59 protein-coding genes, 1 riboswitch and 2 other annotated features (2 of these 62 only partly in view) are annotated in these 57,671 nt (G+C 37.7%); of the genes, 50 read left to right on the top strand and 9 right to left on the bottom strand.

The genetic code is table 11. The features are described from left to right. Window positions 1-1,124, bottom strand: the 5' portion of a protein-coding gene (locus MHH95_RS04145; protein ID WP_340726529.1) for a M2 family metallopeptidase. The gene continues 469 nt to the left of window position 1, outside the view; only the first 1,124 of its 1,593 coding nucleotides appear in the window; its start codon is at window positions 1,122-1,124; its stop codon lies off the left edge, out of view. A 205-nt stretch (window positions 1,125-1,329) separates the two neighbouring features. Further along, window positions 1,330-1,376: riboswitch (PreQ1 riboswitch) on the top strand. 125 nt (window positions 1,377-1,501) lie between these two features. On the opposite strand from MHH95_RS04145, the gene queD reads away from it, so the two are divergent. Continuing rightward, complete coding sequence (gene queD, locus MHH95_RS04140; protein ID WP_340726528.1) at window positions 1,502-1,975, top strand: 6-carboxytetrahydropterin synthase QueD; 474 nt, start codon at window positions 1,502-1,504, stop codon at window positions 1,973-1,975. Next, the gene (gene queE / locus MHH95_RS04135; RefSeq protein WP_340727303.1) at window positions 1,968-2,696 is read left to right on the top strand and encodes a 7-carboxy-7-deazaguanine synthase QueE; all 729 of its coding nucleotides are present in this window, start codon (window positions 1,968-1,970) and stop codon (window positions 2,694-2,696) included. Before queD ends, queE begins: the two co-directional genes overlap by 8 nt. A 36-nt stretch (window positions 2,697-2,732) precedes the next feature. Here queE and MHH95_RS04130 read toward each other — a convergent pair whose 3' ends face one another. Continuing rightward, on the bottom strand, window positions 2,733-3,305 hold the full coding sequence (locus tag MHH95_RS04130; RefSeq protein WP_340726527.1) for a hypothetical protein: 573 nt from the start codon (window positions 3,303-3,305) through the stop codon (window positions 2,733-2,735). 190 nt (window positions 3,306-3,495) lie between these two features. On the opposite strand from MHH95_RS04130, the gene MHH95_RS04125 reads away from it, so the two are divergent. The 8 genes from MHH95_RS04125 to MHH95_RS04090 all read left to right on the top strand — a co-directional run bounded on the left by MHH95_RS04125 (window position 3,496) and on the right by MHH95_RS04090 (window position 10,660). Next, a complete protein-coding gene (locus MHH95_RS04125) occupies window positions 3,496-3,918 on the top strand; it encodes an organic hydroperoxide resistance protein (RefSeq protein ID WP_340726526.1) in 423 nt (140 codons plus the stop codon). Window positions 3,919-4,406: 488 nt separating this feature from the next. Further along, complete coding sequence (locus MHH95_RS04120) at window positions 4,407-5,618, top strand: glycosyltransferase (RefSeq protein ID WP_340726525.1); 1,212 nt, start codon at window positions 4,407-4,409, stop codon at window positions 5,616-5,618. Further along, window positions 5,584-6,321 carry an HAD-IIB family hydrolase gene (locus tag MHH95_RS04115; protein WP_340726524.1) on the top strand — a complete coding sequence of 246 codons (738 nt, stop codon included), beginning with the start codon at window positions 5,584-5,586 and terminating at the stop codon, window positions 6,319-6,321. The genes MHH95_RS04120 and MHH95_RS04115 overlap by 35 nt, the downstream gene beginning before the upstream one ends. Window positions 6,322-6,452: 131 nt before the next feature. Continuing rightward, window positions 6,453-6,788, top strand: a complete 336-nt coding sequence (locus tag MHH95_RS04110; protein ID WP_340726523.1) for a CotD family spore coat protein — start codon at window positions 6,453-6,455, stop codon at window positions 6,786-6,788. Between the two features lie 182 nt (window positions 6,789-6,970). Continuing rightward, on the top strand, window positions 6,971-8,053 hold the full coding sequence (locus MHH95_RS04105) for a type III polyketide synthase (RefSeq protein ID WP_340727302.1): 1,083 nt from the start codon (window positions 6,971-6,973) through the stop codon (window positions 8,051-8,053). A gap of 1 nt (window position 8,054) precedes the next feature. After that, window positions 8,055-8,594 carry an isoprenylcysteine carboxyl methyltransferase family protein gene (locus tag MHH95_RS04100; RefSeq protein WP_445682999.1) on the top strand — a complete coding sequence of 180 codons (540 nt, stop codon included), beginning with the start codon at window positions 8,055-8,057 and terminating at the stop codon, window positions 8,592-8,594. Between the two features lie 136 nt (window positions 8,595-8,730). Continuing rightward, a complete protein-coding gene (locus MHH95_RS04095) occupies window positions 8,731-9,870 on the top strand; it encodes a zinc-dependent alcohol dehydrogenase (protein WP_340726521.1) in 1,140 nt (379 codons plus the stop codon). 148 nt (window positions 9,871-10,018) lie between these two features. Further along, on the top strand, window positions 10,019-10,660 hold the full coding sequence (locus MHH95_RS04090) for a peptidylprolyl isomerase (protein WP_340726520.1): 642 nt from the start codon (window positions 10,019-10,021) through the stop codon (window positions 10,658-10,660). Between the two features lie 29 nt (window positions 10,661-10,689). Here the strand turns inward: MHH95_RS04090 and MHH95_RS04085 are convergent, their stop codons facing one another. Next, window positions 10,690-11,433 (bottom strand): DUF2268 domain-containing protein, encoded by a 744-nt coding sequence (locus tag MHH95_RS04085; protein ID WP_340726519.1) that lies wholly within the window; start codon window positions 11,431-11,433, stop codon window positions 10,690-10,692. Window positions 11,434-11,535: 102 nt separating this feature from the next. Here MHH95_RS04085 and MHH95_RS04080 point away from each other — a divergent pair, with 102 nt between their 5' ends. Next, window positions 11,536-11,784, top strand: coding sequence for a hypothetical protein (locus MHH95_RS04080; protein ID WP_191701101.1), 249 nt, complete (start codon window positions 11,536-11,538; stop codon window positions 11,782-11,784). 52 nt (window positions 11,785-11,836) lie between these two features. Here the strand turns inward: MHH95_RS04080 and MHH95_RS04075 are convergent, their stop codons facing one another. Next, a complete protein-coding gene (locus MHH95_RS04075; RefSeq protein WP_339214559.1) occupies window positions 11,837-12,685 on the bottom strand; it encodes a DegV family protein in 849 nt (282 codons plus the stop codon). Between the two features lie 486 nt (window positions 12,686-13,171). Between MHH95_RS04075 and MHH95_RS04070 the strand changes: the two genes are divergently transcribed. The 8 genes from MHH95_RS04070 to MHH95_RS04035 all read left to right on the top strand — a co-directional run bounded on the left by MHH95_RS04070 (window position 13,172) and on the right by MHH95_RS04035 (window position 20,717). After that, entirely contained in the window at window positions 13,172-14,677 is a 1,506-nt protein-coding gene (locus MHH95_RS04070; RefSeq protein WP_340727301.1) for a malate:quinone oxidoreductase, read from the top strand. A 98-nt stretch (window positions 14,678-14,775) separates the two neighbouring features. After that, on the top strand, window positions 14,776-15,252 hold the full coding sequence (locus MHH95_RS04065) for a methylated-DNA--[protein]-cysteine S-methyltransferase (protein ID WP_340726518.1): 477 nt from the start codon (window positions 14,776-14,778) through the stop codon (window positions 15,250-15,252). Window positions 15,253-15,296: 44 nt separating this feature from the next. Then, window positions 15,297-15,902, top strand: a complete 606-nt coding sequence (locus MHH95_RS04060) for a class I SAM-dependent methyltransferase (RefSeq protein ID WP_340726517.1) — start codon at window positions 15,297-15,299, stop codon at window positions 15,900-15,902. Window positions 15,903-16,122: 220 nt separating this feature from the next. Beyond that, window positions 16,123-17,334 carry an ABC transporter substrate-binding protein gene (locus tag MHH95_RS04055; RefSeq protein ID WP_340726516.1) on the top strand — a complete coding sequence of 404 codons (1,212 nt, stop codon included), beginning with the start codon at window positions 16,123-16,125 and terminating at the stop codon, window positions 17,332-17,334. An 80-nt stretch (window positions 17,335-17,414) separates the two neighbouring features. Then, window positions 17,415-18,290, top strand: a complete 876-nt coding sequence (locus MHH95_RS04050; RefSeq protein WP_339214551.1) for a branched-chain amino acid ABC transporter permease — start codon at window positions 17,415-17,417, stop codon at window positions 18,288-18,290. Window positions 18,291-18,299: 9 nt separating this feature from the next. Further along, the gene (locus MHH95_RS04045) at window positions 18,300-19,238 is read left to right on the top strand and encodes a branched-chain amino acid ABC transporter permease (protein WP_191701108.1); all 939 of its coding nucleotides are present in this window, start codon (window positions 18,300-18,302) and stop codon (window positions 19,236-19,238) included. Continuing rightward, on the top strand, window positions 19,235-20,008 hold the full coding sequence (locus tag MHH95_RS04040) for an ABC transporter ATP-binding protein (protein ID WP_191701109.1): 774 nt from the start codon (window positions 19,235-19,237) through the stop codon (window positions 20,006-20,008). Before MHH95_RS04045 ends, MHH95_RS04040 begins: the two co-directional genes overlap by 4 nt. Before the next feature lies 1 nt (window position 20,009). Further along, window positions 20,010-20,717: an ABC transporter ATP-binding protein gene (locus tag MHH95_RS04035; protein ID WP_340726515.1), complete on the top strand. Its 708-nt coding sequence runs from the start codon at window positions 20,010-20,012 to the stop codon at window positions 20,715-20,717. A 58-nt stretch (window positions 20,718-20,775) separates the two neighbouring features. On the opposite strand, the gene MHH95_RS04030 is transcribed toward MHH95_RS04035, so the two are convergent. The 3 genes from MHH95_RS04030 to MHH95_RS04020 form a co-directional block, all read right to left on the bottom strand. After that, the gene (locus MHH95_RS04030) at window positions 20,776-21,501 is read right to left on the bottom strand and encodes a DUF6904 family protein (RefSeq protein WP_340726514.1); all 726 of its coding nucleotides are present in this window, start codon (window positions 21,499-21,501) and stop codon (window positions 20,776-20,778) included. A 54-nt stretch (window positions 21,502-21,555) separates the two neighbouring features. Next, the gene (gene rluF, locus MHH95_RS04025) at window positions 21,556-22,260 is read right to left on the bottom strand and encodes a 23S rRNA pseudouridine(2604) synthase RluF (protein ID WP_340727300.1); all 705 of its coding nucleotides are present in this window, start codon (window positions 22,258-22,260) and stop codon (window positions 21,556-21,558) included. Window positions 22,261-22,344: 84 nt separating this feature from the next. Continuing rightward, on the bottom strand, window positions 22,345-23,550 hold the full coding sequence (locus MHH95_RS04020; RefSeq protein WP_340726513.1) for a polysaccharide deacetylase family protein: 1,206 nt from the start codon (window positions 23,548-23,550) through the stop codon (window positions 22,345-22,347). Between the two features lie 215 nt (window positions 23,551-23,765). On the opposite strand from MHH95_RS04020, the gene adh reads away from it, so the two are divergent. The 5 genes from adh (at window position 23,766) to MHH95_RS03995 (ending at window position 28,773) form a co-directional block, all read left to right on the top strand. Next, window positions 23,766-25,292, top strand: coding sequence for an aldehyde dehydrogenase (gene adh, locus MHH95_RS04015; protein ID WP_340726512.1), 1,527 nt, complete (start codon window positions 23,766-23,768; stop codon window positions 25,290-25,292). A gap of 16 nt (window positions 25,293-25,308) precedes the next feature. Continuing rightward, the gene (locus MHH95_RS04010) at window positions 25,309-25,659 is read left to right on the top strand and encodes a DUF779 domain-containing protein (RefSeq protein ID WP_340726511.1); all 351 of its coding nucleotides are present in this window, start codon (window positions 25,309-25,311) and stop codon (window positions 25,657-25,659) included. Window positions 25,660-25,780: 121 nt separating this feature from the next. Continuing rightward, a complete protein-coding gene (locus MHH95_RS04005; protein ID WP_340726510.1) occupies window positions 25,781-26,755 on the top strand; it encodes a DUF4003 family protein in 975 nt (324 codons plus the stop codon). A gap of 32 nt (window positions 26,756-26,787) precedes the next feature. Further along, window positions 26,788-28,215: an aldehyde dehydrogenase family protein gene (locus tag MHH95_RS04000; RefSeq protein ID WP_340726509.1), complete on the top strand. Its 1,428-nt coding sequence runs from the start codon at window positions 26,788-26,790 to the stop codon at window positions 28,213-28,215. Between the two features lie 66 nt (window positions 28,216-28,281). Beyond that, window positions 28,282-28,773 carry an acyl-CoA thioesterase gene (locus MHH95_RS03995; RefSeq protein ID WP_191701118.1) on the top strand — a complete coding sequence of 164 codons (492 nt, stop codon included), beginning with the start codon at window positions 28,282-28,284 and terminating at the stop codon, window positions 28,771-28,773. A gap of 100 nt (window positions 28,774-28,873) precedes the next feature. Here the strand turns inward: MHH95_RS03995 and MHH95_RS03990 are convergent, their stop codons facing one another. Continuing rightward, window positions 28,874-30,187: a globin-coupled sensor protein gene (locus MHH95_RS03990; protein ID WP_340726508.1), complete on the bottom strand. Its 1,314-nt coding sequence runs from the start codon at window positions 30,185-30,187 to the stop codon at window positions 28,874-28,876. Window positions 30,188-30,354: 167 nt separating this feature from the next. Between MHH95_RS03990 and MHH95_RS03985 the strand changes: the two genes are divergently transcribed. The 7 genes from MHH95_RS03985 (at window position 30,355) to radA (ending at window position 37,247) form a co-directional block, all read left to right on the top strand. Further along, complete coding sequence (locus MHH95_RS03985) at window positions 30,355-30,567, top strand: acyltransferase (protein ID WP_191701120.1); 213 nt, start codon at window positions 30,355-30,357, stop codon at window positions 30,565-30,567. Window positions 30,568-30,688: 121 nt separating this feature from the next. Beyond that, a complete protein-coding gene (locus MHH95_RS03980) occupies window positions 30,689-30,994 on the top strand; it encodes a DUF4870 domain-containing protein (protein WP_191701121.1) in 306 nt (101 codons plus the stop codon). Window positions 30,995-31,170: 176 nt separating this feature from the next. Further along, complete coding sequence (locus MHH95_RS03975) at window positions 31,171-31,635, top strand: CtsR family transcriptional regulator (protein ID WP_191704114.1); 465 nt, start codon at window positions 31,171-31,173, stop codon at window positions 31,633-31,635. 12 nt (window positions 31,636-31,647) lie between these two features. Beyond that, window positions 31,648-32,190, top strand: coding sequence for a UvrB/UvrC motif-containing protein (locus MHH95_RS03970; protein WP_340726507.1), 543 nt, complete (start codon window positions 31,648-31,650; stop codon window positions 32,188-32,190). Then, window positions 32,187-33,284 carry a protein arginine kinase gene (locus MHH95_RS03965; protein ID WP_191701124.1) on the top strand — a complete coding sequence of 366 codons (1,098 nt, stop codon included), beginning with the start codon at window positions 32,187-32,189 and terminating at the stop codon, window positions 33,282-33,284. Before MHH95_RS03970 ends, MHH95_RS03965 begins: the two co-directional genes overlap by 4 nt. Further along, the gene (locus MHH95_RS03960) at window positions 33,281-35,725 is read left to right on the top strand and encodes an ATP-dependent Clp protease ATP-binding subunit (RefSeq protein ID WP_340726506.1); all 2,445 of its coding nucleotides are present in this window, start codon (window positions 33,281-33,283) and stop codon (window positions 35,723-35,725) included. Before MHH95_RS03965 ends, MHH95_RS03960 begins: the two co-directional genes overlap by 4 nt. A 148-nt stretch (window positions 35,726-35,873) precedes the next feature. Beyond that, on the top strand, window positions 35,874-37,247 hold the full coding sequence (radA, locus tag MHH95_RS03955; protein ID WP_191701126.1) for a DNA repair protein RadA: 1,374 nt from the start codon (window positions 35,874-35,876) through the stop codon (window positions 37,245-37,247). A 91-nt stretch (window positions 37,248-37,338) separates the two neighbouring features. Here radA and MHH95_RS03950 read toward each other — a convergent pair whose 3' ends face one another. Then, window positions 37,339-37,986, bottom strand: a complete 648-nt coding sequence (locus MHH95_RS03950) for an acetate uptake transporter (RefSeq protein ID WP_340726505.1) — start codon at window positions 37,984-37,986, stop codon at window positions 37,339-37,341. Window positions 37,987-38,285: 299 nt separating this feature from the next. On the opposite strand from MHH95_RS03950, the gene MHH95_RS03945 reads away from it, so the two are divergent. The 19 genes from MHH95_RS03945 to rpoC all read left to right on the top strand — a co-directional run. Beyond that, a complete protein-coding gene (locus MHH95_RS03945) occupies window positions 38,286-39,371 on the top strand; it encodes a PIN/TRAM domain-containing protein (RefSeq protein ID WP_340726504.1) in 1,086 nt (361 codons plus the stop codon). A 13-nt stretch (window positions 39,372-39,384) separates the two neighbouring features. Then, window positions 39,385-40,086: a 2-C-methyl-D-erythritol 4-phosphate cytidylyltransferase gene (gene ispD / locus MHH95_RS03940; RefSeq protein WP_340726503.1), complete on the top strand. Its 702-nt coding sequence runs from the start codon at window positions 39,385-39,387 to the stop codon at window positions 40,084-40,086. A 101-nt stretch (window positions 40,087-40,187) separates the two neighbouring features. Next, window positions 40,188-40,664 (top strand): 2-C-methyl-D-erythritol 2,4-cyclodiphosphate synthase, encoded by a 477-nt coding sequence (gene ispF, locus MHH95_RS03935; RefSeq protein ID WP_340726502.1) that lies wholly within the window; start codon window positions 40,188-40,190, stop codon window positions 40,662-40,664. A gap of 198 nt (window positions 40,665-40,862) precedes the next feature. Further along, window positions 40,863-42,323: a glutamate--tRNA ligase gene (gene gltX / locus MHH95_RS03930; RefSeq protein WP_340726501.1), complete on the top strand. Its 1,461-nt coding sequence runs from the start codon at window positions 40,863-40,865 to the stop codon at window positions 42,321-42,323. Between the two features lie 71 nt (window positions 42,324-42,394). Further along, window positions 42,395-42,617, top strand: a binding site (T-box leader). Between the two features lie 91 nt (window positions 42,618-42,708). Further along, complete coding sequence (gene cysS, locus MHH95_RS03925) at window positions 42,709-44,112, top strand: cysteine--tRNA ligase (RefSeq protein WP_340726500.1); 1,404 nt, start codon at window positions 42,709-42,711, stop codon at window positions 44,110-44,112. Then, window positions 44,113-44,526, top strand: coding sequence for a Mini-ribonuclease 3 (locus tag MHH95_RS03920; protein WP_340726499.1), 414 nt, complete (start codon window positions 44,113-44,115; stop codon window positions 44,524-44,526). A 2-nt stretch (window positions 44,527-44,528) separates the two neighbouring features. Next, window positions 44,529-45,395 carry a 23S rRNA (guanosine(2251)-2'-O)-methyltransferase RlmB gene (gene rlmB, locus MHH95_RS03915; protein ID WP_340726498.1) on the top strand — a complete coding sequence of 289 codons (867 nt, stop codon included), beginning with the start codon at window positions 44,529-44,531 and terminating at the stop codon, window positions 45,393-45,395. A gap of 4 nt (window positions 45,396-45,399) precedes the next feature. Continuing rightward, window positions 45,400-45,912: an NYN domain-containing protein gene (locus MHH95_RS03910; protein WP_340727299.1), complete on the top strand. Its 513-nt coding sequence runs from the start codon at window positions 45,400-45,402 to the stop codon at window positions 45,910-45,912. A gap of 94 nt (window positions 45,913-46,006) precedes the next feature. Continuing rightward, window positions 46,007-46,630: an RNA polymerase sporulation sigma factor SigH gene (sigH, locus tag MHH95_RS03905; RefSeq protein ID WP_191701190.1), complete on the top strand. Its 624-nt coding sequence runs from the start codon at window positions 46,007-46,009 to the stop codon at window positions 46,628-46,630. A 77-nt stretch (window positions 46,631-46,707) separates the two neighbouring features. Then, a complete protein-coding gene (rpmG, locus tag MHH95_RS03900) occupies window positions 46,708-46,854 on the top strand; it encodes a 50S ribosomal protein L33 (RefSeq protein WP_191701135.1) in 147 nt (48 codons plus the stop codon). A 40-nt stretch (window positions 46,855-46,894) separates the two neighbouring features. Then, the gene (secE, locus tag MHH95_RS03895; RefSeq protein WP_191701136.1) at window positions 46,895-47,080 is read left to right on the top strand and encodes a preprotein translocase subunit SecE; all 186 of its coding nucleotides are present in this window, start codon (window positions 46,895-46,897) and stop codon (window positions 47,078-47,080) included. 173 nt (window positions 47,081-47,253) lie between these two features. Then, window positions 47,254-47,793, top strand: coding sequence for a transcription termination/antitermination protein NusG (gene nusG / locus MHH95_RS03890; protein WP_191701137.1), 540 nt, complete (start codon window positions 47,254-47,256; stop codon window positions 47,791-47,793). A 175-nt stretch (window positions 47,794-47,968) separates the two neighbouring features. Next, window positions 47,969-48,394 (top strand): 50S ribosomal protein L11, encoded by a 426-nt coding sequence (gene rplK / locus MHH95_RS03885; RefSeq protein ID WP_008406998.1) that lies wholly within the window; start codon window positions 47,969-47,971, stop codon window positions 48,392-48,394. Window positions 48,395-48,528: 134 nt separating this feature from the next. Then, window positions 48,529-49,227, top strand: a complete 699-nt coding sequence (gene rplA, locus MHH95_RS03880) for a 50S ribosomal protein L1 (RefSeq protein WP_340726497.1) — start codon at window positions 48,529-48,531, stop codon at window positions 49,225-49,227. Window positions 49,228-49,304: 77 nt separating this feature from the next. Further along, window positions 49,305-49,452 (top strand) — a sequence feature (ribosomal protein L10 leader region). Window positions 49,453-49,484: 32 nt separating this feature from the next. Continuing rightward, a complete protein-coding gene (gene rplJ, locus MHH95_RS03875; RefSeq protein ID WP_191701139.1) occupies window positions 49,485-49,985 on the top strand; it encodes a 50S ribosomal protein L10 in 501 nt (166 codons plus the stop codon). Between the two features lie 72 nt (window positions 49,986-50,057). Continuing rightward, window positions 50,058-50,417, top strand: coding sequence for a 50S ribosomal protein L7/L12 (gene rplL / locus MHH95_RS03870; protein ID WP_340726496.1), 360 nt, complete (start codon window positions 50,058-50,060; stop codon window positions 50,415-50,417). A gap of 191 nt (window positions 50,418-50,608) precedes the next feature. Next, window positions 50,609-51,211: a class I SAM-dependent methyltransferase gene (locus MHH95_RS03865; RefSeq protein ID WP_340726495.1), complete on the top strand. Its 603-nt coding sequence runs from the start codon at window positions 50,609-50,611 to the stop codon at window positions 51,209-51,211. Window positions 51,212-51,464: 253 nt separating this feature from the next. Next, a complete protein-coding gene (gene rpoB / locus MHH95_RS03860) occupies window positions 51,465-55,022 on the top strand; it encodes a DNA-directed RNA polymerase subunit beta (protein WP_340726494.1) in 3,558 nt (1,185 codons plus the stop codon). A gap of 147 nt (window positions 55,023-55,169) precedes the next feature. Then, on the top strand, window positions 55,170-57,671 hold the 5' portion of the coding sequence (gene rpoC / locus MHH95_RS03855) for a DNA-directed RNA polymerase subunit beta' (RefSeq protein WP_191701143.1). Its footprint extends 1,179 nt past the window's final position; 2,502 of the gene's 3,681 nt are visible here — the first part of the coding sequence; its start codon is at window positions 55,170-55,172; its stop codon lies beyond the right edge, outside the window.

Here is a 57,671-nt window from a genome sequence, read left to right as displayed (position 1 = left end):
TCTTCATCTACTTGTAGGAATCGTTTTAACCAGCGGGGATCTTTTCCCATTTTCCCGAATAGCATCGCAATCGACTCTGTTGTTAAAATATGACTTTCAGAGCGTAATAGGAATGGGAGGTTAGAGTCTATATACTTATAATAAGCTGCATGGCCGAATTCATGAAGGTTTGTTTCCATCCAATACGTATCCGCCACTATGCTACAAAGGACACGAATGTCGCCTTCACGGTTCATATCTATACAAAAAGCAGTTGGATTTTTATTATCACCAGGGAATAAATCGCTTTTTGCATATAAGTCGTTAATTTCGATACCCATTGATTTGAACGTATCGGTAGTAAGTTCTAAAATATCTTTCCCATTATAGAAAGAGTCTGTGTTTGTTAACTCAGATGGAGGTGCTTCTTGGAAAAAGGGGTCAATATAATGCCATGGCCGTATATCCTCTGGCGTAATACCAAATTTAACTGACAATTGTTCATCAAGCTCTCTTTTCATCGAGCGGTAAGCTTCATCTGATTGAAGAATGAGGTCGTTAAAAATAGCAAATACCTCATCGCGGTCAAGTTCTTGAAGAGCAAAGCTCATGTGATGATGATTCTCATAACCGAGCATTTGCGCAGCTTCATTGCGTTTTTTTACGAGCTCAAGCAACCCTTTTTCCACAACTTTTCCAACTTCTTTACTAGCAAACCATACTTTTTTGCGTAATTCCTGGTCATCGCTATACATTAATATTTCCCGAATTTCGTTCGCAGAATACGTTTTCCCATCCACCTCAGGGGAGTAAGTGTTAAATAATAAATTTAATTCAGAACTTCTTTTTGATATATCAGCAATTACTTCTTCGGGAAGTTGGTTGGCTTCCATTCCATATAATAAAAGTTGAAGCTGACGTTTTTCAGTCTCCGTAATATTTTCCATTGCTAAAAATTGCTTTGTTTTCTCATAGGTATCTTTTGAAGAGAATAAAAGATTGTATTGTGTGTCAGCTTCACTCAATTTATCTGCCCACATAGGGTCTCCGGTTGTTTGAGCCATCCATGCTGCTTCAGTCGCAGCATTGTGCAATACTTGCATTTGATTATTGAAATCATTTAGAAAAGTTTGTAATGTCTCCATAAATCGCTACCTTCCTCAATAAAGTATCCTGCAATTTTTACAATATTAATAATTCGGTAAAGATATGCTAACACCTTTAAAAATTGAATAAATTATTGGAAAGTATTGTTTGAAAATACAATTTAATGTTTTTTATGGAATAATAAATTTGAAATTTCCTAATACTTTATATAGAATGTCCTTATAAAAGAATGCCCGGAATTGAACGGGAGAGGTTCATAGCTTATACCCTCTATAAAAAACTATGGAAACATGACAACTTGCCATGTCCATAAAGGACGTGGCTTTTTCTGTTTTTACATATGTTTTAATAGAATGAATCATAGTGCCTCTCTTGAAATGTGTCGGGAAGATTTTCAGGGAGGAGTTTTTAATACATGACTAATTTTAGAATTGTTGAAAAGCTACAAAAAATTGATGAAGATATCCAGAGTAATCAATTAAAATATCATTCAAAACGTGTTCTCATTAGCAAAGAATTTACGTTTGATGCAGCTCATCATTTACACAACTATGAGGGCAAATGTAAAAACTTACACGGTCATACGTATCGTGCAGTCTTAGGATTGAGTGGTTATACCGATGAACGAGGAATTGTAATTGATTTTGGTGACATCAAGGAGATTTGGAAACAAAAAATAGAGATTTATTTAGATCATCACTATTTAAATGAGACTTTGCCACCGATGAATACGACTGCAGAAAATATTGTCGTCTGGATTTTTGAAAAGTTGAATGAAGCCTTGCTTGATGAACATCGATTTCAAGGGGCACGAGTAGAATTTATTAAGCTATATGAAACTCCAACAAGCTATGCTGAAGCAAGAAGGGAGTGGATGGAAATTGAGTAAAGTCCCGGTTTTAGAGATTTTTGGTCCGACGATACAAGGAGAAGGAATGGTGGTTGGTCAGAAGACTATGTTTGTACGCACAGCTGGCTGTGATTATTCTTGTTCTTGGTGTGACTCATCTTTTACATGGGACGGCAGTGGCAAACACCTTATTGTTCAAATGACAGCAGAAGAGATTTGGTCAGAGTTAAAACACCTTGGGGGAAACGGCTTTTCATTTGTCACAATTTCAGGAGGAAATCCTGCACTTCTGCGTAATTTGGAATCGCTTGTTAAAGTTTTAAAAGAGAATAACATAAAGATTGGCGTTGAGACACAGGGAAGTAAGTGGCAAGATTGGTTGTATGAAGTAGATGAATTAACAATTTCACCTAAGCCCCCTAGTTCCAACATGGTGACCGACTTTTCTATGCTTTCTTATATTTTGGAAAAGCTTAGAGATAAAAACAGCAATCAGAGTATCTCTCTTAAAATTGTGGTCTTTAATGAAGAAGATTATGCCTATGCTAAACAAGTACACCTTCAATTTCCGAATACTCCTTTTTATCTTCAAGTTGGAAATGATGATATTACATCTAATAATACATCAGGATTGGTTGAGCATTTATTGGAAAAATACGAACAGTTAATCGATAAAGTAATGATGGATACAGAATTAAAAAATGTGAAGGTATTACCCCAGCTGCATACCCTTATCTGGGGAAATAAAAGAGGTGTTTAGCAAGAGAAGAGCTCGGTCATACCGGCTCTTCTTTTGCTATTTTTCTTGTTTTTTACTTTCCTCATATTTCTTCATATACTCTTGATATTCTTTCTCTACATCTGAAGTTGCTGGAAGAAAGGGTTCGTTACTCGAATCGATACGTTTCCCATACCTAATCATTTGATAAATAATCATACCGTTATTAGGCTTGCCGTTAAACGTAACCATTGGGACTATATCAAACAGTACATAATAAAAGGCATAAAAAACAAAACGATCCCAAAATGTTTTGTATTCTTCTGCCCAGCCATTGGCAATTAAAAAGTTGATTGTAAGACCTAAGAAGAGATTAATTAGAATAGGGCCTGAATAAATACAAATATAGGAAAACTTGCTTTCATATTTCAACTCATCATACGAAAACCAACTATAAATATGATAGTTTTTACGAATATCAAACATCCCAAGTTTCATAAATCTTGGTCCAGATCCGATTGTTAATCTTGGTTCTTTTACACCAAAAAGCCAACTTACAATTATATAGCCCATTTCCCGAAGAAATACAACAACAGGCAATATAATAAATGCAGAAATGATAAGTGAGATAAGGTCAGATATTCCGAACATAATATTCTATACCCTCCCCATAAATACTTATATGTTGTTACCCCTCACTAATTATCCAAAACATAAGCAAGCGCTCTCTTTCATCACTCCTGATTCAACAATCCATAAATAAAAGAAATAATAAATGCATAAAAAAAGAAAAAGAGGGTAGAGATACGTTGTAATCAAAATGGAGAGGTGTTGAAGTGTAATGACTGAAAAATTATTTACTTCTACTGCAACAGCATCTGGGGGTAGGGAAGGGAAAGTACAATCTGAAGATGGAGTAATCCATTTCGATACAGCAATGCCAGGTACGCCACGCGCAAAGAAGATTGAAAATGCAACAAATCCGGAACAATTATTTGCAGCTGGGTATGCCGCTTGTTTTGATAGTGCTCTCCAATCAACAGCAAGTAAAGCCCGTATCAAGTTTACCTCTGAAGTGACAGCTAATGTTAGTCTGTTAAAGGACGAACAGGATCAAGGTTTTAAACTTGGCGTTGTTTTACAAGTTAAAGGGACAGGTATTGAGCGTGAAAAATTAGAAGAGCTTGTGTATAAAGCACATGAAGTATGTCCTTATTCAAAAGCCACTAGAAAGAATATCGAGGTAACGCTGGAAGTTATTTAAATAGCTAGCTATTCTGTAGGTGCAATGCTCAGAATAGCTTTTTTTAATTCTAAAATTCTTTTACACTTCTTAAAAAATATTCTTTAAATAATTGTTCTTCTTAACCTATTACTTAAAAGGATTTTAAGATAATAAATACGCTTTTAGTACTTTTATGTGAATATTTAGTTTAATGATAAGTGATTTAGGGAATAGAATAAGCGACTCTAAATTTCTGACAAATGTTCCTAATAAATAGAGGGGCGCTTTTTTAGGTGTGGAAAAGTTGATTAAACATAAAACCATATTCTATTAGAGTACTTGCTAGATAGAGTTAGGATACTTTTGTACAAAAGTAGGAATCAAGCGAAGCTTAAAGAATTGAAAATCAGCCTAGCTAAAAACAGTATTCTTATGGAAGTAACCGTCATTTCATTGAATAACAGCAAGACGGCAGTAAAGTATTACAGCTCAGATTTGCTGCTTAAGAACGAAAGGATGCGATTCATTTGAAGCAAAAAATACTATTTATTTCTGATCATGGCGATCCTTTAATTCCGCTTGGAAGTAAACAGGCAGGCGGACAGAATAATTATGTGAAACATTTAGCATTGCAGCTTGATGAACTTGGGTACAGTGTAGATATTGTTACCCATTGGAGCAATGAACAAAAGCCGGCTGTTGAACAGCTGGGAGAGCGTAGTAAAGTCTACAGATTTGCTGGAGGTCAAAAAGGCTTTGTTGATAAGCAGCAGATGTTTGCTATTCTGCCTAGTATTTATGAAGAAATGAAAGAGACATTAGATCTAAGCAGCTATGACGTTGTTCATACTCATTACTGGTTATCCGGTGTACTCGCATATTATCTTCAAAAAGAATATTCTTTCTACTGGTGCCACACAAATCATTCACTTGCAATTGCAAAAGAGCAAGGTACAGGATTTATTGATCAAAAGCGCAAGCATTTTGAAAAGATAATTATGCAAAAAGCCGATGTTGTCCTCGCTACAACTCCAAACGAGAAAAAACAAATTGAAGTCTTCACAAAACATGTAAGCGAAGTATCTGTTGTGCCGGTGGGAGTATCACCGGTTTATTTAGCGGCATCAGAAGATACGAAACAATTTACATTTCCATATTATTTTTATGCGGGGCGACTTGAAACATCAAAAGGAATTTTTGATCTTTTAAATGCATTCCGACATATGTTAAAAAAGAACGATGTACCAGATAATGTGAAGCTACTTATTGCAGGGGGCTGTCCAGAATCGGTTGATTTAAAGAATTTTAGTCCAAAAAGCGAAAAGCTAAAAGAAGCAATAAAAGGGATGGAAGACCGCGTACTATTCCTCGGCCCAAAAACCGAGAAACAGTTAAAAAGTCTTTATGCAGGTGCATTAGTTACGATTATGCCGTCTCATTATGAATCTTTTGGTATGGTAGCAGCAGAAGCTCAGGCATGTGGCTGTCCGGTAATTGCGACACATGTGGGTGGATTAAAAGACGTTGTTAAATCAGGCGTAACAGGATTCCATATTCCAAAAGCCAATATGCAAAAGTTAAGTGAAAGCATGGTCTATTTCTTAAAGAATTCTCAACAGATATTAAAAATGCGTCGAGATGCTAAGGAATATGCAAAAAGAGAATTTAACTGGACTCTTATTTCCCGTAAAGTGAAGGAGCTGTATGAACGTAAAAATGCCTACGTATCCTTACCTTAAACCTCATATTTTAGCTACAGATTTAGATAATACAATTGTTAGTGAAAAGGTGCCCCACAAAGAGCTGTGGGAAACGTTAGCACTAGAAAATACATCTCTTATATATATTACAGGAAGATATAAACAGTCGGCGATTGATTTAATTGAGCGCGAACAACTGCCAAAGCCAGATATTTTAGTGTGTGATGTTGGGGCTTCTATTTATGTTGGACCAACATATGAACTTGATGAGGAGTGGGCCCGCAATATTAAGCAAAATGACTTTGAACAGGTTAAAACAATAGCCACTTCTATTGGAATTGCACAACAGCCTATAAATACACATTGGCGTCTTGCTTATTTTGCAGAGAGTAAGCAAGTTCAAATACTTAAAAAATCCGTCCAACAGCTTAATTTGGCAGTGGATATTGTATTTAGCAGTGACAAAGATGTAGATATACTACCTGCTAATATTAATAAAGGGTCTGCCCTCACATATATACTTAATAAGTGTCAATATAAAGGAAAGGTTGTTGTGGCTGGTGATTCTGAAAATGACCTCAGCTTATTCAAACTCGGCTATCCAGCCATTGCAGTGGGAAATGCTTGCGAGGCTATTTTAAAGCTACCAGAATCACAGCATATCCATTTTGCTACTGAACATGCAGCAGCTGGCGTTAAGGAAGTATGGACTAAAATTTACGGTCCATTATCTGTAGATTAAACATTAGACGACAAGCATTTAAGTATCTCCCATTAAAAAATTCTTTTGAACTATAGGCAATTAAATAGGTACCAATGGAATCCTTTCATACGTTAGTAAAGAAACATCAACATTATGGAAGGAGGATATAATTGGTTAATAGAAACTGGTTTGAATCATTTGATGAGGAAAGAGTTCAAGCGTTTCAAAATTATGGGCAAGAATTACCGGTCCAAACAGCGCCAACACAATTTGGATCACCACAAATGTCACCTACAAGACAATATGTTCAAAGAAATGTAACGAATATGGTGGTACCACATGTTCATCCATCTCATTTAACAACGGTTAACCAACAATACATTAATAATCAACATTATTTCCCACATACAGAATCCGTAAGACATGAATGCTATGAAACACATACAATGTGTGGAACGCCATTTAGACCGGGTGGCTGCGGTTGTTCAAAACGCAGAGGTTGGTAATAATATTTACTTCAAGAGTGAATGTCGTATAAACATTTGATGCTTATTATAAAACATATAATAGCACCGTCCGAAGGGATAGTGCTATTATTTTCAGTTTTATAAATTCCACCATATTCTGTATATTTTTTTAAATTTATAAATACATTGAAAGAAAATAACTCATATAAGGAGAAATTATTATTCCAAAAATCGCTTCAGTTAGTTCATATAAACCGCCATTCACGTTAGCTCAATCTAATATTGAGCAACTAACGAAAGAGCTTTTTCAACATAAGATTTCAAGACTAGATCGATTATTAAAGGTTTTTGAAAATGGTGAAATAAAGACACGTAATTTCTGTGTTCCACCAGATTGGTATCGAGAAGAACATACTTTTGAAGAACGTAATGAGCTTTATATTCAGTTAGCTACAGAATATAGTGTGGAAGTAATTAAGAAATGTTTAACAAATCGATCGTTTTTAAAAGAGGATATCTCTACTGAAGATATCGATGCCATATTCTTTATTAGTAGTACAGGCATTTCTACGCCAAGTATAGAGGCACGAGTAATGAATATCCTCCCTTTTTCAAATCAGCTTGTTAGAATCCCAATATGGGGATTAGGTTGTGCTGGTGGAGCATCTGGGATTAGTAGAGCGTTTGATTACTGCAAAGCTTATCCAGATGCAAAAGTGCTCGTAGTTTGTGTGGAACTATGCAGTCTCACATTCCAAAAGGAAGACTATTCAAAAAGTAATTTAGTAGGAGCATCGTTATTTGCAGATGGTGCTGCTTGTGCTCTCGTAGGTGGGGATAATGTAGAGTTTGGACAGGATATATCAGTCCCTCATATTATTGGACGAGGTTCCAAATGGATGCCGGATTCTGAAGATGTAATGGGTTGGGATGTTAAAAATAGTGGGTTACATGTAGTATTTTCCAAAAACATACCCGTTATTATTTCAAAATGGCTAGGTCCGTTTATTCATGAGTTTTTAAATAATCATGATGTATTACCTGAACAAATTGTTAATTTTGTTGCACATCCTGGTGGGAAAAAAGTTTTGCAAGCATATGAAGAAGCGCTTCAGCTCACATCAGCGCATACAAATGTTTCACGTGAAATATTACAGGCAAATGGAAACATGTCATCACCAACGGTACTTTATGTGTTAGAGGAATATATGCTAAAGAAAAATAAGCAAAACACACTGGGTCTCTTAGTAGCTCTAGGTCCTGGCTTTAGTGGAGAAGTAGTTTTATTAGAATGGAGGGAGTAAACTGTTTTTTTATTTAGTACTAGCTTTTATTATTATACAAAGATTAGTAGAACTGCTTATAGCAAAAAGAAATGAAAAATCCATGTTGGCGAAGGGGGCATATGAGGTTGGTGCTTCCCATTATCCATTCATGATTTTACTCCACGTGAGTTTCTTTGTAAGCCTTATAGTAGAAGTAATCTACTTTACGGGACAACTTACACCACAGTATATTTTATTATTCATCTTTTTGTTACTACAATTACTAAGAGTATGGTGTTTAGCGTCTCTAGGTCCATTTTGGAACACAAAAATTATAATCTTACCTGGAGCAAATGTTGTTGTTAAAGGTCCCTATTCATATATTAGACATCCAAATTACTTAGTTGTCTGTTTGGAAATAGCTGTAATTCCTCTCATGTTCCAAGCATATTTTACAGCAATCTGTTTTACTATTTTAAATTTAATAATTCTCTCCATCCGTATTCCTTTAGAGGAAAAAGCTTTAAAAGAAGTAACAGACTATGCTTCACCATTAAACCAAAATTTAAAAAACCGGTAACAATCAAGCACTAATTCTTCACAGAATTAGTGCATTTTTAATTTTATGTCTAATTTTTTAACATCAGGGTAAATAACTTACAGATTGACTTTATTGAAGTTCAAATCTAATACTTTATCCAACAGGAGGGGTCTTTTTGAAAGCAGTAACGTACCAAGGTGCCAAAAAAGTAGAAGTAAAAGAAGTTCCTGATGCAAAAATTGAAAAGCCAGATGACATTATTGTACGTATTACCTCTACGGCAATATGCGGATCAGATCTCCATATTTATCGTGGGGCAATCCCAACGAGAGAAGATTTTGTTATTGGACATGAACCGATGGGAATCGTGGAAGAAGTCGGACCTGATGTGACGAAAGTAAAAAAAGGAGACCGGGTTGTTATCCCTTTTAATGTTGCATGCGGTGAATGCTTCTACTGCCAAAATCAGTTGGAAAGCCAATGTGACAATGCCAATGAAAATCCAGCTATTGATTCGGGTGCCTATTTTGGCTATACAGAGCGCTACGGCAATTTCCCAGGTGGACAGGCGGAATACCTCCGTGTACCGTACGGAAACTTCATACCATTTAAAGTACCAGACAACTGTGAACTAGAAGATGAGGCATTACTGTTTATATCGGATGTATTGCCGACTGCCTATTGGAGTGTAGAGCATGCAGGAGTGAAAAAGGGCGATACAGTTATTGTATTAGGTTCAGGACCGATTGGATTAATGGTACAAAAATTTGCGTGGATGAAAGGTGCGAAACGTGTATTAGTAGTAGATCCTCTTTCATATCGTCTAGACCATGCGAAAAAAACAAATAATGTTGAAATATTTAACTTTGATGATTTTGATGATGTTGGAAATCACCTTCATGAAATTACACATGGAGGAGCAGATGTAGTAATTGACTGTGTAGGAATGGATGGTAAAATGTCGCTAGTAGAGAAGGCACAGCAAAAACTGAAATTGCAAGGCGGAACATTGAGTGCGATTGATGTAGGGATAAAAGCTGTTAGAAAGTTTGGTACAATTCAGCTGACAGGTGTATATGGTTCAAAGTACAACATGTTCCCATTAGGCAATATATTTGAGCGCAATGTAACGGTGAAGATGGGCCAAGCACCTGCAATTCATTATAGTCCTATGCTGTATGAAATGGTTGCTGAAGGAAAGATTGATCCAACAGAGATTATTACGCATAAAGTGCCATTATCTGAAGCTAGTGAAGCCTATCAAAAGTTCCACGATCACGAAGATCAAAGCATTAAGTTTATATTAAAACCTTAAATAAAGCGCGCTCTAATTGATGAATCACCTAATTGTTGATATAGCAATGATTAGGTGATTTTTATATAAAAACTATATACGAGTTGATGCTCTTTTTCATAATTCCATAGTATGATGGAAGTATATTGGAAAAGGAGTGAGTAAGTTAATGAAGAAATTTTATTGGATGTTTTTTATGGCCATTTTAATGCTAGGGTTAGCTGCATGTGGTACTGAAACCACAGATAATACCGAGCAAGGAAGCGCGGAAGACTACACAGCTGCTATAACAGAAAATCCAATCGTGACAATTACGATGGAAAATGATGAAAAAATTGTTATTGAATTAGAGCCGAAAACTGCACCAAATACTGTGGCTAACTTTATTTCTCTTGTAGAAGAAGGATTTTATGATGGACTTATTTTTCATCGGGTTATTCCAGGATTTATGGTACAAGGTGGAGACCCAGACGGAACAGGTATGGGAGGCCCCGACTATTCAATTAAAGGGGAGTTTTCATCAAATGGATTTGAAAATACACTGACACATGAGCGTGGTGTTTTATCAATGGCTCGTACACAACAGCCGGATTCAGCAGGTTCTCAGTTCTTTATTATGGTTGAGGCGGCATCTCATTTAGATGGCGATTATGCATCTTTTGGTAAAGTCATTGAAGGAATGGAAGTTGTCGATAAAATCGTTGCAGTTGAGCGGGATGGTAGCGATAAACCTAAAGAAGATCAAATAATGAAAACTGTAGAAGTAGATACGAAAGGCTTTGATTATCCAGAGCCAGTTATACAAAAATAGGAAAGAAGTGACCGGTTAATTTTAGTCGGTCACTTCTTTTGAAATTTAGCGGCAGCAATTAAGTATTCAGAAGGTAATATTAATAGTTGATTGATATCATGAAATCCCTCGTTTTCTTGAAAGGCTTCTACAATTCGATAACCTATACAGTAGCCAATCCAAGGCGGTAGGTTTAAAGCCATATCTCCAAACAAATAAGCTCTATGTTCATGTAATCCCCGTATATGCAGGGCAGGAGCAAAATGGGAATTCCAATAGCTAATGGCTTCTTCCATAGAATAACGCTTCGTCCATGAACTTATAGCGTACTCCCCAAATAAGCTTTCAACTGCATGCTCCGCCAACCCTTCCATAATTACAGAATCAAGTAATGTAGGAGGTTCTGAAATGAAGCGTCGCCTACAAATGTGGTGATATTCATGCGCAAGTAAGGCATGTAGCTCCTTTATCGTAATCCTTGATGAAATAAATAAACAAATACCGAATGGGTAGGCGACGCCATTTTTTACAAAGCCATTTTTAATGGGCAAAATAGCAATGGGTACATCCGGTCCATCCCATGCAAGCATAAGTTGTTCAAGTAATCTCTCAGCGATGTGCCAAACATCTAATGTTAAGGGCAATTCGCCATTTTGAAGAAGACCTTGTTGTAACAACTCAAATTGAACAGCCTCGGGTGGTTGCTGAGGAAAAATGGACTGTACAGAGTGATAGGCAAGTTGTTCGCGTTGATCGTTTTTTTCAAATAACATTTTTGTATCGAGAATTGGCATGATGTCCTCCTTTTTCTTTTAGTGTATGACTTAGACGATAGGCTCGTATGTGCTTAAAGCCTGAACATATAGTAGAAAAAAGTATGGAAGGGAGGTACACTGATGAATCCACAAGATGCATATAATTTATGCTGTCAATATCAAGGTAAGCGGGTGAGAATATCCGATAATTGCGGAAATACTCATGTTGGCCGGATTACAAAGGTCGACAATCGACAAGTATGGATTATGCCTGATAATAATGGGTATGGTATAGGCTTTTGGGGCTTTGGGCCTGGTGCCGGCTTTGGCTATGGTATTGCATTAGGAGCAATTACTGGAATCGCATTAGCAGGACTATTCTTCATATAGAATGAAAAAAAGCTGTCTTGGATTAACTTCCAGACAGCTTTCTTTGAGGATTTTATTTGTTATTTGTGAAGAAAATGGCGATAGTGCCACGCCCAACATGTGCCCCAATGACAGCCCCGATTGTTGTCGTTTCAATTGCCTTAGGTTGTAGGGCATCTTGAATGGCAGCCTTTACTTCGTGCATTAATTCTTCATCATTACTATGTGAAATACCAACGACTTTATTTGTAAAATCGCCACCGCGATCTTTCATCAGTGCAATCATTCGTTGTGTAGCTTTTTTAAAACCACGTGTTTTTTCAAGCGGGATTAGCTTACCATCTTCCATATTTAGAATCGGTTTGATGTTTAGTAACCCACCCATAAAAGCACTTGATTTCGAAACACGCCCACCTTTTGCCAAATAATTTAAATCCCCAACAGTAAACAAATGCTCCATTGAATTTGCCATAGCTGTTAGTTGATCTACGGCTTCTTCAAATCCGATACCCAATTTATTTAAACGAACTGCCTCTTTCACAACTAAACCTAAGCCGAAGGAAGCACACTTTGTATCAATAATAGCTAATTTCAAGTTAGGATAATTTTCTAGTACTTGGTTTTTTGCGAGTATAGCTGTTTGGCATGTACCTGACAACTCTGATGAGAAGGCTAAATAGATACCTTCCTCTCCTGATTTTGCTAATTGTTCAAATGTGTTTAAAAAAACTTCCAATGAAACTTGTGATGTTTTTGGTTGTTCACCTTCACTAATGGCAGCGTATACTTGGTCTGTCGAAATGCCAATAATATCATCGTACTCAACGCCTCTTACTAATACACGTAGTGGGAAAAGATGAACATCTTCCTTATCAAAAAATGATTTAGATAAGTCCGATCCACTATCTGCAAAAATTTTCATAAAACATCCCCCTAATCTCATTCAAATTTAATTTTAACTTGAATTTCTGTATTGAACTATTTATATTTGTCATGTCTTGCTCATAATATTTATCCTATTTCTCTATTATATGCAAAGAATGATGATTAACATTCTTACAAAATATTCTAATAATTTATCCAAGCTTCGCGAGTATATAATAGAAGGAAAAGAACATTCTTAATAAATATAACTTAAAAATATTGAAAAAAATACTCTGTAATTGTTAGAAAATAAAAATAATTTATATTCCTCTAATACGTAAATTGCTTAAAAATGTTAAAACTTTTCTCGCAAATGTCAACCTTTTCATATGCGTACTTACAGCAATCTGTATATATTTTAATCTTTTCGCAATTGTGTTACACTACAATAAGGTAATAACAGATCTAGAATGAATGGACCCGCCTCCTTTTTTAGATTGTCGATAGTAAATTAGAGCGCTTACATTATTCTAAAAATCTTAATATATATAAAGGGAAGGTAAAAATGAGTAACAAGCATATAAAATCAGACGTTATCTTAATTGGTGCCGGAATTATGAGTGCAACTTTAGGTACAATGCTTAAAGAATTAGCACCAGATTGGAAAATCAAAGTATTTGAGAATTTAGCAAAAGCAGGTGAGGAGAGCTCTCACGAATTAAACAATGCCGGAACTGGGCATGCAGCTTTATGTGAGCTTAACTACACAAGCGAGAAAAAAGACGGAACAATCGATATTACAAAAGCTATTAACGTTAACACGCAATTCCAAGATTCACTACAATTTTGGTCTCATTTAGTTAACACAAAGCAAATCGAAAAACCTGAAAATTTCATTATGCCATTACCACATATGAGTATGGTACAAGGTGCTAGCAATGTTGAGTACCTTAAAAAGCGTCATGCAGCAATGACAGCTAACCCATTATTCGAAGGTATGGAGTTCTCTGATGATCCTGAAACATTAAAACAGTGGATTCCATTAATTATGAATGAACGTAAATCAAATGAGCCAATTGCTGCAACTAAAATTGACTCTGGTACGGATGTGAACTTTGGTGCGTTAACTCGTACTTTAATCGCAAACTTACAAAAACAGGATGTAGACGTAAACTACAATCATAATGTTACTGACGTTAAACGTTTAAAAGACGGTTCTTGGGAAGTAAAAGTCCATAACAAGGAAAACGGTAAAGTAGAATACCATACGTCGAAATTTGTGTTCTTAGGAGCTGGAGGCGGTAGCTTGGAGTTACTGCAAAAGTCTGGCATTCCTGAATCAAAACATATCGGTGGGTTCCCAATTTCAGGTTTATTCTTAGTTTGTAAAAACGAAGAAATTATTAATCAACACCATGCAAAAGTATACGGTAAAGCAGCAGTAGGTGCACCACCGATGTCAGTACCTCACTTAGATACTCGTTATATCGATGGTCAAAAGTCATTATTATTCGGACCGTTTGCTGGCTTCTCTCCGAAGTTCTTAAAAACAGGTTCAAATATGGACTTATTTGCTTCAATTAAACCGCATAACTTATTTACATTACTTGCTTGTGGTGTGAAAGAAATGTCGTTGAGCAAGTATTTAGTTTCTCAGTTAGTTCTTTCAAAAGAAGCACGTATGGAGGAATTACGTCAATTCATTCCTACTGCTAAGTCAGAAGACTGGGAAATCAGTGTTGCAGGTCAACGTGTTCAAGTTATTAAAGACACAGACGCTGGTAAAGGTACATTACAATTTGGTACGGAAGTAGTAACTGCACACGACGGATCAATTGCAGCTTTACTAGGTGCATCTCCAGGTGCTTCTACAGCGGTATCTGTAATGTTAAAAGTAATCAAACAATGTTTCCCAGAAGAATTAAAAACTTGGGAGCCTAAGATTAAAGAGATGATCCCTTCTTACGGGGAAAACCTTGTTGAAAATACAGCACTTCTTAAAGAAGTACATGAAACAACAACTAAAGCATTAGGTTTACAAAAAGCATAATTAATAATGAGAGAACCTTTAATCAATCAGATTAAAGGTTCTTTTTTCATTCTCGTAAATGCGCTATAGTACAAAGATAAGGGAAGGGGAGAAACACTATGCATAAGTTGGATTATGCTTCACCGATAGGGGTTATTGAGATAATCGGAACAGAACAATTTATTTCATCGGTATTATTTGTGGAAAGAGAAATTCAGTTTTTACAAAAGATTGACACACCTGCGCTATTACTAGATTGCTATAAAGAGTTAGATGAATATTTTAGCGGGCAACGTCTAGAGTTCTCTGTATTTTATAAACTTGAAGGTACAGCTTTTCAAATTTCCGTATGGGAAGCATTAAAAAACATACAATACGGTCAAACTGCTTCATATAAAGAAATTGCTCAGCAAATAGAAAATGTTAAAGCGGTACGTGCTGTCGGTATGACTAATAGCAGAAATAGGATATGTATTATCGTCCCTTGCCATAGAATTATAGGAGCAAATGGTAAGCTGACAGGATATGCAGGAGGTTTATGGCGTAAAGAATGGTTGCTGAATCATGAGTTAAAACATCAATATATTTTATCGTGATAAAATATATGGGTATAATAAGTAGTAAGATATGAGGTGAATTAATGAACGAGCAACAATATGATAAGTTATTAAATATTCAAACGGCAGGCTTTCAGTATGGGTTTCCAAAGTTAGCAAAATATCATCGCTATGAACCGACCCCATATAGTGGGCTAGAACAATTATTTGAAACATATGAAATGCCATCGAATGCTCGATTCCTCGATATTGGATGCGGGAAAGGCCGTGTCCCGATTTATATATACAATCGTTTCCGCATTCCGGTCATAGGGATTGAAATGGATCAAAAATTTTTTGCAGAAGCCGAACATAATGCCGAGCAATACTTGAAAAAAATCAAAAAGAAGAAAGCACCTATTCAATTTTTGAACATCATTGCAGAAACATATGAAATCAAAAAGCAGGATAATGTTTTTTTCTTTTTCAATCCATTTTCCATTCATGTTTTTCGCGAATTTATCAATATCCTTTTTAAGTCATTCAATTTACATCCACGAACTATTGATATAATTTTATATTACCCTTCCCCTGAATACATGCATTTTTTACTAGAAGAAAAAATGCTGGAATGTTATTTAAATATAAAACTCCGACATGAAAAAAATGAAAATGAACGAATCGTCGTTTTTCGTATTATGAACGAATAATGACGTTTTTTTATGGTCTTTAAATATACAAAATTTACAGAAAAATCACACTAGACTAATAATTTAGTATCGTATACAATACAGAAGTTGGAATAAATGAGAATTTTATTGCAATGACATCTATTCTGAATATTTAAAAATTAGATTGTAGGAACTTGGAAGATTGAGTATAATTATCTGAAATATCAAATATTTCAAGTTTACTAAGGGGGAAATAATAATGGCAAAGCACAACAAAACAAAAAAGTACGGGTCATTATTCATGGCAACAGCACTATTAACTGGACTTTTAGCAGGATGTGGAACTGATGATTCCGGTTCTTCTAGTTCAAGTGGAAGTGGCAATACAGCAGGGGAAACTATAAAAATTGGTGCAAACTTAGAATTATCCGGTGCGGTTGGTTCTTACGGGTCATCTATTAATGATGGAGCAAAATTAGCAATTGATGAAATCAATGCATCAGGTGGTATTGATGGTAAGCAAATTGAATATATTCCTATCGACAATAAATCAGAAACAGCTGAGGCAACATCTGCAGCGATTAAGCTAGCGGAGCAGGAAAAAGTAGTGGCAATGTTAGCGCCTGCAACTTCTGGTAACTCTGTTGCAACTGTGCAAATTGCAAATAACCATAAAGTTCCAATGGTTACTGGGTCAGGTACAGCTCCGAATGTAACAGTGAATGATGACGGAACAGTAAACGAATATGCATTCCGTACATGTTTCATCGATCCATTCCAAGGTACAGTAGCAGCAAACTTTGCGACAAATGAATTAGGTGCTAAAAATGTAGCAATTTTTGCGGATAATGCATCTGATTATGCGAAAGGTTTAGCTGCATCATTCAAAGAAACTATTACAGCAAACGGCGGTACAGTTGTTACTGAAGAGGCATATGTTGCAAAAGATGTAGACTTTAAATCTCAATTAACGAACATTAAAGGGAAAAATCCTGACTTCATCTTCATTCCTGGATATTACGAAGAGGTTGGAATAATCGTAAAGCAAGCACGTGAAGCAGGTATTACCGCTCCATTAATGGGCGCTGACGGTTGGGACTCTCCTAAATTAATCGAATTAGCCGGAGAGGATGCTTTAAATAATACTTTCATTACAAATCACTATTCATCTGAAGATCCAGATGCAAAAATTCAGGATTTCGTTAAAGCTTTCAATGATAAATATAGTCAGGCGCCTAATGCATTCCACGCTTTAGGTTATGATTCAATTTACTTTATCGTAGATGCTATTAAACGTGTAGATGGAGATGTTACGAGTGAAGCAGTTCAAAAACAGCTAGCATCAACGAAAGATTTAAGTTTAGTAACAGGTACTTTCACAGTTGACGAAAACCACAACCCAGTAAAATCAGCTACAGTTCTAGAATTCGTAGACGGTAAACAACAGTTCAACTCTAAAGTTAATCCTTAATTTTTTTCAAGTAAGGGGGGGCGGAACTTGCCTCCCTTTTTCGTATTTTCATAGTTAATAGTTGAAAAGGAAGTGAACTTATGGAGTGGATTCAACAATTAGTGAACGGGATTTCGCTAGGTAGTATTTATGCGCTCATCGCTTTAGGCTATACGATGGTTTACGGGATTATTAAATTAATCAACTTTGCCCATGGTGACGTTTTTATGCTAGGTGCCTTTATCGGTTTTTATGCAATTGCACGTTGGGAAATGAACATATTTTTAGCCCTTATTTTAGCAATGATTTTATGTGCCGTTATCGGAGTAATTATTGAGCGTGTCGCCTATAAACGACTGAGAAATGCGACGCGTATAGCAGCACTTATAACCGCCATTGGGGTATCGCTGTTAATTGAGTACACAGTAATTTTCTTCCGTGGATCATCTCCTGAGGCATATCCGACAGTGTTTACAACGAAGAATATTGAAATTTTTGGTGTTCAAATTAGCACACTAGCCATATTCATTTTGTCTGTATCGATCTTTTTAATGCTTCTCCTACAATTCATTGTACACAAGACGAAAATTGGAAAAGCGATGCGTGCAGTATCACATGACGCTGATGCAGCCCGCTTAATGGGTATTAACGTTGACAATACAATATCTGCAACATTCGCCATTGGTTCTGCTTTAGCAGGAGCAGCTGGTGTAATTTTTGGTATTTACTATACTCGTATCGACCCATTAATGGGGATTATGCCGGGGATTAAGGCATTTATCGCAGCCGTTTTAGGTGGTATAGGTATTATCCCAGGGGCGATGGTAGGCGGTCTTGTTCTTGGAGTAGTAGAAACCGTTGTTTCTGCACTAGGTTATTCTTTATGGCGGGATGCAGCCGCATTCGTCATCCTTATTTTAATTCTAATTTTACGTCCAGCGGGTATTTTCGGTAAAAATACACGCGAGAAAGTGTAGGTGAACAGCATGAAAAAATCAAAAATCTTTTGGGGTTATGCCGTCCTAGCACTTGTTATTTATGCAGTTGTTCAATTATTAATCTCAAATGGTGTTATTCAGAACTACTATCAAAATATGTTTATCGCAATGTGTATTAATATTATTTTAGCAGTTAGTTTACATGTCATAATCGGAGTTACAGGTCAATTTTCGATAGGGCATGCAGGATTTTTAGCAGTCGGTGCTTACATATCGGCAATTTGTACAATGAAGTTTGGCATGCCATTTATTACAGCAATTTTAATTGGTGCAATTGTTGCCGCACTGGCTGGACTATTGGTTGGAATTCCATCTCTTCGTTTAAAAGGGGACTACTTAGCCATTGCAACGCTCGGATTTGCGGAGATTATTCGAATTGTATTTGTTAATACGGACTATGTAGGAGGCGCTGCAGGTTTGCAAGTGACTCACCAATCAACGTGGACATATGCATTCTTTGGAGTATTCATAACTATTTTAGTCATTTCCAACTTCACGAATTCCCGGCATGGTCGCGCATGTATATCCATACGGGAAGATGAAATTGCTGCTGATGCAATGGGAATTAACACGACCTATTACAAAGTAGTCGCATTTGCAATTGGATCATTTTTTGCCGGCGTTGCGGGTGCAATTTACGCCCATAACTACTATATAATTCAGCCAACTGCATTTGGATTTTTAAAATCCTTTGATATTTTAATATTCGTCGTTTTAGGCGGGTTAGGAAGTTTATCAGGATCTGTAATTGCTGCGATTTTATTAACCGTCGTTTCAACGTATTTACAGGACTTCCCGGAGACACGAATGATTATTTATTCATTAATTCTAATTCTAGTTATGTTATATCGTCCGACGGGATTATTAGGTTCAAAAGAAATTACAGCATACTTTAAGTTTGGTAAAAAGGGAGGTACACGCGTATGAGTGCACTTCTAACCGTAGAGAATTTAGGTATTCAATTTGGTGGATTAAAGGCTGTACAAAACGTTGAATTGTACATGAACCAAGGTGAATTAATTGGTCTTATAGGTCCAAATGGAGCAGGGAAGACAACGACATTTAATATGCTAACCGGTGTTTATTCGCCAACAGAAGGAAAGATTATGTTTGATGGCAAATCAATAGGGGGTCTTGATCCATATAAAGTAACACGCCAAGGAATTAGTCGTACATTCCAAAATATCCGCCTATTTAAGGAGTTATCCGTCCTGGATAATGTAAAGGTGGCAAACCACGGTTTAGCGAAGCACAACTTAGTTTCAAGCATTTTCCGCTTACCAAGCCATTTTAAAGGCGAGGAGAAGATGGAAGAGGAGTCACTGGCTTTTTTAAAGATATTCGGACTGGATGTTTACCGTGATGAGCTTGCTAAAAACTTGCCGTACGGGATGCAACGTCGTTTGGAAATTGCTCGTGCATTGGCAGCAGCTCCAAAGCTATTATTATTAGATGAGCCAGCAGCTGGAATGAATGCAAAGGAAACACATGATTTAATGGAGCTTATTGCATTCATCCGCAAGGAATTTGATTTAACGATTTTATTAATCGAACATGATATGAACTTGGTTATGGGTATTTGTGAACGTATTTACGTGCTGGATCACGGTCAATTAATTGCAAACGGGACACCGGCAGAAATTCGTTCAAACCCGAAAGTAATTGAAGCTTACTTAGGTGAGGAGGTTACAGAATAATATGCTAAAAATTAATGATATTGATGTTTTCTATGGTAATATTCAGGCATTGAAAGGAATCTCCCTCGAAGTAAATGAAGGTGAAATTGTTACATTAATTGGGGCGAATGGGGCAGGGAAAAGCACTTTACTTAAAACAATTTCCGGATTACTAAAGCCAAAGCGTGGCTCAATTGAATATTTAGGTTCTGCAATTGATGGTAAGCCGGCACAATCTATTGTGAAGTCAGGAATTTCCCATGTACCGGAAGGAAGACGTGTATTTTCAAATATGTCAGTAGAGGAGAATTTGGAGCTAGGAGCTTATTTGCGTTCAGATCGAGACGGGATTAAGAAGGATATGGCTCATGTATTTGATTTGTTTCCTCGTCTTTTAGAACGTCGCAAACAGCTGTCAGGGACCCTTTCAGGTGGAGAGCAGCAAATGCTTGCGATGGGGCGCGCTTTAATGGCTAAGCCAAAACTAATCATTATGGATGAGCCTTCAATGGGCTTGGCACCACTAATGGTAAAAAATATATTTAATATTATCGAGATGGTTAATAAAGAAGGTGTTACTGTTTTACTAGTAGAACAAAATGCAAATATGGCATTATCCGTTGCGCACCGTGCCTATGTTCTGGAAACAGGTAAAATAGTGCTTGCAGGCTCTGCGAAGGAACTGCAGGAAAGTGATGAAGTAAGAGCCGCTTATTTAGGTGGATTATAAAAACAAGAAGGCTGGTTATTTAACCAGCCTTCTTTATATGTAAGTATATAAAATATTGCTACCAAATAATCGCTTCTTCATCTGGATACTTTAATGTCAGCTCTACTTCATAAAAAGATTGCTTTGATAAGCTTGTTACATCTAAAAGCTGCTGAATTAATACTTTATAAGTCTCGTCTTCTGTTAAAAGGCGCAATGCGAACGAATTTATATGTTTTTCGCGTTCTTCTTTAGACAATGAAAGATACTCCAGATTCAATATATCAACATACTGCGGGGCATACTGATGAAACAGTGGTGACTTCGTATGTAGCGTTGTTAAAAACAACATATAATGGTCCTCTGGAAAAAATGAAGAGATGGATTCGGCTACAAGTGCCTGGAACTTGCGAACTGTAGTTACCGGCATACTCCACTCCGAATCATCTATTGTTTCTTTATAAAGTGAAATGAAATCATTTAATGCAAGCGCAGAAAAAATGAGCTCAGGGACAAATAAAGGCACACTGTAATAAATATTTTTATCAGGATAAATTGTATGTATCTTCTTTAGCACATTTTTATTTATCCCATTGGCAATATAATCAATACCATGTTCACCTTTAGAAGCTTGGCGTAACTTTAAGCAAACGGCTAATAATCGCTGCCTTACACCTTCATAATGGAAATAGCGCTTTTCTTCCCCGATGACCTCATAAACTGCATGTATTAAATCATCCAAATCCCAATAGTCCCCACTTACCGTTAAACCTGTTAAATTCTCAGTTGGCTGTATTGTTAGCATAACGATGCCTCCTAGGCCTAGTAAGCAGCTCTCCCGGTTATGGGAGAGGATTACTTATTGTTTTGGTGTATAATTCAGTAATTTAAATAGTTCATTTCTTTCTTTTTCCGTTAGATCACGCCATTGTCCAACCTTTAAATTGCCAATATGAATATTCATGATACGGATGCGTTGGAGTCTTTGTACAGAATATCCCAGTGCCGAGCACATACGACGAATTTGGCGGTTTAAGCCTTGCTCCAAAATAATTTTGAAAACTTGCGAAGAAACTTTTTCAACACGGCAAGGTAATGTCGTTGTATCCAAAATTTCCACACCTGAGCTCATGTCTTTAATGAATTTGTCGGTAATCGGCTTATCGACTTGTACGACATACTCTTTTTCATGATGATTTTCTGCACGTAAAATCTCGTTTACAATGTCACCATCGTTTGTAAGAAGGAGCAATCCTTCCGAGTCTTTGTCTAAACGGCCAATATGGAAAATACGCAACGGATGATTTACAAAATCAACGACATTGCCTTGAATATGCTTTTCCGTAGTACTTGTAATGCCAACAGGCTTGTTCAGAACGATATAGACTAACTTCTCTTCTCTTTTTACAAGTTTGCCATCTACAAATACTTCGTCACCTGGCTCTACTTGGCTACCATTTGTTGCAAGGGCACCATTTATCTTTACACGTCCATCTTCTACCCATTTATCTGCACCGCGACGAGATACGATGCCGGTTTCTGCTAAATATTTATTTATACGCATAATTTTTTCACCTACTAATAGAATATCTTCAGTATACATGAAATGACTTATAAATTCGTCTCACGTCGTTTTAAATTATTCATATTAATTCAGAACTAATGATTTAAATTGTTCGAGTGGCATAGAATTTTGAACAGGAATCCGGGGTACATATAACCGAGGACTCGTTATTTTTGTTTTACCACCTTTATTTAAAAATGCTAGCGAAATATTATTTTCTATAAATGTAGCTTCATGATTTTTATTAAACTTCCCGTATGGATAGGAATAGTAATGAACTTGTATATTAGGGTCAATTTGCTTTAGTACTTCATTCGTTTGCTGGATATCGTAATGTAAATCTCGAGCTGATGTAAGCTGGAGCTGACTTCTTTTTAATGTATCATGGTAAACATGCAGCGCATAAGTATGATGCTCGATTTCAATAAGATCCATTACACTTTGAAGTTCTTTAAATCCTGCAAATTGTACTATTTTTGCCTCACTGTTAAATGGAGGAGTTTCTTCTTTTACTCGATTTCCAATGACAAAGGTAGTACCATGCATATTTTTTTCTTTTAAAATGGGATAGACCATTTTCTCCAGAGATAAATTGGCATCATCGAAAGTGAGGGCGACTGCTTTTGCAGGAAGTGCCTGCTTTTTTTGCATCCACTGGTCTACATCCTTTAATGAAATAGTCGTATAGCCTTCATTTTTCAAAAATGCCATTTGCTGTTCAAAGTCTCCAATATCAACAACAGAGATATTCTTACGAAAATTGGATTTTTGAATGTTTTCCACAAAGTGGTGATAAATCAAAATTGGAACACCATCGTCAACCTGCATGTTTTTAATAGGAATATATCCAAGCTTTCCACCAATAACAACCTCATAAAAATAGCCTTTTACGCCATTGGAGCTAATACGTGTATTAGCGCTTAATGTAGCAATTTGTCTACTACTATTGCGATGGGAATTATAAACGGGCGTGGGGTCATCGGTTAAAATCTGTATTTTATTATTGTTTTGCGCAGGAGTAATTTTTTCATTTATGCTTCTCGCATCTTGTTTATCGATATGAACCTTTGCATTGCCAATTTCGATCATCCAGTTTCGGTCCTCTAAAGTAGCGAGGTATGTTTCGCCTTTGTTTAAAGTAATGTACTTTACTTCTTGGTTATTATGCAAATAAAAATAGGCCGTTGTATCCTTTTCTATTTTTACTGTTTCTTGTGCCGAAGCGTATGTAACATTTGGAAAGATAAATGATAAAAACAATAAAATAAAAAGTGTACTAAAATATTTCATTTGTCTACTTCCTTTTGGTTAATAGTAATAATTACCAGTATAGCAGAATATTTAAAATAAAATATTCTTAAAATTGTAGTCTAATATTTGAAATTATTGGATTCTTCTGACAATATAATAGTTAGAGATACCTCTCACAACAAGGTGAGCTATTAAATAAAAACCAGTAGATGAGGGTATGGTCACAACAATTTTTGCAAAGGGGAGAGAATTCAATGACAGCAGTGTATCACAATCCTAACACAGATGGCGCATTAGTGAATTTTAAGGAGCGCTATGACAACTTTATTGGTGGTAAATGGACACCTCCAGTAAAAGGGGAGTATTTTGACAATATAACACCGGTTACTGGAAACGTTTTTACGCAAGTTGCTCGTTCAACTGAAGAGGATATCGAACTCGCATTAGATGCAGCGCATGCAGCAAAGGATGCTTGGGGTAAGACATCTGCCGCAGAGCGATCAAATATTTTACTGAAGATTGCTGATCGTATGGAGCAAAACCTAGAAATGTTAGCGGTTGCAGAAACATGGGACAATGGTAAAGCTGTACGGGAAACATTGAATGCAGATTTACCGCTTGGTATTGATCATTTCCGTTATTTTGCGGGGGTATTACGTGCACAAGAAGGATCGATTAGTCAAATTGATGATAATACAGTTGCTTATCATTTCCATGAGCCAATCGGAGTTGTAGGACAAATTATACCGTGGAACTTCCCTTTACTTATGGCGATATGGAAGTTGGCGCCAGCACTTGCTGCAGGAAACTGTGTAGTATTAAAGCCGGCTGAGCAAACGCCAACGTCGATTTTAGTGTTAGTTGAGTTAATTGAAGATTTACTGCCACCTGGTGTAGTGAATGTTGTGAATGGTTTTGGTTTAGAAGCAGGTAAGCCATTGGCATCTAGTCCACGTATCGGAAAAATCGCCTTTACAGGGGAAACAACGACAGGGCGCCTCATTATGCAGTATGCTTCACAAAACTTAATCCCCGTTACATTAGAGTTAGGTGGTAAATCACCAAATATATTCTTTGAAGATATTATGGAGGCAGACGATGCCTTTTTGGACAAAGCCGTGGAAGGTTTCGTATTGTTCGCTTTAAACCAAGGGGAAGTATGTACTTGTCCATCCCGTGCGCTTATTCAAGAGTCGATTTATGAGAAATTCATGGATCGTGTATTGAAGCGTGTTGAAGCGATTAAAACAGGAAACCCTTTAGATACAGATACAATGATGGGTGCTCAGGCTTCTTCTGAGCAAATGGAAAAAATCCAATCGTATTTACAAATTGGAAAAGAGGAAGGTGCTGAATGCTTAATCGGTGGCGAGAAAAATGATCTTGGCGGCGATTATGCAAACGGTTACTATATTAAGCCAACTGTATTTAAAGGTCATAATAAAATGCGTATTTTCCAAGAAGAAATTTTCGGTCCAGTTGTTGCAGTAACAACATTTAAAACGAAGGAAGAAGCTTTAGAAATCGCAAATGATACACTTTATGGATTAGGAGCGGGTGTGTGGACGCGTGATATGAATACTGCCTACCGATTTGGCCGTGGAATTGAAGCAGGACGTGTATGGACAAATTGCTATCATGCATATCCGGCCCATGCAGCATTTGGTGGGTACAAAATGAGTGGTATCGGTCGTGAAAATCATAAAATGATGTTAAGTCATTATCAACAAACGAAAAATCTTTTAGTAAGCTATGATGAAAACCGCTTAGGCTTCTTCTAAGAGAGGGGGTGCAATTTTGGTTGAACGTGTAACCGCAACCGATGCAGCACTACAATTAATTAAGAAGTTAAAGGAACGTCATGGACCGATTATGTTTCATCAATCGGGAGGGTGTTGTGATGGCTCATCGCCAATGTGCTATCCAGATGGAGATTTAATAATTGGTAATCAGGATGTGCTGCTCGGCCATATTGGGGATAGTCCGTTTTATATGCATAAAAATCAATATGATTATTGGAAGCATACCCAAATTATAATTGATGTTGTAGATGGACGGGGCGGGATGTTTTCATTGGAAGGTGTCGAGGGAAAACGCTTTTTATCAAGATCACGTGCATTTACAAAAGAAGAGCTTGAACAGCTTTAAGGATAATGTGAAGAGTAAACACTGATGGATTCCCATTGGTGTTTACTTTTTTTTACAAACAAATACATTATTTTTCACCTCAAATATTTAGGCGTATAATAATGGTTAGGAGTGTGAAGATATGGAAAAGTCATCTTTTATTCAATTGCTTAGCCAAAATTATGAGCGGATGGAGCTCTTTTTTGGGACAAATGAAACCAGTAATATTCGAATACCTTTAGCTAATCAGTTTACATTTTCACGTGAAACATTTAATGGACCAAAATTTGATGATAGTGTTAAAAAAATACATAAGCAAAAACCAAAGAAAAAGTTGATCGATATTTTATCACCATCCAATAATATATCTGCATTGACTTATAGAATTTTAGTGCACCTTGTATTGCATCCAGAACCTGAGCAAGAGCTGAAACGCTTAATCTCAAATGAACAGTTGCTAATAAAGGCAGGATTTAAAAATAGTGCCTATCAAAATATAGCTGCATTATTTTTAACAGATGAAGAACATGCATTTCGAGCTAAGAAGTTGCATACTGAAATGAAAAAACATCACTATTTTTTAACTGGCAAAGATGACATTCCTTACGCAGTATTATTAACAAATCAATCCAGTAATTATGGAACGTTGGCTGAAACGATGCGGCAATATTATGATGGCTTGCAGAAAGAAGGTTTTAAAATTGGTGATTCATTACAGGCGATGACCCAGCTTTTGGCACTATATCAAGAGGAGTTTCAGCCTACTTTAATTGAATATACTGTTGCGATTAAACAATCATTTACTAACAAAAAGGTAAAGGTGGGTAAGAAATTTTATCCATATTTAGCTTTGCTCGCTTTAGTAGCTGCAACCTCTGAAGTAGTGGATGAAATTATTGAGCTATCTCAGGAATTAAAAAGTCTATCTATGTTTGCAAGGGAAAAGGAATATGCGTTAATAACGGCAACCCACTATGTACTGCATAGCTTAATAGAAAACAATCAATTAGCTGATTTTAATGATAGTCTACTTTTTATGCAAGCAGTTGATATGAGTAATTTCATTAATGATATGACATTTTTTTTAGCATTGGATATTCTCGATATATTTATTTAAATTGGGTAGATAATATAGAGGAGGGATTAATTATGAAAGAAACAAAATTATGGATTAATGGCAAATGGGAAAGTACAGCGGAGTTAAGCGAACTAACAGCACCCTATACGGGAAAAATAATTGCGAAAGTTGCAAAAGCCTCTGTTGCTGATGTGGAAAGAGCGATTGAAGGGGCTCATAAAGCGTTTTTGTCATTTAAGAAGACAACGGCATATGAACGTGCAGAGATTTTATATAAAGTTGCGGCAATTATGCGTGACCGTAAATTTGAGCTTGCAAAAATTTTAGCAGATGAAGCGGCAAAACCGTTATCAGCAGGACTTACTGAATTAGATCGTACAATTACTACGTATCAATTCGCAGCAGAAGCGGCAAAACAAATTACAGGTGAAACTGTTCCAATGGATGCTACACCTGGTGTTAAAGATCGAATGGGCTATACAAAGCGAGTACCATTAGGAGTAGTCTCTGCAATAACACCGTTTAACTTTCCGTTTAACTTAGTGGCGCATAAGTTAGGGCCGGCCTTTGCTGTAGGGAATACAGTTGTATTAAAACCGGCATCACAAACACCATTAAGTGCGCTTGCGATGGCGGAAATTTTTAAAGAAGCTGGATTACCGGACGGGGCTCTGCAAATTGTGACTGGTGGTGGCGGCGATTTAAGCGATACGCTTGTGACACATCCGCTGGTGAAAAAAGTTACATTTACTGGTAGTGGGCCGGTTGGACTGAAAATTAAAGAAAAGGTCGGCTTACGTAAAATTACATTAGAGCTAGGTTCAAATGCTGCATTAATTGTAGAGCCTTCAACACCAATAGAAAAAGTTATAGCGCGCTGTGTAGGCGGGGCATTTGGCTTTGCGGGACAAGTCTGCATTTCTCTACAGCGTGTATATGTTCATAGTTCTATTTACGAGCAATTCACGAAGTTGTTTGTTGAAGAGACAGAAAAGTTAGTAGTTGGAGATCCACATGATGAACAGACAGATGTGAGTGCCATGATTCACCCTGATGAGGTAAAACGTATTAAGAATTGGATTGAAGCCGCGAAACAACAAGGTGCGGTTGTTGCAACAGGGGCGGAATTTACGGATCGTACATGCTCGCCAACTGTTATGACAAATGTGAAGCCGGATATGAAAATTGTATGTGAAGAAACCTTTGCGCCTATTGTTTCAATCGTTCCATATGAAACGTTAGACGAGGCAATAGCGCTCGTAAACGAATCAGATTTAGCCTTAAATGCGGGTATTTATACAAACGTTTTCACAGATGCTATGAAAGCAGCAGAGGAGATTGAAGCAGGAACGGTAGTTATTAATGATGTTCCTACATTCCGCGTAGATAATATGCCATATGGTGGTGTAAAAAATAGCGGCTATGGCAAAGAAGGTATTAAGTATGCTGTGGAAGAAATGACAGAGCTGAAATTTATAACAATGAAGCTGACATATTAAAAATTCAAACTAGCACTTTGCCCTATCGAATAGTAACATGGAGTGTAGTTAGAAAGGAGGATATTTATGAAAACTACTTTACCAATGAGTTATTCAAAATCTATCCAAACTCGATTAGTACTACCTCCTGATACGAATCACCATCAATCTATATTCGGGGGAAAAGTATTAGCATATATTGATGAGATTGCGGCAATTGCAGCAATGAAACATTCTCAGGGAGAGGTCGTCACAGCATCTTTCGATTCCGTAGATTTTGTCTCACCAGCATATGCAGGTGATATGATAGAGCTAGAGGCAGTTGTTTCTGGGACGGGACGTACATCAATGGAAGTGTATGTACGTGTAGTTTCTAGGAATGTTAAAACTGGTGCAAAAAAGTTAACGACAGAATCTTTCGTGACAATGGTTGCAATTGATGGAAATGGCAATCCGAAAGAAGTACCAGGTGTTGAACCGGAAACGGATTTTGAACGTCATTTATTTGAAACAGGTCCTATTCGTCAAGAACATCGAAAGCAAAAGCGGGTCTTATCAAAAAATCGTCTGCTTAAATGACAATTTAGGAATAATCAAATGAGGCAGTGATAAAGGGAAACCTTTTACCACTGCCTCTTCATTTTTCTTAATAGCTAATTAGAACACCGCTAATTGAAAATTAGTTATTTAATTCATGAACGATGCGCAACAACGAATCAGAAGAAGTTGAGACAAGATTTGTTGTATGTGTTAATCCCGTAATGACAGAGGATATGGTATGAATGTCTTCATTAGTATTTTCATATTTCTTTTTAATGCCGGATACAGCTTCTGTAATAGAAGTAAATGAATCCGCTAAATTTTTTTGAGTATCGACACTCATTTTGACCTGCTCATCGACACTCGAAACAGAATGAGACATTTGGGTAATACTGAGCTCAGTTTCTTTAATTAATTGCGACACATTTTGAACTGCTTTTTTCGTTTCTTCTGCAAGCTTTCGAACTTCATCCGCTACGACAGCAAAACCTTTACCATGTTCTCCCGCACGGGCAGCTTCAATAGATGCATTTAACGCTAGTAAATTCGTTTGATCAGCGATACCTGTAACTAACCCTACGATATCAGCAATTTTTTGAGAGGATTGACGAAGTGTAACCATTGAAGTTTCCAATGTCTCTACTCGGTCTAAAATCGTCGTCATAATTGCCGTTTGACTCACTAAATAGGTTGTGCCGGTTGTCGATTTGTCTTCTGTCTCCGCGACTAAATTTAAACCTTGCTCTGTATTAGAAGCGATTTCTTCAGATTGGCTGGCTATTTCCTGTAAAGAATCGTTTGTTTCATCACTAATGCTATACAATTCCTGCGCGGTATTTTGAATGCGGTCGATTAGTTTTGTTTGCAATTCTACATTTTCCAAACGAATGCGCTGTTCTTCCTTTTCATAAGCTTCGATAACAAGCTGCTGTTCGAGATTAATAATTTTCGAGAAAGCATTAATGGCTTTGCCCATTTCTAAGTTCGGCATATCAATCTTTTCGATAAACTCAATAAATGTCGTTACTAAGGATTGGAACGAAGCGATATACCATTTTGATTTTAAACCAATTCTGACATGTACATGTGCAATTGTCTGACGCTCTTCTAAGTAATGCGAATCAATTGAAGCTTTAAAAATACTTTCTAAATGTTTGTATAGAGTAACTTTTAATCGGTCTATTTTACTTGTATTATTTATAATATCAGTAAGCTCCGTGCTTAAACTAATTGCTGCATAGAACTGTTCCACCATAGTAGGAATGATTTCTGGTGCAAAGGGCTCCAGCTGTTTGATTATGGCTAAGTCATCGTTTGTTAATTTTAATAATTGAAGCTGTTTATTTAAATCGGGATACTTCGAAACATCTAAAGAAACTTCTTGAGAATATTTATCTATATCAAAGTAAGGTTTTTTCGAAACTTTAGTCGCTCTTGCAAATAGAATGCCCATACTATTCCTCATTTCATTAATTTTCCAACTATTACAATCTTACTGTTTTTTATTGGTATTATCATTATTATTTCGGTATAAATTCTTATTATTGAAGAATTTGTAATTTAAAATTAAACGAGGTATGATAGAAACTAACAAAAATAGATTCAAAGGGCGTAGAAAAAATGAAATTTCATAAAGGTCGTTTAAAATTTGTTATACCATTGTCATTAGGGGTTGCAATTGCTTCTTATATTATGTTAGTCAATAATTATGCAGAAGTAGGCGACCGTGATCGAATATTGATTGTGATAGGAGCTACCATTTTAACAGCTATAATTTCGTATTTTTTATTTCCTCAAGAAGGGGATAACCCGGATGATAGAGGTCCATATTAATCAGAAGTTTATTCTCTAAGAAATCTCGATAAAAGAATCGGGATTTTTTTATTCCTGCTATGAAACTTTTATGAATATTATTCGTAAATAAGTTAACAATACAAAGTGAGGTTGATAACAAATGGAATCTAAATGGTCAAAAATTATTATACATGCGAGTGCCTTTTTTGCTCCTTTCTTAGTACCGATTCTATTTTTCTTAATAACTACTGAATCCGAAGTAAAACGTACTGCAATGCAAGCATTACTATTCCAAGTTGTATTTGGTATTTTATTAACAATTGCAGGGATCTTCACAATTGTGTTAATCGGTTTACCATTCTTATTGGTGTTCTTCATAATCTTCTGGGGTGCTCCAGTGATAGGAATTATAAAAGCATTATCAGACCAAGATTGGAATTATCCAATTGTCGGTCGTTGGGTCTAAGATTAAGCGGTCGAGTTTGTACAAAACAAACTCGGCTGTTTTTTTACATTAATAGGGATTTATTGTTGTGATTTAGGGGAAACTTAAGTAAGAGCAAATAGTTGCATTACAAAAAATAAATATTGTATATTTAAGTCAAAGATAGTCAAAGTCAGTTGATGAGAGGTGAGAACAGCATGAGGAATATATCTGACATAATTGAAGGGTATTTGAAGGAAGTTATTGAATTAGATGGACAGGGACATATTGAAATAAAGCGAAATGAATTAGCGAAGCAATTTTCCTGCGCTCCTTCCCAAATCAATTACGTCATCAATACGCGTTTCACGACCGAACACGGATACTATGTAGAGAGTAAACGCGGGGGTGGCGGTTATATTCGAATTTTGCGAGTAACAATCCACTCAAAGAAAAACTTATTAGATGAAATGGAAACACAGATAGGGAATGCCATTGCACAGACGAATGCAGAGCATATTATTTATCGATTGTTGGAAGAGGATATTATTACCGAGCGTGAAGCAAGCATTATGAAAGTAGCCCTCGATCGTGTCACATTACAGGTAGGTTTACCACTCCGTGATCAGTTAAGGGCACGCATTATGCATGCAATGCTACAAACGATTTCTTTTGAAAAGTAGAGGTGTAAATATATGATATGTGAGCATTGTAAGCAGCGTCATGCAAATGTAACGGTAACACAAGTTCACAACGGTCAGAAAGTGGAACGTCACTATTGTGAAGTATGCGCTACACAATTCCATCCATTTCAATTTGATGTGAGTGAAGAGCCAACATCTCTTCAACAACTAATATCGAATTGGTTCAATTTTGTACCAGTGAACGCAAAAAAAGAAAATGCAACGAAACAGCCTACTACTCAAAAGGCGTGTCCTTCTTGTGGGTTTACGTACCGACAATTTTTAAAGCAAGGTAAATTTGGTTGTGGTCAGTGTTATGAAACATTTAGCGAGCAATTACCACAGTTGCTTGAGCGCATTCAAGCAGGCACACAGCATGTAGGGTACGAAAAAAATGCCCCATCAAAAGAAAAAATTGAACAACAAATTAACGAACTCCGTACATTATTACATCAGGCAATTGCTGAGGAACGCTTTGAAGATGCAGCCTCGATTCGTGATGAAGTCCGTGAATTGGAAAATAAAATTAAACAGGAAGGAGAGGGGAACGCATGAACATCGAGCATTTTCTAACGAATGCTAGTCCAAGCTGGATGCAACATGAAAGCGAATCGGATATCGTCATAAGCACACGCATTCGACTTGCTCGTAATATTGCCAATACTCGATTTCCGATAAGTTTTACAGAAGAAGAGGCACAGGTAGTCGAAGATAAAATGATGAAGGTGCTACTATCTACAGACGTAAACCCTTATCAATTTTCCTACTTCCAAATAAAAGATATGCCTGTATTACAGCGTCAAATCTTAGTGGAGAAGCATCTTATAAGCCCTAACTTGGCGCGAAGAAAAAAAATAGGATCATTTTTTTTAACAAAAGATGAATCCATTAGCATATTAGTAAATGAAGAGGACCATATTCGAATTCAGAGCCTGACACAAGGTATGAACTTAAAAGAAGCCTTTCAGGAAGCTAGAACAATTGACCGCTACTTGAGTAAGTCAATCAACTATGCATATGAAGACCGATATGGATACTTAACAAGTTGCCCGACCAATGTTGGAACGGGACTTAGAGCCTCTGTCATGCTTCATTTACCAGCACTTACGATGACTAAACAAATGAATGCCTTAATTCAGATGATGACAAGATTAGGAATGGTAGTGAGGGGTATATATGGAGAAGGAAGTGAAAATTTAGGTAATATTTATCAAATCTCTAATCAAATCACTTTAGGTAAATCTGAAGAAACAATTTTGCAGGAGCTTCAAGAAGTAGTAGAGCAAGTTATACAAAAAGAACAGCTTGCTCGGAAGAATTTGTTGATGCGAGCGCCTTCAATATTAGAAGACCGTTTAAGTCGCTCACTTGGTACATTGAAGTATGCAAAAATTTTACCGAGTGAAGAAGCCGCAAGCTGTTTATCCAATGTCCGTCTTGGGGTAAGTTTAGGATTATTAGAACCTATTTCACAGCGTAAATTAAATGAGTGCATGCTTTTAATGCAACCTGGACTCATTCAGCAATATATTGGTACTACTTTGCAACCAGCAGAGCGCGATATGTATCGTGCAAAGCTTTTACAAGATAAGTTAAACGAGCAAGATGAAGCTACAAACAATGGGGAAAAAGGAGAGGATTTTTTATGATGTTCAATCGATTCACACAACGTGCTCAGAAAGTATTACAACTTGCTCAAGAAGAAGCAATTCGCCTTAAGCATAAAGAAATTGGAACAGAACATATTTTACTTGGCTTAATTCGTGAAGGTGGCGGGATTGCCGCAAAAGCATTAGAAGCAATTAATATAAGCCCTCAAATGATTGAAACAGGTATAGAGGAATTAGTAGGAAAAGGTACCGAGGAAGTTGGGCCTATCGTACATTACACACCGCGTGCTAAAAAAGTAATCGAACTTTCATTGGATGAATCACGTAAATTAGGTCATGCATATGTAGGTACAGAACATATCCTATTGGCATTAATTCGTGAAGGAGAAGGTGTTGCAGCACGTGTATTGGCTAACACAGGTGTAAGTATTAATAAAGCACGCCAACAAGTTTTATTACTGTTAGGAAATAATGATGCCAATAATAGTGGAACGTCAAATATGGCGCAAACTGTAAATACACCGACGCTGGATAGTTTAGCACGTGACTTAACAGCAGTTGCCCGAGAAGGTTCACTTGATCCTGTCATTGGACGCTCAAAAGAAATTACACGTGTCGTGGAAGTATTGTCACGCCGTACGAAAAATAACCCAGTACTAATCGGGGAGCCAGGTGTCGGTAAAACAGCCATTGCTGAAGGATTAGCTCAGCAAATTATTAATAATGAAGTACCTGAAACACTACGTGACAAACGTGTTATGACACTTGATATGGGTACTGTAGTAGCAGGTACAAAATACCGCGGTGAATTCGAGGATCGTCTGAAAAAAGTTATGGATGAAATTCGCCAAGCCGGCAATATTATTCTGTTCATCGATGAGCTTCATACACTTATCGGCGCAGGTGGTGCAGAAGGTGCAATTGATGCATCTAACATTTTAAAACCATCTTTAGCCCGTGGTGAATTACAATGTATCGGTGCCACAACACTTGATGAATATCGTAAATATATTGAAAAAGATGCCGCATTGGAGCGTCGTTTCCAACCTATCCAAGTTGATGAGCCGTCTGTTGATGAAACAATCCAAATTATTAAAGGCTTACGTGACCGTTATGAAGCACATCACCGTGTGAAAATTTCGGATGAAGCAGTAGAAGCGGCGGCGAAATTATCAGATCGTTACATTTCAGACCGTTTCTTACCGGATAAAGCAATTGACTTAATTGATGAGGCAGGTTCGAAAGTTCGTTTACGTTCATATACAGTACCACCGAATTTAAAAGAATTGGAAGATAAGCTAGAAGGCATAAAATCTGAAAAGAATGCTGCTGTTTCAGGTCAGGAATTCGAAAAGGCAGCAGCGTTACGCGATTCGGAGCAAAAGCTAAAACAAGAGCTGGAGCAAATGAAAAAGGAATGGAAAGAAAAACAGGGTAAAGAAGAGTCGACAGTATATGTGGATGACATTGCCCAAGTTGTTGCAATGTGGACTGGAATTCCGGTTTCTAAAATCGCACAAGCAGAATCAGCGAAATTACTGAACCTTGAAGAAGAATTACACAAGCGTGTAGTCGGTCAAGGTGAAGCGGTGGAAGCAATTTCACGAGCTATTCGTCGTGCACGCGCGGGATTAAAAGATCCTAAACGTCCAATCGGTTCATTCATCTTCCTTGGTCCTACAGGTGTCGGTAAAACGGAACTTGCACGGGCGCTGGCAGAAGTAATGTTCGGTGATGAAGATGCGATGATCCGTGTAGATATGTCAGAGTATATGGAGAAACATTCGACTTCACGTTTAGTTGGTTCACCTCCAGGCTATGTGGGCTTTGATGATGGCGGTCAATTAACGGAAAAAGTTCGTCGTAAACCATACTCAGTTGTATTACTTGATGAAATCGAAAAAGCACATCCAGATGTATTCAACATCTTATTGCAAGTACTGGAAGATGGTCGTTTAACGGATTCAAAAGGTCGTGTTGTAGATTTCCGTAATACGGTAGTTATTATGACATCAAACGTTGGTGCGGATGCATTGAAATACCGTAAGCATGTTGGATTTAGTGCAGGATTAAATGAATCGAAAGATAAAGATATGAAGGGTACAATGCTGGAAGAACTGAAAAAAGCATTCCGCCCAGAGTTCTTAAACCGTATTGATGAAATGATTGTGTTCCACTCATTAGAGAAAGTTCACTTAAAAGAAATCGTATCATTAATGGCTAACTCTTTAACAAACCGTCTTAAAGAGCAAGAAATTGAGCTGCACCTTACAGATGCTGCACTTGAAAAGATTGCTGAAGAAGGCTACGATCCACAATATGGTGCTCGCCCATTACGTCGTGCATTGCAAAAACATGTGGAAGATCGTTTATCTGAAGAACTGTTAAAAGGGACATTAGATAAATCGCAAACAGTGGTACTTGATTATGTAAGTGATGAGTTTATCGTCCGTACTCAAGAAAAAGTATCATCAAATTAATGGAATAAAAAGATGAGGTAGGTTAATTCCTGCCTCGTCTTTTTTTATCCATTTTTGAAGCCCAAAATGAATTTTACGACTGATTAGTGGGTATTCGATTTTGTTTCGTGTACAATTATAGGAACAAACATTCGAAGGAGCTAGCAAAATGGCAAAAAAGAAATCGAAATTTATGTGCAGCAGCTGTGGCTATGAAGCGGCAAAATGGATGGGGCGTTGCCCAGGGTGTGGCGAATGGAATACGATGAATGAAGAAGTCGAAGTCATCACAAAAGGGCCGCGTGGTGCGTTCCAGCATTCTACAACCGCTACAAAGGCAACACCTATTATTCATGTGGAGGTACAGGAAGAAACACGTATTGCCACAGAAATGAATGAATTTAATCGCGTTCTAGGCGGCGGAATTGTCCCAGGCTCACTTGTTTTGATAGGGGGAGACCCGGGAATAGGGAAGTCGACATTACTATTACAAGTATCTGCTCTTCTTTCTAATCAAGGAAAGCGTGTGTTATACATTTCCGGCGAGGAATCTGTACGTCAAACGAAACTAAGAGCCGAACGCTTAGGAGTTCACACTCCAGAGCTTTATATTTACTCGGAAACAAATCTGGAATTTTTAAATCAAACAATTGATGAAGTACAACCGAAATTTGTTATAGTCGATTCAATTCAAACAGTACATCATCCAGAAGTAACGAGTGCGCCGGGGAGTGTTTCTCAAGTACGTGAATGTACAGCAGAATTAATGCGTATTGCGAAAACGAAAAACATCGCGATTTTCTTGGTTGGTCACGTTACAAAGGAAGGTCAGATTGCAGGGCCGCGTATTTTAGAACATATGGTAGATACTGTTTTGTATTTTGAAGGGGAGCGTCACCATAACCACCGTATTTTACGGAGTCAAAAAAACCGTTTTGGTTCTACAAATGAAATTGCTATTTTTGAGATGCTCCACGGTGGATTGAAAGAAGTATTGAATCCGTCTGAGCTGTTTCTACAGGAACGTTCACAAGGTGCACCAGGCTCGACAATTGTGGCGTCAATGGAAGGGACACGACCAATTTTGGTGGAAATACAGTCACTTATCACGCCGACAAGTTTCAATTATCCAAAACGCATGGCTACAGGGGTTGATCAAAACCGTGTGCAGCTTTTAATGGCAGTATTGGAAAAACGGATGGGTATGATGCTTCAGGCACAGGATGCCTATATTAAAGTTGCCGGTGGTGTGAAGCTGGATGAGCCGGCAATTGATTTAGCGGTATTAACGAGTATTGTTTCGAGCTTTAAAGATCAAACGGTACGCCCGACTGATTGCTTTATTGGGGAAGTAGGATTAACTGGGGAAGTACGCCGCGTTTCTAGAATTGAACAGCGTGTACAGGAAGCGGCAAAGCTAGGGTTTAAACGCGCATTTATTCCAGCCTCCAATATTGGTGGCTGGGAGTTCCCTGCAGATATTCAAGTAGTCGGTGTTGAAACAATTAGTGATGCACTTCGGGAATCTTTTCAAAATTTATAATACACTTATTATCATGCTCTTTGCAGATAAAAAAAGCGTCGCAAATGTTAGTATACATTTTGCGGCGCTTATTTTGTCCAAGTCCTATGAATTATGCTTTTACAGTTTTATCTTTCTTTTCAAATGCTTCTCTTGTGAAAATGCCAAAAGGCTTTCCAATCGGTAAGAAGTTGAAGCCGAAATGCTTGTTTAATACATTAGCCCCTGCACCGTAAAGTGATAAAAGCGCAATAATTAATTCAGAATAAGCGGCTAATAAATGCATACCATGTTCCATTATGCCAAATGAGCTTAAAGCCAAACCGATAAATAGTAAATCAATCATTACAAAGATAGAAAATAAAACTTTATTTGTTTCAGCTGCACCAATCGTCATAAATAGGGTAAAGATTAAATACCCTAGATACACAACGCCAAGCTGACGTGTATCAACAGATGCTTGCAATGCTTCACCGAACACACCGGCTTGAACGAACCAGCTCATACCTACACCCATCCAAAATAAACCATATGCGCCAAATGCTGTCGTACCAAATGTATTATTATGCTTTGAATCTAATACTGACGCGTAAAATTGTGCAATCCCACCTAAGAAAATTGCCCAGGGAATGACTAAACCTAAACCTTCAGTCCATCCCAATTTTTGAGTTGAAGCGACAAATGTTACAATAGCTAAACCGAATAACCCGATTGCAGATGGGTCAGCGGTTGAAATTTTTACTTCTTTCGTTATATCCAAAACGTATTCTCCTATTCTATGTTGTCATTTTTCTATTATTTTAAAATAATATCTAAAATCGTTATTTATTACTATGTAAGAGTATAATTTTAAATGAACTCTGTAATAATCGAAAAGATATGATGTAAATTCAACAAATACAAAGGGAGAATTCTCTGTAAATGTTTAATATTAATAAAGGCATGGAACTTACATAAATAGAGTCTTTAATTAATATTTCTATTTTGCTGCGATATTGATGGTTGTGCTTCGCATGAACAGGGCATTATATGTATAATTATTGATGGAGGTGATAGTAATTGTTAAAAAGAATTATTCAAGTAGCATTTTTATTTATCGGTGGAGCATTAGGTCTCATTTTCTTACCGCCATTATATGAATTTATGAATTTATCATCCAATCCGTGGCTTAATAATCCGTACATTAGTGTTGCGATAGGTGCTGCTTTATTATTTGTTCTATCGTTTGCGTTATCCGATTACTTTGTAAAATTAATTACATGGTTAGAAGAAGTATTATTTAAATTGCCTGCAGCAGATTTATTGTTTGGGACGCTTGGCTTAATTGTAGGGCTAAGTGTAGCAACATTAGTTGGTGTGGCAATTAATCAAATGAATATACCTGTAATTACTGCGGTTGTTCCAGCAATCTTATCGATTGTACTTGGATATTTAGGCTTTAGATTAGGCTTTAGTAAGCGTGATGAGCTTATGCAGATTTTTACAGTGAAATCCACAAAGAAACGTATTAATGATGCATCTGGAAAAGAAGTGCAGGAACAGGAGCAAGATCAATATAAATTGCTTGATACGAGCGTTATTATTGATGGTCGTATAGCGGACATATCCGAGACTGGGTTTGTTGAAGGAATTTTAGTCGTGCCTCAGTTTGTGCTAACAGAGCTTCAGCATATTGCAGATTCTTCTGATACGTTAAAACGTACGCGTGGTCGCAGAGGGTTGGATATTCTAAAGCGTCTTCAGGATGAACGGTCATCCAAAGTCCTTATTACTGAAGTAGATTTTGAAGATGTGGCTGAAGTGGATTTAAAATTGGTCCGTTTAGCTAAAAATATGAGCGCACAAATTTTAACGAATGATTTTAACTTAAATAAAGTTTGCGAATTGCACCGAGTAAAAGTATTGAATATTAATGATTTGGCAAATGCGGTCAAGCCTGTCGTTATTCCTGGTGAAGATATGCAAGTAGTTGTGATTAAAGATGGTAAAGAACACAATCAAGGGGTAGCATATTTAGATGATGGTACGATGATTGTTGTAGAAGGCGGTCGTAGTTATATCGGGCAGGCGATTAGAGTAACGGTAACAAGTGTATTACAAACATCAGCCGGACGAATGATTTTCGCGAAGCCAAAAGAAGATTAGGAAGTGAAGTATTTTGCGGTATGAAGTCGTTTTGCCGGCAGCAGGTAGTGGGAAGCGTATGGGCGCTGGGCAAAATAAATTATTTTTAAACTTAGCGGATAAACCCATTTTAGTGCATACTCTTCTTGTTTTTGAACAAGATGCAAACTGTACAGGAATTTGGCTGGCAGTAAAGGATGAGGAACGATCATTTATACAATCGCTCATCGAAAATTACAATATTACAAAAGTAAAAGGGCTACCTACTGGGGGAGAAGAACGACAACATTCGGTGCACTCATGTATTAAAGAAATGAAGGCAGTAGAGGTTGTTCTTGTTCATGATGCAGCAAGACCTTTTATTACGATTCCAAAAATTACAGAACTTGCAAAGGTTGCATACGAAAAAGGAGCAGCCATTGCAGGCGTTCGTGCAAAAGATACGATGAAAATTGTGCAGAATGGACTCATTAAAGAAACAATTGACCGTGAGTCTTTATGGATGGTTCAAACACCGCAAGCATTCCGGTATGATTTATTGGCTGAAGCAGAAGATGTAGCTGAAAAGGTTGGTTTTTTAGGAACGGATGAAGCGATGCTAGTAGAACGATTAGGGCATGATATTCACATCGTAGAATGCAGCTACGAAAATGTAAAAATGACGACTCAGGAAGATTTGATTTTTGGTGAAGCTATTTTAGAAAAACATAACTTTAGAAAGAGCCTTGAAAAGTAAAAGGTTTTCAAGGCTTTTTTTGTAGAAGTTGATTATACTATGGGTAATGAGATTAGCAGAAAGAAGGTGAAAGCTAGTTTACTTTGTAAGCTAGCATTATTATGTTTCGAATAGGACAAGGTTTTGACGTTCATGAGTTTGCAGAAGGACGTCCATTAATTTTAGGTGGGATTACAATTCCCCATGAGCGCGGCTTACTAGGGCATTCAGATGCTGATGTACTTTTGCATACTGTGACAGATGCAGCATTAGGGGCAATTGGTGAAGGGGACATTGGTCGTCATTTCCCGGATACAGATCCGGAATGGAAAGATGCCGATTCAGCAAAGTTACTTGAATTCATTTGGAAAATGGTTGAAGAACGGGGCTACAGATTAGGTAATGTAGATTGTACAATTATGGCTCAACGCCCAAAGATGGCACCATATATTTCGCAAATGCAAAACCGTATCGCTGAATTACTAAATGCAGAGCCTTCACAAGTAAATGTAAAAGCAACAACGACTGAAAAATTGGGATTTGTTGGTCGTGAAGAAGGTATTGCGGCAATGGCAACGATTCTTTTAGTGAAAGCTTAAGGCGAAATCAAGTGTTAAAATCAACATATGTTACTTTAACTTAGTAACTGACAGTGGTAGAATGGACAAGGTTTAAAAAGACACTTATTGTGAAAGTATAGTGCAATATAATGTCCTTTCTTACACATATAAAAAATTGTATACTTTTTATATTGAAAATGGTCGAGCGTTTTAACGCTAAAATTAGGAGGCAATATTATGACGAAAACAGTTCGAGTTCGTTATGCACCATCGCCAACAGGATTTTTACATATCGGTGGCGCACGTACAGCTTTATTTAACTATTTATATGCAAAACACCATAACGGAACTTTTGTAGTACGTATTGAAGATACAGATATCGAGCGTAATGTAGAAGGTGGAGAAGCTTCTCAACTTGATAACTTGCGTTGGTTAGGTATTACACCAGATGAGTCAGTGGATATTGGTGGTCCATATGCGCCGTATCGTCAAATGGAGCGACTGGATATATATAAAGAACATGCAGAAAAGATGTTGGAATCAGGTCAAGCATATAAATGTTTCTGTACATCAGAAGAGTTGGAAGCAGAGCGTGACGCGCAAAAAGCGAAGGGTATTGCTGCTCCAATGTATGGCGGGAAATGCCGTCACTTAACATCAGAAGAAGTTGCAGCAAAAGAAGCAGCAGGCGAGCCATATACAATTCGTATGCGTGTACCAGCAGATGTAACATATAACTTCGTTGACTTAGTGCGCGGTGAAGTATCATTTGAATCAAAGGATGTCGGTGACTGGGTTCTTGTGAAAGCAAATGGAATTCCAACATACAACTATGCTGTTGTATTAGATGACCACTTTATGGAAATTTCGCATGTATTCCGAGGAGAAGAACATTTATCGAATACGCCAAAACAAATGATGATCTTTGATGCTTTCGGATGGGAATATCCACAATATGGACATATGACATTAATCGTAAATGAAGAGCGTAAAAAATTATCGAAACGTGATGAATCAATTATTCAATTCGTTACGCAATATAAAGAACTTGGTTATTTACCAGAAGCAATGTTTAACTTCTTTGCCTTACTAGGCTGGTCTCCAGAAGGAGAAGAGGAAATCTTTTCTCATGATGAACTTGTTAAGCTTTTTGATGAAAAGCGTTTATCAAAATCACCATCTATGTTTGATAAAACAAAACTTACATGGATGAACAACCAATATATTAAAAAAATGTCTCGTGAAGAGGTTGTTGCACTAGCATTGCCACACTTACAAAAAGCAGGCTTACTACCAGAACAGTTATCAGAAGAGCAACATGTATGGGCTTCTGATTTAATCGCACTTTACCATGAGCAAATGAGCTTCGGGGCAGAAATTGTAGAATTATCGAGCCTATTTTTCACAGAAGAAATTGCATATGATGAAGAAGCAAACGAGGTATTAGCAGGTGAGACAGTGCCAACTGTTATGGCTGCATTTAAAACTCAGTTAGAAACTTTAGAATCCTTTGATGCAGACTCAATTAAAGCGGCTATTAAAGCCGTGCAAAAAGAAACAGGTGTAAAAGGTAAAAACCTATTCATGCCGATCCGTGTTGTGACGACTGGTCAAACACATGGACCGGAATTACCGAATTCCATTGCCCTAATTGGCAAGGAAAAAACAATTGCCCGTGTCGGAAAGTTTGCTGAATAGATATCTAAGGGTAATATTAATGATTGATTTTTCAGAAAATAAATGTAAAATGAGTTTAAATTGTATATAATGTTAGCGCGTTGAGAAGGAGAAGTACGCGGCGCATACCTTATTAGAGAGGATCATCACCGGCTGAAAGTGATCTAGGTTAAGGCAAAGCTGAAATGCACCTTCGAGTATTTAACTGAAATTGTAGTAGGTTAAATCGATTTGTCCCCGTTATAGGACTTTCAAGCGGAAAAAGTATTCGTATTTTTTCAACCAGAGTGGAACCGCGCGTATAGCGTCTCTGTCACCTTCAACTAGGTGATGGAGACGCTTTTTTGTAGAAATAAAAAGTGAACAGTTAATTAAAAAAAGAACGTTTATAAAGAGGAGCGGCAAAATGAGTATTCAAATCTTCAATTCGTTAACGAGACAAAAAGAGCCCTTTATTCCATTAGAGGATGGCAAAGTGAAAATGTATGTATGCGGTCCTACTGTATACAATTACATTCATATTGGAAATTCACGTCCAGTCATCGTATATGATACGGTACGACGCTATTTCCAATATGCCGGCTATGAAGTGAAATTCGTATCGAATTTTACCGATGTTGATGACAAAATTATTAAAGCTGCCAATGAGCTGGGAGAAGAAACGTCGGCATTAACAGACCGCTTCATTGCTGCATATTTTGAAGACATTACTGCATTAGGTTGCCAAAAAGCGGATGCCCATCCACGTGTAACAGAGCATATGGACGATATTATCGAATTTATTAAAGTGCTAATTGAGAAAGGTTATGCATATGAATCTCAAGGCGATGTTTATTATCGTACACGTAAATTCGATGGCTATGGAAAGTTAAGCCACCAATCAATCGATGATTTAAAAGTCGGCGCTCGCATTGAAGCAGGCGAAAAGAAAGAAGACCCGCTAGATTTTGCCTTATGGAAAGCAGCCAAAGTAGGGGAAATTAAATGGGACTCTCCGTGGGGAGAAGGACGCCCGGGTTGGCATATTGAATGTTCTGTTATGGCACGTGAGCATTTAGGTGATACAATCGATATTCACGCAGGAGGGCAGGATTTAACATTCCCTCATCACGAAAATGAAATTGCGCAATCAGAGGCGCATAATGATAAAACATTTGCACGTTATTGGATGCATAATGGCTATATTAATATTGATAATGAAAAAATGTCAAAATCTCTCGGTAACTTTATATTAGTGCATGATATTCGTCAGCAAATCGATCCGCAAGTACTACGTTTCTTTATGTTGTCGGTTCATTATCGTCACCCAATCAACTTCGCACAAGATTTAGTGGAAGCTGCGAAAAACGGATTAGATCGTATTCGTACTTCTTATGCAAATGCTGAGCACCGTTTGGCATTATCGGCAAGCTTAGGGGATGACAGCGAGCAATGGCTTGAGAAAATTAATCAAGTGAAAATTGATTTTGAAAATGCAATGAATGATGACTTCAATACAGCAAATGCGATTTCGGCGTTGTTTGAACTATCACATATTGCCAATGTTTATTTAAAAGAAACTAATACGGATAAAGCTGTGTTGCAAGCGATATTAAATATGTTTGATGCAATTGGAGAAGTATTGGGAATTAAAGTGAAAATTGAAGCTGGTTTATTGGACGAAGAGATAGAGGCATTGATTGAAGAGCGTAACCAAGCCCGTAAAAACAGAGATTTCGCACGGTCAGATGAAATTCGTGACCAATTGTTAAGTATGGATATTGTGCTGGAAGATACTCGTCAAGGAACGCGCTGGAAACGAGGACAATAGATGCAAAACTTAACACCGCATGATGTCATACAGTTAAATGCACTGGCGCTCGCCTATATGGGGGACGCCGTGCTTGAACAAAGAATTCGGGAATATTTAATTTTATCTGGTCGCGCAAAGCCAAATACATTGCATAAAGAAGCGACAAAATATGTTTCGGCCAAATCTCAATCAAACATCGTACATCGCATGATTGACGAAAATTATTTGACGGAAGCAGAACAAGCCGTTTTCCGTAGAGGGCGCAATGCCAAATCAGGCTCTGTTCCAAAAAATACGGATGTCCGAACATATCGAAATAGTTCGGGCTTTGAGGCTGTTTTAGGGTATTTATTTTTAAGCAAAGAACATGTCCGGACAAATGAAATTATAGATTACGCAATAGAAATCGTAGAACAATCAAAAGGAGAGTAACTATGGCAGAAAAAAGACAGCAAGGTCGTAAGCCGCGCGATGCTAAAGGTCGCGACAAAAAGGCGGATACCTTTAAAGCTCACGATAAAAAACAGCAGGAAGAAAAACCTCAAGCTGCCCAAGAGGAAGTAACCGGAGAAATGATTGCCGGGAAAAACCCAGTATTAGAAGCGCTACGAGCAGGTCGTGAAATCAATAAATTATGGATCGCTGAAGGTGTTAAGAAAACTGGGGTACAAGAATTAATGGACTTAGCGAAAGAGCAAGGTGTGTTAGTACAATTTGTACCAAAGCAAAAAGTAGATAAATTAGCAGAAAACCATCAAGGAATTGTTGCATCTGTTGCAGCGTATGACTATGCAGAATTGGATGATCTATTTAACGCAGCGAAGGCAAAAAACGAAGACCCGTTCTTTTTAATACTGGACGAATTGGAAGATCCGCATAACTTAGGCTCAATTATGCGAACGGCAGATGCAATCGGTGCACATGGTATCATAATACCGAAGCGTCGTGCCGTAGGTTTAACAGCAGTTGTTGCAAAAGCTTCAACAGGTGCTATCGAGCATGTACCTGTTGTGCGTGTAACGAATTTGGCCCAAACAGTGGACGAGTTAAAAGACCGCGGCGTTTGGATAGCGGGAACAGATGCAAAAGGTTCGGCCGATTATCGTAAAATGGATGCTACATTACCGCTTGCATTAATTATTGGGAGTGAAGGTAAAGGGATGAGCCGTCTTTTAAAAGATAAATGTGATTTCTTATATCACTTACCAATGGTTGGTCATGTTACATCATTGAACGCTTCCGTAGCAGCAGCACTGCTAATGTATGAAGTGTACCGTAAACGACAAGAAGCTAACGGATGAGGTTATGCAAAACATTTTGCTAGTAGACGGCTATAACATGATAGGTGCATGGAGTGAGCTGCGTCCATTGCGTGAACCCCACTTTGAAGATGCGCGCGATCGCTTGATTGAAAGAATGGCTGAATATAAAGCACATACAGGGTGGCGTGTGATTGTTGTGTTTGATGCACACCTTGTACCAGGTACAGAGCAGTTATATATTCAGCACGCTGTGGAAGTAATCTACACACGTAAAAACGAAACAGCCGATGAGCGTATTGAAAAGTTGTCGACCGAGTTGAAAGGGCGCAAAATTCAAATCCATGTGGCAACTTCCGATATGACAGAGCAAAATGTCGTATTCGGTCACGGTGCTTTAAGGAAGTCCGCACGTGAGCTTGAAATTGAGATGCAAATTATTCAGTCGAAAATTTCTTCCAAAGTAAAAGAATCGACTGACGAAAAGCCCCCCTCAAGAATTAAATTATCGAAAGAAGTAGAACTACAATTTGAAAAGTGGAGACGAGGGATTAAGTAATAGTTTGCCCGCAATTTCCAATTAAGTTATACTATTCCTAATAATTCTAGCGTAGCTGAGGTGATTTTCGTTGCTTAAAAGTGAGAAGTTACAAATGGTACTGCATTTAGAACGTTTGACAGATGAAGGGCTTGTAGAGCAGGTGCATCTAGGCAATACAGATGCGTTAGATTTTTTGATTTCGAAATACCGGCTTTTCGTTAAAGCAAAAGCACGGTCATATTTTTTGGTGGGTGCCGATAAAGAAGATATTATCCAAGAGGGTATGATTGGTTTATATAAGGCCATCCGAGATTTTAGAGAGGATAAGCTTGCTTCGTTCCGTGCATTTGCCGAGTTGTGCATAACAAGGCAAATTATTACGGCGATTAAAACGGCTACACGCCAAAAGCATATCCCTTTAAATTCTTATGTGTCCTTAGATAAGCCGATCTATGACGAAGAATCAGAGCGGACATTAATGGATATAATTACGAGTCCACTTTCTGATGATCCGGAGTATTTGATGATTAATCGTGAAGACTATGTCTATCTAGAACAAAAGATGGGCGAGGTATTAAGTGAGCTAGAGCAGCAAGTATTGGCTCGTTATCTAGAGGGCCAATCCTACAATGAAATTTCTGAAGAATTAAACCGCCATGTTAAATCCATTGACAATGCCCTACAACGGGTAAAGCGTAAATTGGAGCGGCATCTTGAACTAAAAGAAATAACTTAAACACTGACAGCCTTTATTGACAGTGGGAAATTTAGGTGTTAGTCTTTAAAGGACAAACTGCCGAAAAGGTGATATAAATGGCAAAGAAAGTCGTTTTAAGCTGTGAAAAATGTGGTTCAAGAAACTATAGCGTTCCTAAAAAAGATGGAGCGACTGAGCGCTTAGAATTGAAGAAATTTTGCTCGCATTGCAATGAGCATACAACGCATAAACAAACGTTATAAATAAAAAATAGATTAATTCGTTGTTCGGGGGTTAGCCAAAATGAGTAAGGTAACAAACTTTTTTCAAGAAGTCGGCTCGGAAATGCGTAAAACAAGTTGGCCAAAAAGCAAAGAGTTAACGAAATATACGGTAGTAGTAATTTCAACAGTTATCGTTATGGCGTTATTCTTTACGGTTACAGATTTAGGAATCTCAGAATTATTCCGTTGGTTCTTGTCTCTATAAGCTATATCATGTTAATATTTCGAAATAGCCCGTCAATTTCAAATAACGGGTTTTTTCATTTGTTAAAAAATGTTTTATAGTTAATAAATAGATTATTGAAGTTTTGTGATCGGGGAAATATATACCCTAACACATTAAAGTAAAGGAGGGACGGACGATTTAGTCCTACCTATATGGAGAAAAATTGGTATGTAGTTCATACGTATTCTGGTTATGAAAATCGAGTGAAAGCTAATCTTGAAAAACGTGTAGAAACAATGGGTATGCAAGATAAGATTTTCCGAGTAATCGTAGCTGAGCATGAGGAAATCGATGTAAAAGAAGACGGTAAGAAAAAAGCGGTAATGCGTAAAATCTTCCCTGGTTATGTTTTAGTAGAGTTAATTATGACGGACGACGCTTGGTATGTAGTCCGTAATACACCAGGGGTAACTGGATTTATCGGTTCTTCAGGTGGTGGGGTTAAACCAACGCCATTATTACCGGAAGAAGCAGAACGTTTACTTGCACAAATGGGCATGAACGAGTCTCAATTAGGCGAAGTTGAAATTTCTGTTGGAGAAGTTGTCGAAGTGCTTGAAGGGCCATTTGCACATTTCCAAGGTCGCGTAGAAGAAGTAGATGTCGACAAAGCGAAACTAAAAGTATTAGTAGATATGTTTGGTCGCGAAACAGTGATGGAACTAGATTTCAACCAAGTACAAAAAATATAGAATTATTTAGACTTGATTAAGCAATTTAAAAGTGTTATCATTTCATAGGTCAGACTGTCTAACTTTAGATGTTTGATTTTAATTAGTTTTAATGTTATCGGCTTAGCTGACGAACAGATATTGAGTGGGAGGGGCAACCCTATTACCACATCACGGACTTAAGGAGGTGTGTCTCGTGGCTAAAAAAGTTATTAAAGTTGTAAAACTTCAAATCCCTGCTGGTAAAGCAAACCCAGCGCCACCGGTTGGTCCTGCATTAGGTCAAGCAGGTGTAAACATTATGGGATTCTGTAAAGAATTTAACGCTCGTACTGCTGATCAAGCTGGTCTTATTATTCCGGTTGAAATTTCAGTATTCGAAGATCGTTCATTTACTTTCATTACGAAAACTCCACCTGCAGCAGTGTTACTTAAAGTAGCGGCTGGTATCCAATCTGGATCTGGTGAACCAAACCGTAAGAAAGTTGCAACGGTTAAACGTGATAAAGTTCGCGAAATCGCTGAACAAAAAATGCCAGACCTTAACGCTGCTTCAGTTGAAGCTGCTATGTTAATGGTTGAAGGTACTGCACGAAGCATGGGCATTACGATCGAAGACTAATCCCATCTTCAACACTTGATGATGTTTTTGTTTTTTGGAAGGTTGCTGCACTCTGATACTAGTTTGATGAGTGCGCAACCTTTATTCGTGGGAGGTCCAAATCCGTTACAACCACAATCAAGGAGGAAATTATAATGGCTAAAAAAGGTAAAAAACTGCAAGAAGCAGCTAAATTAATCGACCGCGCAACTTTATACTCTGTTGAAGAAGCAGTAGCATTAGCGCAAAAAACAAGCTCAGTAAACTTTGATGCAACTGTAGAAGTAGCATTCAAATTAGGTATCGACACTCGTAAGAATGACCAACAAATCCGTGGTGCGGTAGTATTACCACACGGTACTGGTAAAACTCAACGCGTTTTAGTTTTCGCTAAAGGTGAAAAAATTAAAGAAGCAGAAGCTGCTGGTGCTGATTATGTAGGCGATGCAGAATACATCCAAAAAATCCAACAAGGTTGGTTTGATTTCGATGTAATCGTTGCAACTCCTGACATGATGGGTGAAGTTGGTAAATTAGGTCGTGTATTAGGTCCTAAAGGTTTAATGCCAAACCCTAAAACAGGTACAGTTACATTTGACGTAACAAAAGCTATCGAAGAAATCAAAGCTGGTAAAGTAGAATACCGTGCTGAAAAGTCTGGTATCATCCACGCACCAATCGGTAAAGTTTCTTTCGATACAAACAAATTAGTAGAAAACTTCTTAGCTGTATTTGAAGTAGTTCAAAAAGCTAAGCCAGCTGCAGCAAAAGGTACTTACATGAAGTCTGTAAATGTTACAACTACAATGGGTCCTGCTGTAAAAGTTGACGCTGCTAACGTTTCTGTTAAATAATTCATTCCGATTTTTTTAAAATCGTTTAATAAAAATTATTGACAACGCGCTTCTTACTTGGTAAGATGAGTGCTGTTGTGAATCATCCATTTGTACCGTAGACAGTAGGGGTGCCAATATTGCACTTAATGAGCCTACCGAGGACATCGGAGTTCGGATTCTTTTTAAGATGATGTACTTTCAGCCTCTATGTCTATTTTGATGTAGAGGCTTTTCTTTGTCGGTATAAATGACTCATTCTAATAGGAGGTGTCATCATGAGCAAAGCAATCGAAACAAAAAAAGTTCAAGTTCAAGAAATCGCTGATAAATTCTCAGCTGCTGCTTCTATCGTAGTAGTAGATTACCGTGGTTTAACTGTAGCGCAAGTAACAGAATTACGTAAGCAATTACGTGAAGCTGGTGTTGAGTTCAAAGTATATAAAAATACTTTATCTCGTCGTGCTGCTGAAACTGCTGGTTTAGAAGGAATCAATGAATTCTTAACTGGTCCAAATGCTATCGCATTCTCTAACGAGGACGTAGTAGCTCCTGCTAAAATTATTAACGAATTCGCTAAGAAAAACGAAGCGTTAGAAATTAAAGCTGGTATCATCGAAGGTACTGTGGCATCAGTTGAAGACGTTAAAGCTCTTGCAGAACTTCCATCTCGCGAAGGTCTATTATCAATGCTTTTATCTGTACTTCAAGCTCCAGTGCGCAACTTCGCACTTGCAACAAAAGCTGTTGCAGAACAAAAAGAAGAGCAAGGCGCTTAATATTAGCCTCTTAACTTCAACAATCAGGCAAATCGCCTAAACTAATAAAACATTCCATAGGAGGAAATTAAAATGAACAAAGAGCAAATCTTAGAAGCTATCAAAGCTATGACAGTTCTAGAATTAAACGACTTAGTAAAAGCAATCGAAGAAGAATTCGGTGTAACAGCTGCTGCTCCAGTAGCAGTAGCTGCTGGCGGTGCTGCTGCAGTTGAAGAAAAAACTGAGTTTGACGTAGTATTAACTTCTGCTGGTCAAGAAAAAATCAAAGTAATCAAAGCGGTTCGTGAAATCACTGGATTAGGTTTAAAAGAAGCTAAAGAGGTTGTTGACAACGCTCCTAAAGCTCTTAAAGAAGGCGTTTCTAAAGATGACGCTGAAGCTATCAAAGCTAAACTTGAAGAAGTTGGCGCTTCAGTAGAAGTTAAATAATTTTAGTTTAACTTTATTTAATGGCTATGCCTATTGCTTAGCTTAATAAGGAAAGCTCGTCACAATTTTGCGGCGGGCTTTTCTTTATTTAACTTTTAGTGGATGAGAATGTATAATTTTTAAAAGAAATCCACATAAAGAAAAAAGACAGCATTTAGTATGCAAATGTGTTTTTCTAAGGAGGCATATCGATGTCTGAACATTATTATTCAAATAAGCCTCAATCTGAAAGTAAACCGCGCCAATGGAAATTTACTTTATTAGGTAATACGTTTACGTTCGAAACGGATACGGGTGTATTCAGTAAAAGCGAAGTAGATTTTGGTTCCCGTGTGCTAATCGATGCTTTTGAAATGCCTGAAGTTGAAGGTGTTTTACTTGATGTAGGCTGTGGCTATGGACCAATCGGATTGTCGATTGCAAAAAACAACCCTGACCGTGAAGTGTTCATGATGGATATTAACTCACGTGCAGTTAGTTTGTCTCAAAAAAACGCCCAACTTAACGGGGTTCAAAATGTACGTATTTTTGAAAGTGATGGATTGGATGCTGTAGATACTAATTCAAAAGTAGCGGCAGTATTAACGAATCCACCAATCCGTGCAGGAAAAGAAACGGTTTTTAAGTTTTACGACCGCGCATATGAGCTGCTTTTGGAAAATGGTGAACTATGGATTGTTATTCAGAAGAAGCAAGGCGCTCCATCAACTATGAGCCATTTAGAAGAAATGTTTTCAGAAGTAGATGTTGTTGAGAAGAAAAAAGGATATTGGATCATTCGTGCAAAAAAATAAGTAAGATCTATATCAAATATTGACTTGACAAATCGAGTGTGATAACATAATAAAATGCAAAATTATTATTTTGAGGTAGTATGCCCTTTTGCATTATTTAATCAAATTTACGGGTATACTTGCTAAGAATAAGTTAAGTTTAACCGAAAATGAGGTTTTAAAAAAGTCTCGTTTTCTTTTTGTCTTTCGAAATCATACACCATTTGTATGTTTTTGCAAAGACCTATTATCGCTTTATTGAGGGGTGAATGAGTTGACAGGTCAACTAGTTCAGTACGGACAACACCGCCAGCGTAGAAGCTTTGCGCGTATTAGTGAGGTGCTGGAACTTCCGAATTTAATCGAAATCCAAACAGCATCTTATGAGTGGTTCCTTGAAGAAGGGTTGCGCGAGATGTTCCACGACATTTCTCCAATCGAGGATTTTACAGGTAATCTTTCATTAGAATTCGTTGACTATACTTTAGGAGAACCTAAGTATCAAGTAGACGAATGTAAAGAACGTGACGTTACTTACGCTGCGCCATTGCGTGTGAAAGTACGTTTGCACAACAAAGAAACAAACGAAGTTAAAGAGCAAGATGTCTTTATGGGTGATTTCCCGTTAATGACTGAAACAGGCACATTTATCATTAATGGTGCTGAGCGTGTTATCGTGTCTCAGTTAGTTCGTTCTCCAAGTGTATACTTCCACGAAAAAACGGATAAAAACGGTAAAAAAGGCTTTGGCGCAACAGTTATTCCTAACCGTGGTGCATGGCTAGAATACGAAACAGATGCAAAAGACGTTGTCTATGTACGTATCGATCGTACACGTAAGTTACCGGTAACGGTACTTTTACGTGCATTAGGTTTCGGCTCGGACCAAGAAATTTTAGATATCATTGGTGACAATGAATATTTACGTAACACGTTAGAAAAGGATAACACAGAAGGTACTGAAAAGGCTCTTCTTGAAATCTATGAACGTTTACGTCCAGGTGAACCACCAACAGTTGAATCTGCGAAGAATCTATTATATTCTCGCTTCTTTGATGCAAAACGCTATGATTTAGCGAATGTTGGTCGTTACAAAATGAACAAAAAGCTTCACATCAAAAATCGTTTATTCAACCAAACGATTGCAGAAACATTAGTAGATCCTGATACAGGGGAAATTATTGTTGAAGCAGGTACATTATTAGACCGCCGTAATCTTGATAAGTTAATCCCTTATTTAGAAAGTGGTGTAGGATTCCGTACATTAAACCAAGTTGGTGGCGTATTGGAAGATGACATTACAATCCAGTCGGTTAAAATCTTTGCACCAAATGATGAAGCACAAAAAGAAATTAATGTTATTTCAAACGCTTATGTAGATGAAGAAGTGAAAAACATTACACCGGCCGATGTATTGGCTTCTGTATCATACTTCTTCAATTTATTATATGACGTTGGTAACACAGATGATATTGACCATTTAGGTAACCGTCGTTTACGTTCTGTTGGTGAGTTATTACAAAACCAATTCCGTATCGGTTTATCTCGTATGGAACGTGTTGTACGTGAGCGTATGTCAATTAATGATACAGCGGCAATCGTACCACAACAGTTAATCAATATTCGTCCGGTTATTGCATCAATTAAAGAGTTCTTTGGTAGCTCTCAATTATCTCAGTTCATGGACCAAACAAACCCGTTAGCAGAGTTGACGCACAAACGTCGTTTATCTGCATTAGGACCGGGTGGTTTAACACGTGAGCGTGCAGGTATGGAAGTGCGTGACGTTCACTACTCTCACTATGGGCGTATGTGTCCAATCGAAACGCCAGAGGGACCAAACATTGGTCTTATCAACTCTTTATCTTCATTCGCAAAAGTTAACAAATTTGGATTCATCGAGACACCTTACCGCCGTGTTGATCCGGAAACAGGTGCTGTAACGAAAGAAATCCATTATTTAACTGCTGATGAAGAAGACAACTATGTAGTTGCACAAGCAAACTCTATTTTAAATGATGATGGTACATTCGCTAACGAAGAGGTTGTAGGACGTTTCCGTGGCGATAACACAGTATTTACAAGAGACCGCATCGACTATATGGATGTATCACCAAAACAAGTAGTATCTGCTGCCACTGCATGTATTCCGTTCTTAGAAAACGACGACTCAAACCGTGCGTTAATGGGAGCGAACATGCAACGTCAAGCTGTTCCGTTATTATATCCAAATGCACCATTCGTTGGTACGGGTATGGAGCATGTTGACGCGCGTGATTCAGGTGCTGCTGTTGTAGCAAAATATGACGGTATTGTAGAACATGTAGAAGCACGTTCAATCCATGTACGTCGTATTGAGTTAGTAGATGGTAAAGAAGTTAAGGGTGACTTAACTAAATATAAATTACAAAAATTCATTCGTTCTAACCAAGGTACATCTTATAACCAACGCCCAATCGTAAAAGTTGGCGACCGTGTAAAACCTCGTGATATTTTAGCTGATGGTCCTTCAATGGAAAAAGGCGAATTAGCACTTGGTCAAAACGTACTTGTTGCGTTCATGACATGGGACGGCTTCAACTACGAGGATGCTGTAATTATGAGCGAACGCCTTGTAAAAGACGATGTATATACTTCTGTTCATATTGAAGAATATGAGTCAGAATCTCGTGATACTAAGCTTGGACCTGAAGAAATCACACGTGACATTCCAAACGTAGGGGAAGATGCACTTCGAAACCTAGATGATCGCGGAATTATCCGTATCGGTGCGGAAGTACGTGACGGTGATATTTTAGTAGGTAAAGTTACGCCTAAAGGGGTTACAGAGTTAACTGCGGAAGAGCGTTTATTACATGCTATCTTTGGTGAAAAGGCACGTGAAGTACGCGATACGTCTCTACGTGTACCACACGGGGCTGGCGGTATCATTTTAGATGTTAAAGTATTCAACCGTGAAGACGGTGACGAATTACCACCAGGTGTAAACCAATTAGTTCGTGCTTATATTGTTCAAAAACGTAAAATTCGCGTTGGTGACAAGATGGCCGGACGTCACGGTAACAAAGGTGTAATTTCACGTATTTTACCGGAAGAGGATATGCCGTTTATGCCAGACGGAACACCAGTAGATATCATGCTTAACCCACTAGGGGTACCTTCACGTATGAACATCGGACAAGTACTAGAGCTGCATTTAGGTATGGCTTCACGTTACTTAGGCATTCATATGGCTTCACCAGTATTCGATGGTGCCAACGAAGCTGATGTTTGGGAAACGATGGAAGAAGCTGGTATGAACCGTGATGGTAAAACAATTCTTTATGATGGACGTTCAGGTGAGCCATTCGATAACCGTGTTTCTGTTGGTGTCATGTATATGATTAAACTTGCGCACATGGTTGATGATAAACTTCATGCACGTTCAACTGGACCTTACTCATTAGTAACGCAACAGCCGCTTGGTGGTAAAGCACAATTCGGTGGTCAGCGCTTCGGTGAGATGGAGGTTTGGGCACTTGAAGCATACGGTGCTGCTTACACGTTACAAGAGATTTTAACTGTAAAATCTGATGACGTTGTAGGTCGTGTGAAAACATACGAAGCTATTGTAAAAGGTGAAAGTGTTCCAGAACCAGGTGTACCAGAATCATTCAAAGTATTAATTAAAGAGCTTCAATCATTAGGTATGGATGTGAAGATGCTTACAATCAATGACGAGGAAGTAGAATTACGCGACCTTGACGATGAGGAAGAAGTAGCTCCACCAGCTTCAGAAGCTGGACGCCCATCTGATGATAAAGAAGAAGACCCAGTAGAATCATTTGAATAACTTCAATTGAATCGGGCAGGTATATGCCCTGCCCGATTTTTCTTATGTTTTAGATGCAAGTTTCATTATGGCCTAATATGAAATTTTGTAAGTGTAGAGCTACATTAAAAGTCATTTACGACTTATAACTAAAGGGAGGTAGGCTCCTTGATCGATGTTAATGAATTTGAATATATGAAAATTGGTTTAGCTTCACCTGACAAGATCCGTTCTTGGTCATATGGAGAAGTAAAAAAACCAGAAACAATTAACTACCGTACATTAAAACCAGAAAAAGATGGTCTATTCTGCGAACGTATTTTTGGACCAACAAAAGACTGGGAATGTCACTGTGGTAAATATAAGCGTGTACGTTACAAAGGTGTCGTTTGTGACCGTTGTGGAGTAGAAGTTACACGTGCAAAAGTTCGTCGTGAGCGTCAAGGTCACATTGAGCTGGCTGCACCAGTATCACATATTTGGTACTTCAAAGGTATTCCAAGCCGAATGGGTCTTATTTTAGACATGTCTCCACGTGCGTTGGAAGAAGTAATTTACTTCGCTTCTTATGTAGTAATCGAGACAGGTCAAACGTCTCTAGGATACAAAGACTTACTTTCCGAAAAAGAATATCGTGCATACCGTGAAAAGTATGGTAACGAGTTCGAAGCGGCAATGGGTGCTGAAGCTATTAAACGTCTTTTAGAGAAAATTGATTTAGAAGATGAAACACAAGTTTTAAAAGAAGAGCTGAAATCTGCACAAGGCCAACGCCGTACACGTGCGATTAAACGTCTTGAAGTAGTAGAGTCATTCCGTAACTCTGGCAACAAACCGGAGTGGATGATTTTAGATGTACTACCAGTAATTCCACCGGAGCTTCGTCCAATGGTGCAATTAGATGGTGGTCGTTTTGCCACTTCTGACTTAAATGATCTTTACCGTCGGGTTATTAACCGTAACAACCGTTTAAAACGTTTACTTGACCTTGGTGCACCAAGCATTATTGTTCAAAACGAAAAACGTATGTTACAAGAAGCGGTTGACGCATTAATCGATAATGGTCGTCGTGGTCGTCCGGTAACAGGTCCTGGTAACCGTCCTTTAAAATCACTTTCACACATGCTGAAAGGGAAACAAGGTCGTTTCCGTCAAAACTTACTTGGTAAACGTGTAGACTATTCTGGTCGTTCGGTTATCGTAGTAGGTCCAAATCTAAAAATGTATCAATGTGGTCTTCCAAAAGAAATGGCAATTGAATTATTCAAGCCTTTCGTAATGAAAGAACTAGTTGAGCGTGGTTTAGCTCACAACATTAAATCAGCAAAACGTAAAATTGAGCGTTTACACAATGAAGTTTGGGACGTTTTAGAAGACGTTATCCGTGAGCATCCGGTATTACTTAACCGTGCACCAACGCTTCACCGTCTTGGTATCCAAGCATTCGAACCAACATTAGTAGAAGGTCGTGCAATCCGTCTTCACCCATTAGTATGTACAGCTTACAACGCTGACTTCGATGGTGACCAAATGGCCGTGCACGTTCCACTATCAGCTGAAGCACAAGCGGAAGCTCGTTTACTTATGTTAGCAGCTCAAAACATCCTTAACCCGAAAGACGGGAAACCAGTAGTAACACCATCTCAAGATATGGTATTAGGTAACTATTACTTAACACTTGAGCGTGAAGGTGCTCGTGGTGAAGGCTCTGTATTTTATGATTCAAACGAAGTGTTAATTGCCTACCAAAATGGTCACGTACATTTACACTCTCGTATTGCGATTAAAGCGAGCTCATTAAATAATCCAACATTTACAGAAGAACAAAATAAAATGTTCTTATTAACTACTGTAGGTAAAGTGATCTTCAATGAAATTTTACCAAGCTCATTCCCTTATATTAATGAGCCAACATCAGTTAACTTAGAGCAAAAAACACCTGAGAAATACTTCGTAAACTTAACAATTGACGAAGAGTTACTGAAAGAGATCGAAGCAACAGAAGGCTATGCTGATTTATCTGAAGCAGAAAAAATCGAAGCACAACGCCGCGCTATTTTAGCGAAGCATTTCACAAATATGCCTGTAGTAGATCCATTCCGTAAAAAATTCTTAGGTAATGTCATTGCTGAAGTATTTAAAGAATTCCACATTACAGAAACTTCTAAGATGCTTGACCGCATGAAAAACTTAGGTTTCAAATATTCTACTCGTGCAGGTATTACTGTAGGTGTATCTGATATCGTTGTATTACCAGATAAAGGCGGTATTTTAGAGGAAGCACAAAGTAAAGTAGATAAAGTAATGATCCAATTCCGCCGTGGTTTAATCACAGAGGAAGAGCGTTATAACCGTGTTATTAACGTATGGACAGCTGCCAAAGATGAAATTCAAGGTAAGCTGATGAAATCTTTACAAAAAACAAACCCAATCTTCATGATGTCCGACTCTGGTGCCCGTGGTAACGCATCTAACTTTACTCAGTTAGCAGGTATGCGTGGTCTAATGGCCAACCCGGCTGGTCGAATTATCGAGTTACCAATCAAGTCTTCATTCCGTGAAGGTTTAACAGTATTGGAATACTTCATCTCTACACATGGTGCGCGTAAAGGTCTTGCCGATACAGCACTAAAAACTGCCGATTCAGGTTACTTAACTCGTCGTTTAGTA

Source organism: Solibacillus sp. FSL K6-4121 (genome assembly GCF_038002585.1).
Taxonomy (GTDB): Bacteria; Bacillota; Bacilli; order Bacillales_A; family Planococcaceae; genus Solibacillus; species Solibacillus faecavium.
The sequence above is the reverse complement of the archived record's forward strand: the minus strand, read 5'-3'. Positions and strand labels throughout refer to the sequence as shown.

What these genes read in the sequence shown, in the direction of transcription:
- queD (WP_340726528.1), top strand. Translation starts at nt 1,502, where the DNA reads ATGACTAATTTTAGAATTGTTGAAAAGCTACAAAAAATTGATGAAGAT.
- MHH95_RS04130 (WP_340726527.1), bottom strand. Translation starts at nt 3,305, where the DNA reads ATGTTCGGAATATCTGACCTTATCTCACTTATCATTTCTGCATTTATT.
- MHH95_RS04125 (WP_340726526.1), top strand. Translation starts at nt 3,496, where the DNA reads ATGACTGAAAAATTATTTACTTCTACTGCAACAGCATCTGGGGGTAGG.
- MHH95_RS04115 (WP_340726524.1), top strand. Translation starts at nt 5,584, where the DNA reads ATGAACGTAAAAATGCCTACGTATCCTTACCTTAAACCTCATATTTTA.
- MHH95_RS04090 (WP_340726520.1), top strand. Translation starts at nt 10,019, where the DNA reads ATGAAGAAATTTTATTGGATGTTTTTTATGGCCATTTTAATGCTAGGG.
- MHH95_RS04085 (WP_340726519.1), bottom strand. Translation starts at nt 11,433, where the DNA reads ATGCCAATTCTCGATACAAAAATGTTATTTGAAAAAAACGATCAACGC.
- MHH95_RS04080 (WP_191701101.1), top strand. Translation starts at nt 11,536, where the DNA reads ATGAATCCACAAGATGCATATAATTTATGCTGTCAATATCAAGGTAAG.
- MHH95_RS04075 (WP_339214559.1), bottom strand. Translation starts at nt 12,685, where the DNA reads ATGAAAATTTTTGCAGATAGTGGATCGGACTTATCTAAATCATTTTTT.
- MHH95_RS04065 (WP_340726518.1), top strand. Translation starts at nt 14,776, where the DNA reads ATGCATAAGTTGGATTATGCTTCACCGATAGGGGTTATTGAGATAATC.
- MHH95_RS04060 (WP_340726517.1), top strand. Translation starts at nt 15,297, where the DNA reads ATGAACGAGCAACAATATGATAAGTTATTAAATATTCAAACGGCAGGC.
- MHH95_RS04055 (WP_340726516.1), top strand. Translation starts at nt 16,123, where the DNA reads ATGGCAAAGCACAACAAAACAAAAAAGTACGGGTCATTATTCATGGCA.
- MHH95_RS04050 (WP_339214551.1), top strand. Translation starts at nt 17,415, where the DNA reads ATGGAGTGGATTCAACAATTAGTGAACGGGATTTCGCTAGGTAGTATT.
- MHH95_RS04045 (WP_191701108.1), top strand. Translation starts at nt 18,300, where the DNA reads ATGAAAAAATCAAAAATCTTTTGGGGTTATGCCGTCCTAGCACTTGTT.
- MHH95_RS04040 (WP_191701109.1), top strand. Translation starts at nt 19,235, where the DNA reads ATGAGTGCACTTCTAACCGTAGAGAATTTAGGTATTCAATTTGGTGGA.
- MHH95_RS04035 (WP_340726515.1), top strand. Translation starts at nt 20,010, where the DNA reads ATGCTAAAAATTAATGATATTGATGTTTTCTATGGTAATATTCAGGCA.
- MHH95_RS04030 (WP_340726514.1), bottom strand. Translation starts at nt 21,501, where the DNA reads ATGCTAACAATACAGCCAACTGAGAATTTAACAGGTTTAACGGTAAGT.
- rluF (WP_340727300.1), bottom strand. Translation starts at nt 22,260, where the DNA reads ATGCGTATAAATAAATATTTAGCAGAAACCGGCATCGTATCTCGTCGC.
- MHH95_RS04020 (WP_340726513.1), bottom strand. Translation starts at nt 23,550, where the DNA reads ATGAAATATTTTAGTACACTTTTTATTTTATTGTTTTTATCATTTATC.
- adh (WP_340726512.1), top strand. Translation starts at nt 23,766, where the DNA reads ATGACAGCAGTGTATCACAATCCTAACACAGATGGCGCATTAGTGAAT.
- MHH95_RS04005 (WP_340726510.1), top strand. Translation starts at nt 25,781, where the DNA reads ATGGAAAAGTCATCTTTTATTCAATTGCTTAGCCAAAATTATGAGCGG.
- MHH95_RS04000 (WP_340726509.1), top strand. Translation starts at nt 26,788, where the DNA reads ATGAAAGAAACAAAATTATGGATTAATGGCAAATGGGAAAGTACAGCG.
- MHH95_RS03995 (WP_191701118.1), top strand. Translation starts at nt 28,282, where the DNA reads ATGAAAACTACTTTACCAATGAGTTATTCAAAATCTATCCAAACTCGA.
- MHH95_RS03990 (WP_340726508.1), bottom strand. Translation starts at nt 30,187, where the DNA reads ATGGGCATTCTATTTGCAAGAGCGACTAAAGTTTCGAAAAAACCTTAC.
- MHH95_RS03985 (WP_191701120.1), top strand. Translation starts at nt 30,355, where the DNA reads ATGAAATTTCATAAAGGTCGTTTAAAATTTGTTATACCATTGTCATTA.
- MHH95_RS03980 (WP_191701121.1), top strand. Translation starts at nt 30,689, where the DNA reads ATGGAATCTAAATGGTCAAAAATTATTATACATGCGAGTGCCTTTTTT.
- MHH95_RS03975 (WP_191704114.1), top strand. Translation starts at nt 31,171, where the DNA reads ATGAGGAATATATCTGACATAATTGAAGGGTATTTGAAGGAAGTTATT.
- MHH95_RS03970 (WP_340726507.1), top strand. Translation starts at nt 31,648, where the DNA reads ATGATATGTGAGCATTGTAAGCAGCGTCATGCAAATGTAACGGTAACA.
- MHH95_RS03965 (WP_191701124.1), top strand. Translation starts at nt 32,187, where the DNA reads ATGAACATCGAGCATTTTCTAACGAATGCTAGTCCAAGCTGGATGCAA.
- MHH95_RS03960 (WP_340726506.1), top strand. Translation starts at nt 33,281, where the DNA reads ATGATGTTCAATCGATTCACACAACGTGCTCAGAAAGTATTACAACTT.
- radA (WP_191701126.1), top strand. Translation starts at nt 35,874, where the DNA reads ATGGCAAAAAAGAAATCGAAATTTATGTGCAGCAGCTGTGGCTATGAA.
- ispF (WP_340726502.1), top strand. Translation starts at nt 40,188, where the DNA reads ATGTTTCGAATAGGACAAGGTTTTGACGTTCATGAGTTTGCAGAAGGA.
- gltX (WP_340726501.1), top strand. Translation starts at nt 40,863, where the DNA reads ATGACGAAAACAGTTCGAGTTCGTTATGCACCATCGCCAACAGGATTT.
- cysS (WP_340726500.1), top strand. Translation starts at nt 42,709, where the DNA reads ATGAGTATTCAAATCTTCAATTCGTTAACGAGACAAAAAGAGCCCTTT.
- MHH95_RS03920 (WP_340726499.1), top strand. Translation starts at nt 44,113, where the DNA reads ATGCAAAACTTAACACCGCATGATGTCATACAGTTAAATGCACTGGCG.
- rlmB (WP_340726498.1), top strand. Translation starts at nt 44,529, where the DNA reads ATGGCAGAAAAAAGACAGCAAGGTCGTAAGCCGCGCGATGCTAAAGGT.
- MHH95_RS03910 (WP_340727299.1), top strand. Translation starts at nt 45,400, where the DNA reads ATGCAAAACATTTTGCTAGTAGACGGCTATAACATGATAGGTGCATGG.
- sigH (WP_191701190.1), top strand. Translation starts at nt 46,007, where the DNA reads ATGGTACTGCATTTAGAACGTTTGACAGATGAAGGGCTTGTAGAGCAG.
- rpmG (WP_191701135.1), top strand. Translation starts at nt 46,708, where the DNA reads ATGGCAAAGAAAGTCGTTTTAAGCTGTGAAAAATGTGGTTCAAGAAAC.
- secE (WP_191701136.1), top strand. Translation starts at nt 46,895, where the DNA reads ATGAGTAAGGTAACAAACTTTTTTCAAGAAGTCGGCTCGGAAATGCGT.
- nusG (WP_191701137.1), top strand. Translation starts at nt 47,254, where the DNA reads ATGGAGAAAAATTGGTATGTAGTTCATACGTATTCTGGTTATGAAAAT.
- rplA (WP_340726497.1), top strand. Translation starts at nt 48,529, where the DNA reads ATGGCTAAAAAAGGTAAAAAACTGCAAGAAGCAGCTAAATTAATCGAC.
- rplJ (WP_191701139.1), top strand. Translation starts at nt 49,485, where the DNA reads ATGAGCAAAGCAATCGAAACAAAAAAAGTTCAAGTTCAAGAAATCGCT.
- rplL (WP_340726496.1), top strand. Translation starts at nt 50,058, where the DNA reads ATGAACAAAGAGCAAATCTTAGAAGCTATCAAAGCTATGACAGTTCTA.
- MHH95_RS03865 (WP_340726495.1), top strand. Translation starts at nt 50,609, where the DNA reads ATGTCTGAACATTATTATTCAAATAAGCCTCAATCTGAAAGTAAACCG.